Source organism: Pseudomonas sp. P4_C4, from assembly GCF_056402055.1.
Map to the genome: position 1 here is coordinate 56,863 of NZ_JBFUID010000001.1, position 57,294 is coordinate 114,156.

Annotated in this window: 52 protein-coding genes and 1 pseudogene (2 of these 53 cut by a window edge); 39 read left to right on the forward strand and 14 right to left on the reverse strand. The window is 60.1% G+C overall.

The window, feature by feature from the left end:
* From AC1DXW_RS00270 to AC1DXW_RS00300, 7 genes are all read left to right on the forward strand, one after another.
* Positions 1–138: the end of an OFA family MFS transporter gene (locus AC1DXW_RS00270; protein WP_477752645.1), read on the forward strand. It extends 1,527 nt beyond the left edge of the window; only the last 138 of its 1,665 coding nucleotides appear in the window; the start codon falls outside the window, past its left edge; its stop codon occupies positions 136–138.
* A 305-nt stretch (positions 139–443) separates the two neighbouring features.
* Entirely contained in the window at positions 444–1,037 is a 594-nt protein-coding gene (gene hisB / locus AC1DXW_RS00275) for an imidazoleglycerol-phosphate dehydratase HisB (protein ID WP_003218037.1), read from the forward strand.
* Positions 1,037–1,675: an imidazole glycerol phosphate synthase subunit HisH gene (gene hisH, locus AC1DXW_RS00280; RefSeq protein ID WP_057712412.1), complete on the forward strand. Its 639-nt coding sequence runs from the start codon at positions 1,037–1,039 to the stop codon at positions 1,673–1,675. The genes hisB and hisH overlap by 1 nt, the downstream gene beginning before the upstream one ends.
* Entirely contained in the window at positions 1,676–1,933 is a 258-nt protein-coding gene (locus AC1DXW_RS00285) for a DUF2164 domain-containing protein (protein WP_093227621.1), read from the forward strand.
* Between the two features lie 42 nt (positions 1,934–1,975).
* The gene (gene hisA, locus AC1DXW_RS00290) at positions 1,976–2,713 is read left to right on the forward strand and encodes a 1-(5-phosphoribosyl)-5-[(5-phosphoribosylamino)methylideneamino]imidazole-4-carboxamide isomerase (RefSeq protein WP_020795736.1); all 738 of its coding nucleotides are present in this window, start codon (positions 1,976–1,978) and stop codon (positions 2,711–2,713) included.
* A gap of 10 nt (positions 2,714–2,723) precedes the next feature.
* Positions 2,724–3,494 carry an imidazole glycerol phosphate synthase subunit HisF gene (gene hisF, locus AC1DXW_RS00295; protein ID WP_110659523.1) on the forward strand — a complete coding sequence of 257 codons (771 nt, stop codon included), beginning with the start codon at positions 2,724–2,726 and terminating at the stop codon, positions 3,492–3,494.
* A gap of 72 nt (positions 3,495–3,566) precedes the next feature.
* Positions 3,567–4,322: a substrate-binding periplasmic protein gene (locus AC1DXW_RS00300; RefSeq protein WP_477752644.1), complete on the forward strand. Its 756-nt coding sequence runs from the start codon at positions 3,567–3,569 to the stop codon at positions 4,320–4,322.
* A 147-nt stretch (positions 4,323–4,469) separates the two neighbouring features.
* Here AC1DXW_RS00300 and AC1DXW_RS00305 read toward each other — a convergent pair whose 3' ends face one another.
* The 4 genes from AC1DXW_RS00305 to gpmI all read right to left on the reverse strand — a co-directional run bounded on the left by AC1DXW_RS00305 (position 4,470) and on the right by gpmI (position 9,655).
* Entirely contained in the window at positions 4,470–5,246 is a 777-nt protein-coding gene (locus AC1DXW_RS00305) for a divergent polysaccharide deacetylase family protein (RefSeq protein ID WP_477752643.1), read from the reverse strand.
* Position 5,247: 1 nt separating this feature from the next.
* Complete coding sequence (locus AC1DXW_RS00310) at positions 5,248–6,567, reverse strand: S41 family peptidase (RefSeq protein ID WP_477752642.1); 1,320 nt, start codon at positions 6,565–6,567, stop codon at positions 5,248–5,250.
* A 34-nt stretch (positions 6,568–6,601) separates the two neighbouring features.
* Positions 6,602–7,897, reverse strand: coding sequence for a murein hydrolase activator EnvC family protein (locus AC1DXW_RS00315; protein ID WP_477752641.1), 1,296 nt, complete (start codon positions 7,895–7,897; stop codon positions 6,602–6,604).
* A 228-nt stretch (positions 7,898–8,125) separates the two neighbouring features.
* Entirely contained in the window at positions 8,126–9,655 is a 1,530-nt protein-coding gene (gpmI, locus tag AC1DXW_RS00320) for a 2,3-bisphosphoglycerate-independent phosphoglycerate mutase (protein WP_477752640.1), read from the reverse strand.
* Between the two features lie 152 nt (positions 9,656–9,807).
* Between gpmI and AC1DXW_RS00325 the strand changes: the two genes are divergently transcribed.
* The 4 genes from AC1DXW_RS00325 to AC1DXW_RS00340 are packed head-to-tail and all read left to right on the forward strand — an operon-like array spanning position 9,808 to position 11,208.
* Positions 9,808–10,221, forward strand: a complete 414-nt coding sequence (locus AC1DXW_RS00325; protein WP_007989216.1) for a rhodanese-like domain-containing protein — start codon at positions 9,808–9,810, stop codon at positions 10,219–10,221.
* A 1-nt stretch (position 10,222) separates the two neighbouring features.
* A complete protein-coding gene (gene grxC, locus AC1DXW_RS00330) occupies positions 10,223–10,477 on the forward strand; it encodes a glutaredoxin 3 (protein ID WP_108216188.1) in 255 nt (84 codons plus the stop codon).
* 56 nt (positions 10,478–10,533) lie between these two features.
* On the forward strand, positions 10,534–11,019 hold the full coding sequence (gene secB, locus AC1DXW_RS00335) for a protein-export chaperone SecB (protein WP_477752639.1): 486 nt from the start codon (positions 10,534–10,536) through the stop codon (positions 11,017–11,019).
* A gap of 18 nt (positions 11,020–11,037) precedes the next feature.
* The gene (locus AC1DXW_RS00340; protein WP_477752638.1) at positions 11,038–11,208 is read left to right on the forward strand and encodes a hypothetical protein; all 171 of its coding nucleotides are present in this window, start codon (positions 11,038–11,040) and stop codon (positions 11,206–11,208) included.
* Here the strand turns inward: AC1DXW_RS00340 and trmL are convergent.
* Positions 11,201–11,656 (reverse strand): tRNA (uridine(34)/cytosine(34)/5-carboxymethylaminomethyluridine(34)-2'-O)-methyltransferase TrmL, encoded by a 456-nt coding sequence (gene trmL / locus AC1DXW_RS00345; protein ID WP_090452600.1) that lies wholly within the window; start codon positions 11,654–11,656, stop codon positions 11,201–11,203. The two genes, AC1DXW_RS00340 and trmL, sit on opposite strands and share 8 nt — an antisense overlap.
* Between trmL and AC1DXW_RS00350 the strand changes: the two genes are divergently transcribed.
* A complete protein-coding gene (locus AC1DXW_RS00350; protein ID WP_477752637.1) occupies positions 11,655–12,095 on the forward strand; it encodes a hypothetical protein in 441 nt (146 codons plus the stop codon). The two genes, trmL and AC1DXW_RS00350, sit on opposite strands and share 2 nt — an antisense overlap.
* A 555-nt stretch (positions 12,096–12,650) precedes the next feature.
* Here AC1DXW_RS00350 and ntrC read toward each other — a convergent pair.
* Positions 12,651–14,087: a nitrogen regulation protein NR(I) gene (gene ntrC, locus AC1DXW_RS00355; RefSeq protein WP_056852210.1), complete on the reverse strand. Its 1,437-nt coding sequence runs from the start codon at positions 14,085–14,087 to the stop codon at positions 12,651–12,653.
* Positions 14,084–15,169 carry a nitrogen regulation protein NR(II) gene (gene glnL / locus AC1DXW_RS00360; protein ID WP_057712404.1) on the reverse strand — a complete coding sequence of 362 codons (1,086 nt, stop codon included), beginning with the start codon at positions 15,167–15,169 and terminating at the stop codon, positions 14,084–14,086. Before glnL ends, ntrC begins: the two co-directional genes overlap by 4 nt.
* Positions 15,170–15,192: 23 nt before the next feature.
* Between glnL and AC1DXW_RS00365 the strand changes: the two genes are divergently transcribed.
* Positions 15,193–15,351: a hypothetical protein gene (locus AC1DXW_RS00365; protein WP_477752636.1), complete on the forward strand. Its 159-nt coding sequence runs from the start codon at positions 15,193–15,195 to the stop codon at positions 15,349–15,351.
* A gap of 48 nt (positions 15,352–15,399) precedes the next feature.
* On the opposite strand, the gene AC1DXW_RS00370 is transcribed toward AC1DXW_RS00365, so the two are convergent.
* The 3 genes from AC1DXW_RS00370 to glnA form a co-directional block, all read right to left on the reverse strand.
* Positions 15,400–16,020 carry a DUF4124 domain-containing protein gene (locus AC1DXW_RS00370; RefSeq protein ID WP_477752635.1) on the reverse strand — a complete coding sequence of 207 codons (621 nt, stop codon included), beginning with the start codon at positions 16,018–16,020 and terminating at the stop codon, positions 15,400–15,402.
* The gene (locus AC1DXW_RS00375) at positions 16,017–16,532 is read right to left on the reverse strand and encodes a DUF4124 domain-containing protein (RefSeq protein WP_477752662.1); all 516 of its coding nucleotides are present in this window, start codon (positions 16,530–16,532) and stop codon (positions 16,017–16,019) included. Before AC1DXW_RS00375 ends, AC1DXW_RS00370 begins: the two co-directional genes overlap by 4 nt.
* Before the next feature lie 296 nt (positions 16,533–16,828).
* On the reverse strand, positions 16,829–18,235 hold the full coding sequence (gene glnA / locus AC1DXW_RS00380; protein ID WP_008002929.1) for a type I glutamate--ammonia ligase: 1,407 nt from the start codon (positions 18,233–18,235) through the stop codon (positions 16,829–16,831).
* Positions 18,236–18,563: 328 nt separating this feature from the next.
* Between glnA and thiI the strand changes: the two genes are divergently transcribed.
* Together thiI and typA are read left to right on the forward strand one after the other, a co-directional pair.
* Positions 18,564–20,018: a tRNA uracil 4-sulfurtransferase ThiI gene (gene thiI / locus AC1DXW_RS00385; RefSeq protein WP_477752634.1), complete on the forward strand. Its 1,455-nt coding sequence runs from the start codon at positions 18,564–18,566 to the stop codon at positions 20,016–20,018.
* Between the two features lie 139 nt (positions 20,019–20,157).
* Positions 20,158–21,978, forward strand: coding sequence for a translational GTPase TypA (gene typA, locus AC1DXW_RS00390; RefSeq protein WP_477752633.1), 1,821 nt, complete (start codon positions 20,158–20,160; stop codon positions 21,976–21,978).
* Between the two features lie 217 nt (positions 21,979–22,195).
* Here typA and AC1DXW_RS00395 read toward each other — a convergent pair whose 3' ends face one another.
* Positions 22,196–22,633, reverse strand: a complete 438-nt coding sequence (locus AC1DXW_RS00395) for a YkgJ family cysteine cluster protein (RefSeq protein WP_477752632.1) — start codon at positions 22,631–22,633, stop codon at positions 22,196–22,198.
* A 254-nt stretch (positions 22,634–22,887) separates the two neighbouring features.
* Between AC1DXW_RS00395 and AC1DXW_RS00400 the strand changes: the two genes are divergently transcribed.
* From AC1DXW_RS00400 to AC1DXW_RS00420, 5 genes are all read left to right on the forward strand, one after another.
* Positions 22,888–25,338, forward strand: coding sequence for a glycogen/starch/alpha-glucan phosphorylase (locus AC1DXW_RS00400; protein ID WP_477752631.1), 2,451 nt, complete (start codon positions 22,888–22,890; stop codon positions 25,336–25,338).
* A 148-nt stretch (positions 25,339–25,486) separates the two neighbouring features.
* Complete coding sequence (locus AC1DXW_RS00405; RefSeq protein ID WP_477752630.1) at positions 25,487–28,678, forward strand: DUF2339 domain-containing protein; 3,192 nt, start codon at positions 25,487–25,489, stop codon at positions 28,676–28,678.
* Complete coding sequence (locus AC1DXW_RS00410; protein ID WP_477752629.1) at positions 28,675–30,048, forward strand: DUF3999 domain-containing protein; 1,374 nt, start codon at positions 28,675–28,677, stop codon at positions 30,046–30,048. Before AC1DXW_RS00405 ends, AC1DXW_RS00410 begins: the two co-directional genes overlap by 4 nt.
* Positions 30,049–30,324: 276 nt before the next feature.
* Complete coding sequence (locus AC1DXW_RS00415) at positions 30,325–31,335, forward strand: class 1 fructose-bisphosphatase (RefSeq protein WP_015093094.1); 1,011 nt, start codon at positions 30,325–30,327, stop codon at positions 31,333–31,335.
* 3 nt (positions 31,336–31,338) lie between these two features.
* The gene (locus tag AC1DXW_RS00420) at positions 31,339–31,941 is read left to right on the forward strand and encodes a DUF924 family protein (RefSeq protein WP_477752628.1); all 603 of its coding nucleotides are present in this window, start codon (positions 31,339–31,341) and stop codon (positions 31,939–31,941) included.
* 117 nt (positions 31,942–32,058) lie between these two features.
* On the opposite strand, the gene AC1DXW_RS00425 is transcribed toward AC1DXW_RS00420, so the two are convergent.
* Together AC1DXW_RS00425 and AC1DXW_RS00430 are read right to left on the reverse strand one after the other, a co-directional pair.
* Positions 32,059–32,823: a methyl-accepting chemotaxis protein gene (locus AC1DXW_RS00425; RefSeq protein WP_477752661.1), complete on the reverse strand. Its 765-nt coding sequence runs from the start codon at positions 32,821–32,823 to the stop codon at positions 32,059–32,061.
* Between the two features lie 93 nt (positions 32,824–32,916).
* Positions 32,917–33,951 (reverse strand): annotated as a pseudogene (locus AC1DXW_RS00430) (HAMP domain-containing protein); the annotation flags it as partial.
* Between the two features lie 282 nt (positions 33,952–34,233).
* Between AC1DXW_RS00430 and AC1DXW_RS00435 the strand changes: the two are divergent.
* Positions 34,234–34,488 carry a hypothetical protein gene (locus AC1DXW_RS00435; RefSeq protein ID WP_007975531.1) on the forward strand — a complete coding sequence of 85 codons (255 nt, stop codon included), beginning with the start codon at positions 34,234–34,236 and terminating at the stop codon, positions 34,486–34,488.
* Between the two features lie 30 nt (positions 34,489–34,518).
* Positions 34,519–35,088 (forward strand): lipocalin family protein, encoded by a 570-nt coding sequence (locus AC1DXW_RS00440; protein ID WP_477752627.1) that lies wholly within the window; start codon positions 34,519–34,521, stop codon positions 35,086–35,088.
* A gap of 106 nt (positions 35,089–35,194) precedes the next feature.
* Here AC1DXW_RS00440 and AC1DXW_RS00445 read toward each other — a convergent pair whose 3' ends face one another.
* Complete coding sequence (locus AC1DXW_RS00445; protein WP_477752626.1) at positions 35,195–36,559, reverse strand: formimidoylglutamate deiminase; 1,365 nt, start codon at positions 36,557–36,559, stop codon at positions 35,195–35,197.
* A 146-nt stretch (positions 36,560–36,705) separates the two neighbouring features.
* Here AC1DXW_RS00445 and hutC point away from each other — a divergent pair, with 146 nt between their 5' ends.
* From hutC to AC1DXW_RS00530, 17 genes are all read left to right on the forward strand, one after another.
* Entirely contained in the window at positions 36,706–37,416 is a 711-nt protein-coding gene (gene hutC, locus AC1DXW_RS00450) for a histidine utilization repressor (protein ID WP_173677901.1), read from the forward strand.
* A gap of 10 nt (positions 37,417–37,426) precedes the next feature.
* A complete protein-coding gene (locus AC1DXW_RS00455; protein ID WP_477752625.1) occupies positions 37,427–37,996 on the forward strand; it encodes a HutD/Ves family protein in 570 nt (189 codons plus the stop codon).
* Between the two features lie 444 nt (positions 37,997–38,440).
* The gene (gene hutU, locus AC1DXW_RS00460; RefSeq protein ID WP_223457541.1) at positions 38,441–40,123 is read left to right on the forward strand and encodes a urocanate hydratase; all 1,683 of its coding nucleotides are present in this window, start codon (positions 38,441–38,443) and stop codon (positions 40,121–40,123) included.
* 160 nt (positions 40,124–40,283) lie between these two features.
* Positions 40,284–41,756, forward strand: a complete 1,473-nt coding sequence (locus AC1DXW_RS00465) for a purine-cytosine permease family protein (RefSeq protein ID WP_477752624.1) — start codon at positions 40,284–40,286, stop codon at positions 41,754–41,756.
* A 69-nt stretch (positions 41,757–41,825) separates the two neighbouring features.
* A complete protein-coding gene (locus AC1DXW_RS00470; protein ID WP_477752623.1) occupies positions 41,826–42,794 on the forward strand; it encodes an ABC transporter substrate-binding protein in 969 nt (322 codons plus the stop codon).
* A gap of 70 nt (positions 42,795–42,864) precedes the next feature.
* Positions 42,865–43,716 (forward strand): ABC transporter permease, encoded by an 852-nt coding sequence (locus AC1DXW_RS00475; RefSeq protein WP_046039591.1) that lies wholly within the window; start codon positions 42,865–42,867, stop codon positions 43,714–43,716.
* Positions 43,713–44,543: a quaternary amine ABC transporter ATP-binding protein gene (locus AC1DXW_RS00480; protein WP_007975542.1), complete on the forward strand. Its 831-nt coding sequence runs from the start codon at positions 43,713–43,715 to the stop codon at positions 44,541–44,543. The genes AC1DXW_RS00475 and AC1DXW_RS00480 overlap by 4 nt, the downstream gene beginning before the upstream one ends.
* 150 nt (positions 44,544–44,693) lie before the next feature.
* Positions 44,694–46,217, forward strand: coding sequence for a histidine ammonia-lyase (gene hutH / locus AC1DXW_RS00485; RefSeq protein ID WP_477752203.1), 1,524 nt, complete (start codon positions 44,694–44,696; stop codon positions 46,215–46,217).
* Positions 46,218–46,335: 118 nt separating this feature from the next.
* Positions 46,336–47,868 carry a histidine ammonia-lyase gene (gene hutH / locus AC1DXW_RS00490; protein ID WP_477752202.1) on the forward strand — a complete coding sequence of 511 codons (1,533 nt, stop codon included), beginning with the start codon at positions 46,336–46,338 and terminating at the stop codon, positions 47,866–47,868.
* 109 nt (positions 47,869–47,977) lie between these two features.
* Positions 47,978–49,387 (forward strand): amino acid permease, encoded by a 1,410-nt coding sequence (locus AC1DXW_RS00495; RefSeq protein ID WP_477752201.1) that lies wholly within the window; start codon positions 47,978–47,980, stop codon positions 49,385–49,387.
* A gap of 17 nt (positions 49,388–49,404) precedes the next feature.
* Entirely contained in the window at positions 49,405–50,610 is a 1,206-nt protein-coding gene (hutI, locus tag AC1DXW_RS00500) for an imidazolonepropionase (protein ID WP_477752200.1), read from the forward strand.
* A gap of 10 nt (positions 50,611–50,620) precedes the next feature.
* On the forward strand, positions 50,621–51,424 hold the full coding sequence (hutG, locus tag AC1DXW_RS00505; RefSeq protein WP_477752199.1) for an N-formylglutamate deformylase: 804 nt from the start codon (positions 50,621–50,623) through the stop codon (positions 51,422–51,424).
* A gap of 264 nt (positions 51,425–51,688) precedes the next feature.
* Complete coding sequence (locus tag AC1DXW_RS00510; protein WP_477752198.1) at positions 51,689–52,645, forward strand: choline ABC transporter substrate-binding protein; 957 nt, start codon at positions 51,689–51,691, stop codon at positions 52,643–52,645.
* Between the two features lie 154 nt (positions 52,646–52,799).
* On the forward strand, positions 52,800–53,705 hold the full coding sequence (locus AC1DXW_RS00515; RefSeq protein WP_477759704.1) for an alpha/beta hydrolase: 906 nt from the start codon (positions 52,800–52,802) through the stop codon (positions 53,703–53,705).
* Positions 53,706–53,809: 104 nt separating this feature from the next.
* Complete coding sequence (gene pip / locus AC1DXW_RS00520) at positions 53,810–54,781, forward strand: prolyl aminopeptidase (RefSeq protein ID WP_477759705.1); 972 nt, start codon at positions 53,810–53,812, stop codon at positions 54,779–54,781.
* On the forward strand, positions 54,778–55,215 hold the full coding sequence (gene dtd / locus AC1DXW_RS00525; protein WP_477752195.1) for a D-aminoacyl-tRNA deacylase: 438 nt from the start codon (positions 54,778–54,780) through the stop codon (positions 55,213–55,215). The genes pip and dtd overlap by 4 nt, the downstream gene beginning before the upstream one ends.
* A gap of 321 nt (positions 55,216–55,536) precedes the next feature.
* A protein-coding gene (locus tag AC1DXW_RS00530; protein ID WP_477752194.1) for a glucan biosynthesis protein crosses the window boundary here: on the forward strand, positions 55,537–57,294 show its 5' portion. The gene runs 57 nt beyond the window's last position; 1,758 of the gene's 1,815 nt are visible here — the first part of the coding sequence; the start codon lies at positions 55,537–55,539; its stop codon lies beyond the right edge, outside the window.

Genomic DNA, 57,294 nt, shown 5'->3' on the forward strand with positions numbered 1-57,294 from the left:
GACAGCAGCACCGTGCTGGAGTGGAAAGCCGCGCCGGGCACCAAGCCGCTGGCGGTTGCGGCGTGGCTGGTGGTGGGCATTCCGTTGGCGTGGGGTGTTTGGGTGACCTTGCAGAAGACGGCAGTGCTCTTTCACTAAGGTGTTCATGGGCTGACAACAGCCAGTCCTGAATAAACACCGACACTGTGGGAGCGAGCTTGCTCGCGATAGCGGTCTGACAGTCGACAGAAAGGTTGAATGTGAGGGCCCCATCGCGAGCAATCGAGCGTCGACCGGCTGCTCCCACAGTTGTTTTGTGGTGTGCCAAATGGCTTGTATGGACATGTCTATCGCCGATACCCCCGAATTCACTCCGTCAGGGATATCACCTCGCGTGTTTCTGTTTGGCGCCCGCGCCCCTATAATGGCTGCCTTTTTCGCCCAATGATTTTGCGGAGCTGGTGATGGCCGAACGTAAGGCGTCTGTCGAGCGCGACACTCTGGAAACCCAGATCAAAGCCTCGATCAACCTCGATGGCACCGGAAAGGCCCGATTCGATATCGGTGTTCCTTTTCTTGAGCACATGCTGGACCAGATCGCCCGTCACGGGCTGATCGACCTGGATATTGTCAGCAAGGGCGACCTGCATATCGATGACCACCATACGGTGGAAGACGTCGGTATCACCCTCGGCCAGGCGTTTGCCAAAGCCATCGGCGACAAAAAAGGCATCCGTCGCTACGGCCACGCCTACGTGCCGCTCGATGAAGCGCTGTCGCGCGTGGTGATCGACTTCTCCGGCCGTCCAGGCCTGCAGATGCATGTTCCGTACACCCGCGCCACCGTCGGTGGCTTCGACGTTGACCTGTTCCAGGAATTCTTCCAGGGCTTCGTCAACCATGCTTTGGTCAGCCTGCACATCGACAACCTGCGTGGCACCAACACCCACCACCAGATCGAAACCGTGTTCAAGGCTTTCGGCCGCGCTCTGCGCATGGCCGTCGAGCTCGATGACCGCATGGCCGGGCAAATGCCATCGACCAAGGGCGTCCTGTAATGCAGACAGTCGCGGTTATCGATTACGGCATGGGCAACCTGCACTCGGTGGCCAAGGCCCTCGAGCACGTCGGTGCCGGCAAGGTGCTGATCACCAGCGATGCGAACGTGATTCGCGAAGCCGACCGGGTGGTTTTCCCCGGCGTTGGCGCGATTCGCGACTGCATGGCGGAGATCCGTCGCCTCGGCTTCGATTCGCTGGTACGTGAAGTCAGCCAGGACCGTCCGTTCCTCGGCATCTGCGTGGGCATGCAAGCCTTGCTCGACACCAGCGAAGAGAACGACGGCGTCGACTGCATCGGCCTGTTTCCGGGGGCGGTGAAGTTCTTCGGCAAAGACCTGCATGAAGACGGCGAACACCTGAAAGTCCCGCACATGGGCTGGAACGAAGTGAAGCAGAAGGTCAGTCACCCGCTGTGGCACGACATTCCGGACCTGGCGCGGTTCTACTTCGTGCATAGCTACTACATCGCTGCCGCCAACGCGCGGCAGGTGGTGGGGGGCGGTCACTACGGTGTCGATTTCGCCGCGGCGCTGGCCGAAGGCTCGCGTTTCGCCGTGCAGTTCCACCCGGAGAAAAGCCATACCCATGGCCTGCAATTGCTGCAGAACTTCGCTGCGTGGGACGGTCGCTGGTAAATGGCAATCAAGAAAAAGCCGCCGATTCTAACCCTCACTCCCGAGCAGGAGAGCGAGGCCAATCGCAAGATCAAGCGTTTCATGGAAGACCGCTTCGAACTCGACCTCGGCTCGTTCGAGGCGGCTGAGATTCTTGAGCTGTTTACCCGTGAAATTGCTCCGCATTATTACAACAGGGCGATTTTCGATGTGCAGGCGCACCTCAAAGAGAGGTTCGAAAGCATCGAAAGCGACCTGTGGGCGCTCGAGAAAAACTGATTTCCGAGCCAAGCTGAACATTCAAATTTGAAGGTTTGCCAGATGCTGATTATTCCCGCTATCGATCTTAAAGACGGTGCCTGTGTTCGTCTGCGCCAGGGCCGCATGGAAGATTCCACGGTGTTCTCCGATGACCCGGTGAGCATGGCTGCCAAGTGGGTGGAGGGCGGTTGCCGTCGTCTGCATCTGGTCGACCTGAACGGCGCGTTCGAGGGCCAGCCAGTCAACGGCGAAGTGGTGACGGCCATTGCCAGGCGCTACCCGAACCTGCCGATCCAGATCGGCGGCGGTATCCGCTCTCTGGAAACCATCGAGCACTATGTGAAAGCGGGCGTGAGCTACGTGATCATCGGCACCAAGGCCGTGAAAGATCCGGCCTTTGTCGCTGAAGCCTGCCGCGCCTTCCCGGGCAAAGTGATCGTTGGCCTGGACGCCAAGGACGGTTTCGTCGCTACCGATGGCTGGGCTGAGATCAGCACTATCCAGGTGATCGACCTGGCCAAGCAGTTCGAAGCCGACGGCGTGTCCGCCATCGTTTATACCGACATTGCCAAAGACGGCATGATGCAGGGCTGCAACGTACCGTTTACCGCCGCACTGGCTGCCGCAACAAAGATCCCGGTGATCGCTTCGGGCGGCATCCACAACCTGGGTGACATCAAGACCCTGCTCGACGCCAAGGCGCCAGGCATCATCGGCGCCATTACCGGCCGTGCGATCTACGAAGGCACCCTCGATGTCGCTGAAGCGCAAGCTTTCTGCGATTCGTACAAAGGCTGAGGAAACGACCATGGCCCTGGCCAAACGCATCATCCCTTGCCTGGACGTGGACAACGGCCGGGTGGTCAAGGGTGTGAAGTTCGAAAACATCCGCGACGCCGGTGACCCGGTGGAAATTGCTCGTCGCTACGACGAGCAGGGCGCCGACGAGATTACCTTTCTCGACATCACCGCCAGCGTCGACGGCCGCGACACCACGCTGCACACCGTCGAACGCATGGCCAGCCAGGTGTTCATCCCGCTGACCGTGGGCGGTGGCGTGCGTACCGTGCAGGACATCCGCAACCTGCTCAATGCTGGCGCAGACAAGGTTTCGATCAACACCGCCGCGGTATTCAACCCGGAATTCGTTGGCGAAGCCGCACAGCATTTCGGTTCGCAATGCATAGTGGTAGCCATCGATGCGAAGAAGGTTTCCGCTCCGGGCGAAACTCCGCGCTGGGAAATCTTCACCCATGGCGGTCGCAAGCCAACCGGTCTCGACGCCGTTGAGTGGGCGAAGAAAATGGAAGGCCTGGGTGCCGGTGAGATCCTTCTGACCAGCATGGACCAGGACGGCATGAAAAACGGCTTCGACCTGGGCGTCACCCGCGCCATCAGCGATGCGCTGGGCATTCCGGTGATTGCCTCCGGCGGTGTCGGCAACCTGCAGCACCTGGCCGACGGCATTATCGAAGGCCACGCCAGTGCGGTACTGGCGGCAAGTATTTTCCACTTCGGCGAATACACCGTGCAGGAAGCCAAGGCCTATATGGCCCATCGCGGAATAGTGATGCGCTAAACATACAGGCTAGTGGACATCATGGCGGGCCCAAGGCACTCTTGGGTACGCCATGGATTTCGGTAGCCAGACATGCTTAAACGCTTTCTACTCGTTCTCGCCAGCGCTTCTCTGTTGCTCATTAACGGGGCACATGCTGCAGACCATTCCGATACCGACCTGGTGTTGCTGACGGAAAACTTCCCGCCATACAACATGGCGAAGAACGGCAAGAACTTCGCTCAGGACGAGAACATCAATGGCATCGCCACCGATATCGTCCGCGAGATCTTCAAGCGCGCCGACATTACCTACAGCCTGACGCTACGTTTCCCTTGGGAACGAATCTACAAACTCACCCTGGAAAAACCCGGTTACGGCGTATTCGTCATGGCGCGGTTGCCGGATCGCGAGAAGCTGTTCAAATGGGTCGGCCCAATTGGTCCGGACGACTGGATCATGTTGGCCAAGGCTGACAGCACGATCACCCTCGAAACCTTGAGTGACGCGCGCAAGTACAAGATCGGCGCCTACAAGGGCGACGCCATTGCCGAGACGCTGGCCAAGCAAGGCCTCAACCCGATCGTTGTGCTGCGTGATCAGGACAACGCCAGGAAACTGGTCAACGGCCAGATCGACCTGTGGGCCACCGGTGATCCGGCCGGGCGCTATCTGGCGCGCCAGGAAGGGGTTAACGGGTTGAAAACCGTACTGCGTTTCAACAGTGCCGAGCTGTACCTGGCGCTGAACAAGAATGTGCCGGACGAGACAGTAGCCAAGCTCCAGGCGGCGCTGGACCAGATGCGCAAGGAAGGTCGGGTGGACGAGATCATGGCGCAGTATCTCTAGGATTCAACACCAACCCTGTAGTCATACCTGGCCCCCTGTGGGAGCGAGCTTGCTCGCGATAGCGATCTGTCTTCAACAATGATGTCGACTGAAACGACGCCATCGCGAGCAAGCTCGCTCCCACAGTTGTTTGGTGGTGCCCGCGGATTAGCGGTACACCCCATCCTTGCCATGCGCCGCAGTCGCCCGGTTACCGCGCACACTGATCATCTGCCTAATATCAATCCACTCGATTCCCTGAGCCTTCAGCTTGGGCAACTCACGCTCCAATACCGCCAATGTCTGCGGATACGGATGCCCGATCATCACCGCCGAACCCTGCTTGTGCGCGAGGCTGATCGCGGTCTGCAGCTGGGTCAGGATCGCCGCTTCAGTACGCTCATCATCGAGAAACACATCCCGCGAAACACTCGCCAGACCGATCTTCTGCGCTTGGGCAGCGGCCACGGTCTGGGCGCTGGTGCGGCTGTCGACGAAGAATTTATGCCGGCGTTGCAAATCGGCCATCAACCACGCCATGGCCGCTGGTTGTGCGGTCATGTGGCTGCCCATGTGGTTGTTGATGCCGCTGGTGTACGGGACCATTTTGAACGCGGCGTTCAGGCGTTTTTCCAGCTCCTCGACGGGCAGCTCGGGATGCCAGGCGAACGGTCCGGTGGCCGGATCCATAGGCATGTGCAGAATGACGATCTTGCCGGCGCGATGGGCTTCGCGGGCGAATTCGGTGGCGTGGGGTGTGTCGGGCATGATTGCCGTGGTCACCGGGCCGGGCAGGGCCAGCACGCGGCGATCCCGGGGCAGGTTCTGCCCCAGGTCATCGATGATCAGACTCAGGTAGGCTTTGTGGGGTGTCGATCCGGCGGGTTCTGCGTTAGCAACACCCGCCAGACAACACAACAGCCCGATCAGCAACCGCAGAAGCATCTCAACGGCCGGATGTGATGCTCAGCCCTTTGAGCAGGCTCAGGGCCTGGGCCAACTGATAATCGTCGTCCTGCGGCATCGGCTTGCCTTTGCCGCTGGAACCGGTCGGTTTGTCGGCGCCGCCGTTGCCGTTGCCCAGGTGGCCCTGCAAGTCGGCTTCCTTGAAGTAGTCGCCGTCTTGCTCGCTGGTGATCTTGGCCTTGCGCACTTCGATGTCCGGGACGATGCCCTGGGCCTGGATGGAGCGGCCGTTCGGTGTGTAATACAACGCCGTGGTGATCTTCAATGCGCGCTCGTTGTTGAGCGGCAGAACCGTCTGTACCGAGCCCTTGCCGAAACTGGTGGTGCCCATCAGCACGGCGCGTTTCTGGTCCTGCAGGGCGCCGGCGACAATTTCCGAAGCCGAAGCGCTGCCGCCGTTGATCAGCACGACCATTGGCACGGCTTCGCTTTCGTCCTTGCCGGTGGCAGAGAAGCGCAGCTCGGAGTTGGCAATACGGCCCTTGGTGTAAACGATCAGGCCCTTGGTGATGAAGTGGTCGACCACTTCGACCGCCGCCTGCAACACCCCGCCCGGGTTGTTGCGCAGGTCGAGAATGATGCCCTTGAGCTTCTTGCCGTTGTCCTTGCGCAGCTTGGCCAGGGCCTTGGAAACCTCTTCGCCGGTCTTGACCTGGAACTGGGTGATGCGGATATAGCCGTAGCCCGATTCCAGCAACTGGCTCTTCACGCTCTTCACCTGAATGACGGCGCGGGTCAGGGTCACGTCGAACGGTGTGCCGCCGTCGCGTACCAGGGTCAGGGTGATTTTCTGGCCGATCTTGCCGCGCATCTTGTCCACGGCTTCGGTCATGCTCTGGCCACGGGTCGGCTGGCCGTTGATCTTGACGATGAAGTCACCGGCCTGGATGCCGGCCTTGGAGGCCGGGGTGTCATCGATGGGCGAAACCACCTTGATGAAGCCGTCTTCGGCGCCGACTTCGATACCCAGGCCACCGAATTCCCCGCTGGTGCTTTCCTGCAACTCGGCGAAATCTTCAGGGCCGAGGTAGGCCGAATGCGGATCGAGATTGCTGAGCATGCCCTTGATGGCGTTTTCCAGCAGGGTCTTGTCGTCCACCGGTTCGACATAAGCGGCTTTGATCCGGTCCATCACCTCGGCAAAGGTGCGCAATTCATCCAGCGGCAGTGGCGCCTTGGTGGTCGCAGCAGTGCCCGCAGGCGCAACCGCCGGGGCTGGTTGAGCGGCAAACGCCAGAGGCGCGCCGATCACCAGGGCGATCGTCAGGGCCAGCGAGGTAAGGCGGGACAAATGCAGCATGTCGAACGAACTCCTAATGTAGGTAACTCAACGCCTATCCTTGCGCGTGGCACCATTGCGCGGGGTCACTCGGGTGACCCAGCTGACGAATTGCGAAATACAGCGCTGGTGTGTCCTGCCCGCCACTGTTACCGACAGTGGAAATAGGCTCACCGGCTTTTACAACGTCACCCGCAGACTTGAGCAGCGTCTGGTTGTGACCGTACAGACTCAAATAACCATTGCCGTGGTCGAGAATCACCAGCAACCCGGCGCCACGCAACCAGTCGGCGAACACCACGCGACCACCGTGCACGGCATGTACCGCGCTGCCGGCAGACGCGCCGATCATCACGCCGTCCCACTTGGTCCGGGCATCGTCCCCACGGCTTTCACCGAAACGCGCCAGCAGTCGACCATCGACAGGCCAGGGAAGTTTGCCGCGGGTTGACGCAAACGGGCCGCCAAAGGTCTCGCCGGAACTGGAAACCAGTGCGCCTGGTGTCGATCTGACCGGTTTGCGTGGGGCGTCGTCGCTGGCATCCGCCTGCGCCTGGGCCTCACGTAAACGCTTTTTTTCGGCTTCCTGCTGGGCAATCAGCGCTTTTTGCCGCGCTTCTTCTGCCTCACGGGCCTGGCGGGCAAGAGTTTCTTCAATGGTTTTAAGGACTTTAGACAGGTCTGCCTGATCCTGCTCGCGAGCCGCCAGTTTCTGATCGCGAGCCTTTACGTCGTCATTGAGTTTGGCCAGGACTTGCTGGCGCTCCTGGCGAACTTTCTCGAGTTCGCCACGCCGGGTGTCGAGGCTACTTTGCTGCACCAGCAATTGCGCCTGCTGCATGGTGATATCTTTCTCGACATTGGACAGTTGGCGCAGGGTTTCGTTGAAATTCTTCAGCTGCTCCAGGCGAGCCTGGCTCAGGTAGTCGTAATAGGTAAGGGTGCGGGCGAATCTTTCCGGATTCTGCTGGTTGAGCAGCAGCTTGAGGTATTCCTGGCGACCGTTCTGGTAGGCGGCCCGGGCCTGAATGGCGATCAGTCGTTGCTGTTCAATGCGCGCGCTCTGGAGTTTTTTTTTCTCTGCATCGAGGCGCTGTAGCTCGGCTTCGCTTTTCTTCAGCTCTTTTTGCAGGGCTTCGACCTGCTTCTCGAGCTTGCCCATTTCGGTTTCGGTGCCCTTGAGCTCTTTCTGCACACCGGACTTCTCTTCCTGCAGCTTGCCCAGCAGTTTCTTCAACTCGGCAATGTCCTGACGCGTGGCGTCCAACTGTTGTTGGGTGTCTGCGCGCTCGTCAGCAAAGGCCGGTTGGAGCAGGCAAGTCAGAGCTAGGGCTATCAGGACGCGAAGCATAGGGGCGGGCGGCACCAGGGAAAGGGACGGCCTAGTATGCCCGCCATGGGCGGCAAAAAAAATGCCCATTTCTGACTGTGTGATGACTGGGCTGAAAAACACCCTGAACCAATGTGGGAGCGAGCTTGCTCGCGATGGCGTCTTAACATTCAACATTGATATTGAATGTCAGATTGCTATCGCGAGCAAGCTCGCTCCCACAGGTTTTGTGGCGTTTGGGAGATCCAATCAGACCAGAATCGAAGTCCCGGTCATTTCCACCGGTTGCTCAAGGCCCAGCAACTTCAGCATGGTCGGCGCCACGTCCGCCAGCACACCGCCTTCGCGGACCTTCAGGTCGCGCTTGCCGACATAGATGAATGGCACCGGCTCGGTGGTGTGCGCAGTGTGCGCCTGGCCAGTGGTCTCATCGGACATTTGCTCGACGTTACCGTGGTCAGCCGTGATCAGCGCTTCGCCACCGACCTTTTCCAGGGCGTCGACGATGCGACCCACGCACAGGTCCAGGCATTCAACGGCTTTGACCGCAGCCTCGAACACGCCGCTGTGGCCGACCATGTCGCCGTTGGCGTAGTTGACCACGATCACGTCGTAACGCTGGTTTTCGATGGCGTCGACGATGCGGTCGGTGACTTCCGGTGCGCTCATTTCCGGTTGCAAGTCATAGGTGGCGACTTTCGGCGACGGAATCAGGATGCGTTCTTCGCCCGGGAACGGTTCTTCGCGGCCGCCGGAGAAAAAGAAGGTCACGTGGGCATATTTTTCGGTTTCGGCGATGCGCAGCTGGGTCTTGCCGTTTTTCGCCAGGTAGTCGCCCAGCACGTTTTCCAGGCTGCCGGCAGCAAAAGCCGACGGCGCAGGAATACTGGCGGCGTATTGGGTCAGCATGACGAAACCGGCCAGTTTCGGCTGGCGGGCACGCTCGAACTCACTGAAGTTGTCCTCGACGAACACGCGGGTCAGTTCGCGGGCGCGGTCGGCGCGGAAGTTCATGAACACCACGGCATCGCCGTCTTCGACTTTCACCGGCTCGCCGATGGAGGTGGCTTTGACGAATTCGTCGCTCTCGCCACGCTCGTAGGCTGCTTGCAGGCCTTCCTGAGCGGTGGCGGCGTTGAATTCGCCCTGGCCATCGACAATCAGGTTGTAGGCCTGGGACACGCGGTCCCAACGGTTGTCGCGGTCCATGGCGTAGTAGCGGCCAATCAGGCTGGCGATCCGGCCTTTGCCCAGGGCCTGGAAAGTCGCGTCGAGCAGTTCGATCGACGACTGCGCGCTTTTCGGTGGAGTATCGCGGCCGTCGAGGAAGGCGTGCAGGTAGATGTTTTGCGCACCGCGCTTGAAGGCCAGTTCGGCCATGGCGACCAGATGATCCTGGTGGCTATGCACGCCGCCATCGGACAGCAGGCCCATGAAATGCACGGCTTTGCCGGCGGCGACGGCTTTGTCCACGGCCGCGCAGATGGTCGGATTCTCGAAGAACTCGCCGTCGCGGATCGATTTGGTGACGCGCGTGAAGTCCTGATACACCACGCGACCGGCGCCGAGGTTCATGTGGCCGACTTCGGAGTTGCCCATCTGGCCATCCGGCAGGCCGACGTCCATGCCGCTGCCCGAGATCAGGCCGTTCGGCACGGTGGCCCACAGGCGGTCCAGTACGGGCTTCTTCGCGGCGAAGATGGCGTTGGATTCAGGGCTCTCACTGTGACCGAAGCCGTCGAGAATGATCAGGACCAAAGGTTTAGGCGTGGTAGTCATGGAATCCACTCGTGGCTGAGGTAAAAGAGGTAATGGAAAAGGGAGTGGCAGTTTAAAGCGAAGTTCCGGCCACGTCACCGCCGGACGGGGTTTGGCCCACCATAGTGGCTGTGTATACTGGCCGACATTTTAACGCCCTGGAACCTCCTTCGATGGTTGCTCACCTGATTGAATTCGCCACTAACCACTACATTCTCGTCGGTATCTTTGTCGTATTGCTGGCGTTGCTGATTGCCTATCAAATGCAGGGCGGCGGCCGTAGCCTGAGCACCGGCGAACTGACCGGCCTGGTCAACAAGGACGCCGGCGTTGTGGTCGATATTCGTCCGAGCAAGGATTTCGCCGCCGGTCACATTGTCGGTGCGGTGAACATTCCCCAGGACAAACTGGCCGCCCGCGTTGGCGAACTGGAAAAGCACAAGGCCAAGACCATCATCCTGGTCGACGCCATGGGCCAGACCGCCGGCACCCACGCCCGCGAACTGATGAAATCCGGCTTCACTGCCGCCAAGCTGTCCGGCGGTATCTCCAGCTGGAAAGCCGACAATCTGCCGCTGGTGAAGTGATATGAGTAGCGTCGTCGTCTATTCCAGCGATTACTGCCCTTTCTGCTCGCGAGCCAAGTACCTGCTCGAGAACAAAGGCGTGGCCTTCGAAGAGATCAAGGTCGATGGCAAGCCGCAGGTGCGCGCTGCGATGGCCCAGAAGGCCGGGCGTACGTCCGTGCCGCAAATCTGGATCGGCAGCACCCACGTGGGCGGTTGTGATGATTTGTTCGCCCTGGAGCGTGCCGGCAAGCTCGATGCGCTGCTCAGGGCCTGACGGTAATACCCCAAACAAGCAAACCTAAAAGAACCCTGGATCAAGAAGGATCTGCGATGACTGACCAACAGAACACTGCTGCGACCGAAGAAGAAACTGCACCGCAATTCTCCTTGCAGCGCATTTATGTGCGTGACCTGTCCTTCGAAGCTCCGAAAAGCCCGGCGATCTTCCGCCAGCAGTGGGAGCCGAGCGTCGGTCTGGATCTGAACACCCGTCAGAAGACGCTGGAAGCCGACTTCCACGAAGTCGTGCTGACCCTGTCGGTTACCGTGAAAAACGGTGACGAAGTGGCGTTCATCGCTGAAGTGCAACAGGCCGGGATCTTCCTGATCAAGAACCTGGATGACGCTTCGATGAGCCACACCCTGGGTGCGTTCTGCCCGAACATCCTGTTCCCGTACGCTCGTGAAACCCTGGACAGCCTGGTGACCCGCGGTTCGTTCCCGGCACTGATGCTGGCTCCGGTGAACTTCGATGCGCTGTACGCGCAAGAGCTGCAACGCATGCAGGCTGCTGGCGACGCTCCGACCGTTCAATAAAGAAGCTTCGTTTGGCCCATGAAAAAAGCGCCTTTGACGGCGCTTTTTTCATGGGGTAAACGAAACCTTCATGTAGGAGCTGCCGAAGGCTGCGATCTTTTGATTTTGATTTTGATTTTGATTTTGATTTTAAAGATCAAAAGATCGCAGCCTGCGGCAGCTCCTACATTGGGTCATGGTGTTATTTGAAGTCGTTCTGACGCCAGGCTTCGTACACGGCCACCGCTACGGTATTGGACAGGTTCAGGCTGCGGCAGCCCTCGCGCATCGGCAGGCGCAGGCGTTGCTCGCCGGGCAGGGCGTCCAGCACCTCGGCGGGCAAGCCCCGGCTTTCCGGACCGAACAGGAACGCATCGCCCGGGGCGAAGCTGGCGTCGTGGAACGGCCGCGAACCCTTGGTGGTGAAAGCGAACAGTCGTGGATGGCCGAGGCTTTCCAGGCAGCTGGCAAGGTCGGCATGGCGTTGCAGGGTGGCATACTCGTGGTAATCGAGGCCGGCCCGGCGCAGGCGCTTGTCGTCCATCTCGAAGCCCAGCGGTTCGATCAAATGCAGGTGGCAGCCACTGTTGGCGCACAGCCTGATAACGTTGCCGGTATTCGGCGGAATTTCTGGTTGGAAAAGGATGACGTGAAACATGCACGGCTCCGAAGGTAAAGATGACGCGCATTCTACGCCGCCAGAAGGCGTGCGTTCGAAACTATTCCTGCGGGTGATGGGCTCGCTGGCGATTGTCGGGGTGATGGTCGGGATGATGATCGGTCGGCTGACCACGCCAGACCCCAGCCAGTTGCAGCAGGTTGAGGTGACGAGCGACGGGCTGGTGGTGTGGTTCAACAACGAACCCAAGACCCACGGCGAGATGGTTGAGGGCAGTGTCGCGCTGCTGTTTGGCGCCGAGGGCAAGGCGCAGAAAGGCCAGCTCAAGCTCGGCGGCAAGGACGTGAACTGGCGGGTACGTTTGAGCGATGGGGGGGTGTTGCTGACACTGGTGGCGGCCCGGCCCCTGCAGGGCGAGTGGGCCGGTAGCGAGGTCGATGACCGCTGGCGGCTGGAGATCCATCTCCGGGAGCAATAAAAGAGGGAATCCCCGGCCTGCCTGTACCAAGGTTCCCGAAACGGGAGGCTCGTCGCGAGTGCGGTTTGAGCCTGGTGTAAAGAAGGAACCCCTGACCTGCCTGTATCAAGGGCCCCAAAACGGCTGGGCTCGTCGCGGATGCGGTGTGAGCCCGGTGTAAAGAGGGGAATCCCCGGCCTGCCTGTACCAAGGTCCCCGAAACCGGGTAGGTGAACTGATTCACTTGATAGGGTTATTGCAGGGGGCGTGCCAGGTTTTAACAAGTTGAAACAGAAAGCTGCGTATAAACGCCGAAAGCCCCGTAATCCGGGGCTTTCGTGTTTTTGCGATAGGGGTTCGATTGCGAACGCAGGCAGGGTTTCGACGCTGTTTTTGTGCGCGATTGCGGTTCACGGTGCATTGCGGCGGTGCACTGATAACCCAAAAAGCATCGCGAGCAAGCTCGCCCCACAGGGTTCGATGGTGTCTACACGATAGTGAAAACACCGAAAATCCACTGTGGGAGCGAGCTTGCTCGCGATTGGGTCTAACGATCAGCGAAGTACTAGAGGCTGATTAGCCCTCATCCCCCTCATCATCATCCCCGCCATCCACCTTCATCCCCAATTCCTTGATCTTGCGGGTCAAGGTGTTGCGCCCCCAGCCCAGCAACACGGCGGCATCGCGGCGGCGGCCGGCGGTGTGCTTGAGGGCGGTCTCGATCATGATCCGCTCGAAGGCCGGCACGGCGCTGTCGAGCAGGCTCGACTGACCACGGGCCAGCGCCTGGTCAGCCCACTGGCGCAGGGCCTGCTCCCAGTTGGTCACTGGCGCCGAATCCTGTGGCAGGCTCAGCAGCTCCGGTGGCAGGTCGCCGATGTGCACTTCGCGACCCGAAGCCATCACCGTGATCCAGCGGCAGGTGTTCTCCAGCTGCCGCACGTTGCCGGGCCACGGCAGGTTCTTCAGGTATTCCTCGGTTTCGCTTTTCAGCAGCTTTGGCTCGACGGCCAGCTCCTGGGCTGCGCGGCTGAGGAAGTGCTTGGCCAGGGTCGGGATGTCTTCGCGACGGTCCGACAGGCGCGGGATGTGGATGCGGATCACGTTGAGGCGATGGAACAAGTCCTCACGGAATTTTCCGGCATGCACCAGGGTTTCCAGATTCTGGTGAGTCGCAGCGATGATGCGCACATCGACCTTCACCGGCACATGACCGCCGACGCGGTAAAACTCGCCATCAGCCAGTACGCGAAGCAAGCGGGTCTGGGTGTCAGCCGGCATGTCGCCGATTTCATCGAGGAACAGCGTGCCGCCGTCAGCCTGTTCGAAGCGCCCGCGCCGCAGGTTGGCCGCGCCGGTGAACGCGCCTTTCTCGTGGCCGAACAGTTCGGATTCCATGAGGTCTTTGGGGATCGCCGCCATGTTCAGCGCGATGAACGGCGACGCTGCCCGCGGACTGTGACGGTGCAGGGCGTGGGCCACCAGCTCTTTACCGGTACCCGATTCGCCATTGATCAGTACGGTGATGTTGGAGTGGCTCAAGCGCCCGATGGCGCGAAATACTTCCTGCATCGCCGGCGCTTCGCCGATGATTTCCGGGGTGCGGGTCAGGGTCGGGGCGACTTCCAGGCCTTGTTGTTCCTGGGCGTGCTGGTTGGCGCGTTTGACCAGGGAAACAGCTTCGTCGACGTCGAACGGCTTGGGCAGGTACTCGAAGGCGCCGCCCTGATAGGACGCGACAGCGCTGTCCAGATCGGAGTGAGCGGTCATGATGATCACTGGCAGCCGTGGATGCTGCTCGCGAATCCGCGCCAGAAGGTCCAGGCCGCTGGCGCCGGGCATGCGGATGTCGGAAATGATCACGTCCGGCTGCTGGCGCGCCAGGCGGCTCATCACACCATCGGCGCTGTCGAAGCTTTGCGTGGTCATGCCTTCCTGCTGCAGGGCTTTTTCCAGGACCCAACGGATAGAACGGTCGTCATCGACGATCCACACGGTTTCACTACGGCTCATGTCGATGTGGCTCCTTGTTCCAGTGGCAGAAAGATCGAGAAAGTGGTGTGGCCGGGGTGGCTGTCACATTCGATCAGGCCCTGGTGCTGGCTGATGATGTTCTGGGTAATGGCCAGGCCCAGCCCGGTACCGTCCGGACGACCGCTGACCATGGGAAAAAAGATGGTTTCCTGAAGTTCCGCAGGAATGCCCGGGCCGTTGTCGATGATCTCGATCTTGGTCACCAGGCGATGACGTACATGGCCGATGGTGAACTGGCGCATGGCGCGTGTGCGCAGGCTGATGCGACCCAGGCGCAGTTCGTTCTGGCTGCTGATGGCCTGCATGGCATTGCGCACGATATTCAGCACGGCCTGAATCATTTGCTCGCGGTCGATCAGGACGTCGGGGATGCTTGGATCGTAATCGCGCACCAAGGTGATGCAGCCCTGGCTTTCGGCCTCCACCAGATGGCAGACACGCTCAAGTACTTCATGGACGTTGCACATGGCCAGCGATGGAAGCTTGTTGGAGCCGAGCATGCGGTCCACCAGGTTACGCAGGCGGTCGGCTTCTTCGATGATGACGTTGGTGTAGTCGCGCAGGCTTTCTTCCGGCAGCTCCCGGGCGAGCAATTGTGCCGCGCCGCGAATCCCGCCCAAGGGGTTCTTGATTTCATGGGCAAGGCCGCGCACCAGCATCTTGCTGGTTTCCTGTTTCGATAGCTGTGCTTCTTCCTTGGTGATCCGCAGCAGGCGGTCACGAGGGTGGACTTCGAGCAGCAGCATCGTGTCGCCGTTGCTCAGAATCGGTGTTACCGCGTAGTCGACTGTCAGGGTCTGGCCGGTGAGGGCGGTGAGCATGGCTTCGCGCTTGGTGAACGGGTGAGCTTGTTCGACGGCCTGGCGCAACGAGTTCAGCGCCTCGGTCGATTCGGTAAACAACTCACTGATGAACTGCCCATGGCTGCGTTGACCGCTGATGGCCAGCAGCATCTCCGCCGCCGGGTTCATGTACTCGAGGCGCAGTTCGGCGTCGAGCAGGATGGTGGCAGTGGTGAGGTTGTCGAGTAGCAAACGGTGGAGTGCGTCGCTAATGGTCATCGGGACCTCTTTTAGGGCAGAGCATGCGCAAGAAAAAAGCGCTGGTACGGGCAAAATGCAAAAACCAAACCAAGGCTCCGAAAAGAAGCGTTCAGCGCCTGAAACGGGCGTTTGACGCTCGTTTGCGTGGCGCTTTGCCAGCTTTGGCGGGTACTTTCGAACCAAAATGGGTTGGGATGTGAGTACGGTGCAAGCAATTGCACCAATATAGTGCGCAAACCTGAACGAGGTTAGAACAGTCGCAAGAATGGATTTTTTTCTTCGGCGGGTTTGTTGTTGAGCTGGCATTCCGGCCGCTGGCCGTAGTCTTCGAGAGTGCAGGGTTTGATCTTGCGCTTCTGGGCGAGAGACGTGCGCTGCATGTGGAAAGGTTGGTTGGCGGTGCGTTCGACGATGCGCCCCTGTTCGTCGAGGATTTCCACCGACAGGGTATGGCTGCCGCGATCGATGTTGCTCAATGGGAACACCGGGCTCAGGCCGGGTTCGGCGGTGGGCTGGCCGTCGAGCAGCAACCGGTAGCTGTGACCGGGTTGCAGGGCGGGTTCGTTGGTGGCGCTGACGATGACTTCGCCGGTATTGCTGCGGATGGTTGCGTCGGGTTCCGGGATCAGGATGCGCAGCACCTCATAGTGGAGCAGCGCTTGTACTTCGGGACTGCTCTGGGCAAGCAACGGCGCTGCACTGTTGGGGTTGGCCGCTATTCGATTGCTCTTTGTCAGCGGTACACGCTTGGCGTTGCCGGATTTGGGCTGGTCGGTGAAAACCCGATTGCCCTGGGCGTCGACATACATGAAGACCTCTGCCGAGGCGGGCAGGGCGATCAGGCAGGTGATCAGTAGCCACGCCTTCAAGGCTTGTGCACCCGCTGTACAGTGAATCTCTCCGCAGGGCTCTGCTGCACAACGTTTTCCCCGTCGATCACTTGTACGGCGAGACGGTGTTCGCCGCGATCGATGTTCACCAGTTGCAGGATCGGCACATTGCCTGGCTGGCCGTAGGGCTGATCGTCCAGCAGTAGCTGCAACAGGTGGGGGGCTTGCAGGCGCGGCTTGATCAGTACCGTTATGGTGAACGTGCCGTTGTTGGCACGCAGGGCTTCGGTGGTGGGCAGGCCGGTCAGCTCCAGTACTTCATAGGTCTTGTGGGGCGGTTCATTGCGAGCGGCTTCAGCAGCAGGTGCGGCCTCGCCGGGAGGCTGGCGCTCGACGCTGTTGAGGGGCGGCAAGTCGACCAGATGGGCGCTGACGCCGTCAGGCGGTTGATTGCTGTACGCGGCGCCGCCGTTGGCGTCCGTGTACTTGTAGATCTGCGCCGTGGCGGGCAGAACGATCAGCAGCAGGATGAAGAGAAAACCGCGACCCATGGAATTGACCGGAAACGAAAGCATTGGGTTGCAGCATAGGCCAGGCTTGGCGGTTATCCCAAGCCGTTAACATTTGGTTTTCTTTTCTGAGATATTCCAAGCGCCATAAATCCCTGTGGGAGCGAGCTTGCTCGCGATAGCGGACTAACAGGCAATATCAATGGTGAATTTGATGCCCCCATCGCGAGCAAGCTCGCTCCCACAGGGTCCATCGTCAATCATGGAAATGTGGGCAATAAAAAGGCCTCCCGAAGGAGGCCTCTTTTTGTCACGCCGCGTGTTGCAGCGCTACCGGATCAGCAGCTGTAGTACAGCTCGTATTCCAGTGGGTGTACGAAGGTACGTACCTTGATTTCTTCTTCGCTTTTCAGGGCGATGTAAGCGTCGATGAAGTCGTCGCTGAAAACGCCGCCTTTGGTCAGGAACGCACGACCTTTGTCCAGCTCTTCCAGGGCTTCTTTCAGGCTGCCGCAAACTTGTGGGATCTCTTTGGCCTCTTCAGGCGGCAGGTCGTACAGGTTTTTGTCAGCGGCATCGCCAGGGTGGATTTTGTTCTGGATGCCGTCCAGGCCAGCCATCAACAGTGCGGCGAAGCACAGGTACGGGTTGGCAGCCGGATCCGGGAAGCGTGCTTCGATACGGCGGGCTTTCGGGCTCGACACGTAAGGAATACGGATCGAAGCGGAGCGGTTGCGAGCCGAGTAGGCCAGCATCACTGGAGCTTCGAAGCCTGGAACCAGACGCTTGTAGGAGTTGGTCGCCGGGTTGGTGAAGCCGTTCAGGGCCTTACCGTGCTTGATGATGCCGCCGATGAAGTACAGAGCGGTATCGGACAGACCGGCATAGCCTTCGCCTGCGAAGGTGTTCTTGCCATCTTTCCAGATGGACATGTGTACGTGCATACCCGAGCCGTTGTCGCCGTACAGCGGCTTAGGCATGAAGGTAGCGGTACGGCCGTAGGCATCGGCTACGTTGTGCACGACATACTTCAGGGTTTGGGTTTCGTCGGCTTTCTTCACCAGGGTGTTGAACTTGACGCCGATTTCGTTCTGGCCGGCAGTCGCCACTTCGTGGTGGTGAACTTCGACGGTCAGGCCCATTTCTTCCAGTGCGTTGCACATGGAGGTACGGATTTCGTGGTCGTGGTCGAACGGTGGAACCGGGAAGTAGCCGCCTTTGACGCCTGGACGGTGGCCTTTGTTGCCGCCTTCGATGTCCTGGTCGGACATCCACGAACCTTGTTCAGAGTAGATCTTGAACATGGAGCCGGAAATGTCGGACTTGAACTTGACCTGGTCGAAGATGAAGAACTCTGGCTCTGGACCGGCGTACACGGTGTCACCGATAGCGGTGGCTTTCAGGTGCTCTTCGGCGCGCTTGGCGATCGCACGTGGGTCGCGATCGTAGCCTTGCATGCTCGAAGGCTCGATGATGTCGCAGACCAGGATCAGGGTCGGTTCTTCGGTGAACGGATCCAGAACAGCGGTGGAGTCGTCCGGCATCAGAATCATGTCGGAGGCTTCGATGCCTTTCCAGCCAGCGATGGAGGAACCGTCGAACATTTTGCCGACTTCGAAGAAGTCGTCATCCAGCGCATCGCGAGCCGGCATGGTCACGTGGTGCTGAGTGCCTTTGGTGTCCGTGAAGCGCAGATCAATCCACTTGACGTCATGATCTTTGATGAGTTGAACCGACTTCGACATAGTGTCCTCCGGGTGGCTTCGGGCTGGTAATGGATGCCCTTAAATGTGGGTGATGCCGGCGCGAATACTCTGCCAAGGCAACCTGCCTCACAAGGGAGCAAATTGCATGCCAGTGCCCCAGCATGGGTTTTTTGCCCCAATTTCACGCCTGTCAGGCGGAAAAGTACCTTAAAGCGGAAAATCCCGCCCTACAATGTGGCGCTCATTTCAATAAATGACCTGTTTTGGTGCGCACGAAACCTTCTGCACATTAACTGGTTAAACCTTGAGCAATTTCCGCTATAATCCGCGCCCCCCTTTTTCGGCAGGCCCTGCGCGCGCTGTTTCCATGAAATTAATCGTAAAAGTCTTCCCCGAGATCACCATCAAGAGTCGACCTGTCCGGACGAAATTTATCCGCCAGTTGGCCAAAAACATCCGCGCCGTGCTCCGCGATCTGGACCCGGCCGTGGTGGTGAGCGGCGTGTGGGACAATCTCGAGCTGGAAACCCGCGTCACCGACCCGAAAGCCTTGAAAGAGATGGGTGAGCGCCTGACCTGCATGCCGGGCATCGCGCACTTTCTGCAGATCGACGAGTACCCGCTGGGCGACTTCGACGACATCACCGAAAAGTGCAAACACCACTACGGCGATGCGCTGGCCGGGAAGATTTTCTCGGTGCGCTGCAAGCGTGCGGGCAAGCACACGTTCAGCTCGATGGACGTCGAAAAATACGTCGGCAGCAAGCTGCGTCGTGAGTGCGGCGCCGCCGGGATCGACTTGAAAGCGCCGGAAATCGAAGTCCGCATCGAAGTTCGCGACCAACGGTTGTTCGTGATCCACAGCCAGCACAACGGCATCGGCGGATATCCGCTGGGCGCCCTGGAGCAGACGCTGGTGCTGATGTCCGGCGGCTTCGATTCCACCGTGGCGGCCTACCAGATCATGCGCCGTGGCCTGATGGCGCACTTCTGCTTCTTCAATCTGGGTGGACGTGCCCACGAACTGGGCGTCATGGAAGTCGCGCATTTCATCTGGAAGAAGTACGGCAGCTCCCAACGCGTGCTATTTGTCAGTGTGCCGTTCGAGGAAGTGCTGGGCGAAATTCTCGGCAAAGTCGATAACAGTCATATGGGCGTAGTATTGAAGCGTATGATGTTGCGCGCTTCCTCCCAAATTGCCGATCGACTGCACATCGAGGCGCTGGTAACCGGTGAGGCGATCTCCCAGGTGTCGAGCCAGACGTTGCCAAACCTGTCAGTGATCGACTGCGTGACCGACAAGCTGGTGTTGCGTCCGCTGATCGCCAGCCACAAGCAGGACATTATCGACACGGCAATCGAAATCGGTACCGCCGATTTCGCCCGGCACATGCCGGAGTACTGCGGCGTCATCTCGGTCAATCCGAAGACAGCGGCCAAGCGCTATCGCGTCGAGCATGAAGAGAAAGAATTCGATATGGCGGTACTCGAGCGTGCGCTCGAAAACGCCAAACTGGTGCCGATCGATCGCGTGATCGATGAACTGGGCCAGGACTTGCAGATTGAAGAAGTCAGCGAAGCGCTGGCCGGTCAGATCGTCATCGACATCCGTCACCCGGATGCCGCTGAAGACGACCCGCTGGACCTCGCTGGCATCGAGGTACAAACGATGCCGTTTTATGCAGTGAACGCTCGTTTCAAGGAACTGGACCCTACTCGCCAGTACCTGCTGTATTGCGACAAAGGCGTGATGAGTCGCCTGCATGCCCACCATTTGCTCAGTGAGGGGCATGCCAATGTGCGCGTTTATCGACCGAGCTAAGTGCCCGGGGCTGTTTGCCTGTGGCCTGCGTCACCGGCCCCCCGATGCCACCGTCAAGCTGTAACGGCTTTCACGGACGCTACTGTTAATCGCTGCCAAGACTTGTCAGCACACCGAATCCTCTGATCGAGATACACAAGTGATCGAAAATCTACGCAACATCGCCATCATTGCCCACGTTGACCATGGTAAGACCACCCTGGTAGACAAACTCCTGCGTCAATCCGGCACCCTGGAGCGCAACGAGCTCAACGACGAGCGCGTGATGGACTCCAACGACCAGGAAAAAGAGCGCGGTATTACCATTCTGGCGAAAAACACCGCCATCAACTGGAACGGCTACCACATCAACATCGTGGACACCCCGGGCCACGCCGACTTCGGCGGTGAAGTTGAACGTGTAATGTCGATGGTCGACTCCGTTCTGCTGCTGGTTGACGCTCAAGACGGCCCTATGCCGCAAACCCGTTTCGTGACCAAGAAGGCTTTCGAAGCCGGCCTGCGTCCAATCGTGTGCATCAACAAGGTTGACCGTCCAGGCGCGCGTCCGGACTGGGTTCTGGACCAGATCTTCGACCTGTTCGACAACCTGGGTGCCACCGAAGAACAGCTGGACTTCAAAGTCGTCTACGCCTCGGCCCTGAACGGTATTGCCGGTCTGGAACACACCGACATGGCTGAAGACATGACCCCGCTGTACCAGTCGATCGTCGACAACGTACCAGCACCGAAGGTTGACCGTGATGGTCCGTTCCAGATGCAAATCTCGGCACTGGACTACAACAGCTTCCTGGGTGTTATCGGCGTTGGCCGTATCGCTCGTGGTAGCGTCAAGCCGAACACCCCGGTTGTGGCTATCGGCGCCGACGGCAAGAAGCGTAACGGTCGTATCCTGAAGCTGATGGGTCACCACGGCCTGCACCGTATCGACGTTGAAGAAGCTTTCGCCGGCGACATCGTGTGCGTGAGCGGTATGGACTCGCTGTTCATCTCCGACACCCTGTGCCAGCCGGACAATGTCGAGGCGATGAAGCCTCTGACCGTTGACGAGCCAACCGTTTCCATGACCTTCCAGGTAAACGACTCGCCTTTCTGCGGTAAAGAAGGCAAGTTCGTGACTTCCCGTAACATCAAGGAACGTCTGGACAAAGAGTTGCTGTACAACGTTGCACTGCGCGTTGAAGAAGGCGACTCGGCCGACAAGTTCAAGGTTTCCGGTCGTGGTGAGCTGCACCTTTCGGTACTGATCGAAACCATGCGTCGCGAAGGCTTCGAAATGGGCGTTGGTCGTCCTGAAGTGATCATCCGTCAGGTTGACGGCGTGAAGCAGGAACCGTTCGAAAACGTAACCATCGACACCCCTGAGGAATCCCAGGGCAAGGTTATGGAAGAGATGGGCCTGCGTAAGGGCGACCTGACCAACATGGTGCCGGATGGCAAAGGCCGTGTGCGTCTGGAATACAACATCCCTGCTCGTGGTCTGATCGGTTTCCGTAACCAGTTCCTGACCCTGACCAACGGTGCTGGCATCCTGACCTCGATCTTCGATCGCTACGACACCATGAAGTCCGGCGACATGTCCGGCCGTCAGAACGGTGTTCTGGTATCGGTAGAAACCGGCAAGGCTCTGACCTACTCCCTGGAAACTCTCCAGGCGCGTGGCAAGCTGTTTGTTGAACACGGTCAAGAGATCTACAACGGTCAGATCGTTGGTCTGAACAGCCGTGACAACGACATGGGCGTCAACCCAACCAAAGGCAAGAAGCTCGACAACATGCGTGCTTCGGGTAAAGACGAAACCATCGCTCTGGTTCCACCTGTTCGCTTCACCCTGGAACAGGCTCTGGAATTCATCCAGGACGACGAGCTGTGTGAAGTGACTCCTAAGTCCATCCGTCTTCGCAAGAAGATCCTGGACGAAGGCGAGCGTACCCGCGCTGCCAAGAAAGCCAAGGCATAAGATTTAGCCTTGCTTAACGAAAACGCCCCCGGTCGAAAGGCCGGGGGCGTTTTTGTTTGTCTGGGGTTTGTGTGGCGTTTGTACTGGCCTCATCGCGAGCAAGCTCGCTCCCACAGTGTTCGAGGTGAACCACAAATTGTGTGAACACCACAGAACCCCTGTGGGAGCGAGCTTGCTCGCGATGAGGCCAGTACCAGCGCCGCAAATTCCGGGGGTATCAGAACCGCTCGATACTCCGCGAATTCTGCACGCGCTCCACTTCTTTCGGCTTGTAGGCGCAATACCCCGGCCGCGGGCCGATTTTCGGGTGGTTGCGGCAGGTATCCGGGCGCTTTTCATAAATAGTGCACAGACGGCTCTTACGATCCAGGTACAGGCAATCGTTGTTGCTCATGCGCTGGAGGGTAAAGATTCCTGACTTCTGGTTGAAACGCTCGACCAACCCTTCCTTTTGCAGGCGTTTGGCGATGTTCTTCGGCGGATCGCCCAGCTCGAACTCATCAACCACGCCGATGCGGATCAGGTCCTTGATCTTGACCTCGACGGGCAGGGTGCAGCAGCTGGACATGCACGAGCCGCACATCGGGGCAGAGTACTTGGCCCAGGTATCGAGGCGGTCGATCTCTGCGGCAGCGATCAGGTTCGGCTTCATCATCGTTTGTTACCAGCGTGTGCATCAGGGCGCGCGATCATACCGGGACCGGTGGATTTTTGAACAACCTTTCGCCAGATTTTTTCACTGCCGGCCAATAAGCCGCTAATCCGGCACGGCCCCTGCATTGAATCAGGTATACGACAATGTATTGCCGACCCGATTCGCACTTACAGGAAAAACTGCCGAACCAGAGCCTCTACCGCCTGTCAGACCGTCTAGGCTCAGACAACCCAAGCTCGCTCGAGGTCCTATCGATGACTCAAGAACCACTTGTTCGCGAAGCAGAGGTGGCCGCATTTCGCGACGCCGTCTTGACCAAACTCACTTACGCAGTGGGTAAAGACCCGGATCACGCCTTCGACCATGACTGGTTCGAAGCCATTGCCCTGGCCGCGCGGGACCACATGGTCGAGCACTGGATGGACCATACGCGGCAGATCTACCGCAAAGGTCAGAAGCGCGTTTATTACCTCTCCCTGGAATTTCTCATCGGTCGGCTGCTGTTCGACAGCCTGAGCAACCTCGGCCTGCTCGACGTGGCCCGCGAAGCCCTGACCGAACTCGGTGTCGATCTTGAGCGCATCCGCTTGCTGGAGCCCGATGCGGCCCTGGGCAACGGCGGCCTCGGGCGTCTGGCGGCGTGTTTCCTGGAAAGCATGTCGACCCTCGGTATCGCCGGTCATGGCTACGGCATCCGCTATGAGCACGGGTTGTTCCGCCAGGCGATTGTCGATGGCTGGCAGCAAGAGCAGACCGAACACTGGCTGGATTTCGGCAACCCTTGGGAATTCGAGCGGCCTGAAGTGGTTTATCCGATCGGCTTTGGCGGCAGCGTCGAAACCGTGACCGATGACAGCGGCAAGTCCAGGCAAGTCTGGCACCCGGCGGAAACCGTACGGGCCATTGCCTACGACACGCCGGTGGTCGGCTGGCGCGGGGCGAGCGTCAACACCCTGCGCCTGTGGCGCGCCCGGGCCATGGAAGATCTGCACCTGGAGCGTTTCAACGCCGGCGATCACCTGGGCGCCGTGGCCGAAGTAGCCCGGGCCGAGAGTATCTCCCGCGTGCTCTATCCAGCGGACAGCACCGAAGCCGGCCAGGAACTGCGCTTGCGTCAGGAATACTTCTTTGTCGCCGCGTCCCTGCAGGATTTGCTGCGCCGCCATCGCAACATGCACACCTCGGTACTGACCCTGGGCGATCACGCGGCGATCCAGCTCAATGACACTCACCCCTCGATTGCCGTCGCCGAACTGATGCGCCAGTTGGTGGACGTCTACGACGTGGCGTGGGATGCGGCGTGGCAAGTGACGGTCGACACGCTTTCCTACACCAACCACACCCTGCTGCCCGAAGCGCTGGAAACCTGGCCAGTGGGTTTGATGGAGCGCATGCTGCCACGGCACATGCAGATCATTTACCTGATCAACGCCCAGCACATCGACTCCCTGCGGGCCAAAGGCATCCACGACTTCGACGTGTTGCGCGCGGTATCGCTGATCGAAGAAGACAACGGACGCCGGGTGCGCATGGGCAACCTGGCGTTTCTCGGTTCCCACAGCATCAACGGTGTGTCCGGGTTGCACACGCAACTGATGCGCCAAACGGTGTTCTCCGAACTGCACAAGCTCTACCCGGAGCGGATCAACAACAAAACCAACGGCATCACCTTCCGCCGCTGGCTGTATCAGGCCAACCCCGAGCTGACCTCGATGCTGGTCGATGTCCTCGGGCCGCAAGTGCTGGACAACCCGGAAGAGCGTTTGCTCGCCCTCGAACCGTTCGCCGAGAAAAATGCATTCCGCAAGGCATTTGCCGAGCAACGCCTGCACAGCAAGAAAGCCCTGGCGTACCTGATTCATGAGCGGCTGGGCGTCGCGGTCAACCCGGCAGCGATGTTCGACGTGCAGGTCAAGCGAATCCACGAATACAAACGCCAGTTGCTCAACCTGATGCACACCGTGGCGTTGTACCAGGCGATTCGCGCGGAACCTGAAATCGACTGGGTGCCACGGGTGAAAATCTTTGCCGGCAAGGCCGCCGCGAGTTATCACCAGGCCAAACTGATCATCAAACTGACCAACGACATCGCCCGGGTGGTGAACAACGACCCGACCGTGCGCGGCTTGCTCAAAGTGGTGTTCCTGCCCAACTACAACGTCAGCCTGGCGGAGAGCATCATTCCGGCGGCGGATTTGTCCGAGCAGATCTCCACCGCCGGTTTCGAAGCGTCAGGCACCAGCAACATGAAATTCGGCCTGAACGGCGCGCTGACCATCGGCACCCTGGACGGCGCCAACGTGGAAATGAGCGAGCGCATCGGCACCGAGCACATGTTCATCTTTGGTCTCAGCGCACAGCAGGTCGAGGCGCGCAAACAGAACCATGAGTTCAATGCGGCACCGGATATCGCCGCCTCCCATCGTCTGAACGATGTGCTGCAAGCGATTCGTGGCGGCGTGTTCTCGCCGGATGATCCGTCCCGTTACACCGGCCTGATCGACTCCTTGGTAGATTTCGACCGCTTCCTGGTCTGCGCCGATTTCGACTCGTACTGGAATGCACAGATGCGCGTCGAAGCCCATTGGCACGATTCGAACCAGTGGTGGCGTTCGGCGGTGTTGAACACGGCGCGGATGGGCTGGTTCTCGTCGGACCGGACCATTCGCGAGTACGCCACGGAGATCTGGAAGGCGCTGGAGTAAGTCTTCAGGCAGGTGGATATACTGGCGCGCCGGAAAAGATCGCAGCCTTTGGCAGCTCCTGCAGGATCGCGTAGGAGCTGCCGAAGGCTGCGATCTTTTGGGCGCTGGTTACGCTAATCTTTCGGGATTGAGCTTAGGGATATCGACCATGCAATGGATTTTCATGCTGATCGGGCTGGTGCTCGGCTGGATACTCGACGAGTCATTCAGTGATGCACTGCTGGGCGCGTTACTCGGATTGGGTGTCGGCCAAGCCGTTCGCATGGCTCGCATGGACGCTCGGGCAGCCGAGCAGCAGCACTTGCTGGAACAGGCACAGGTTGCGCTGCAAGCGGTCGAGCAACGGCTGGCAGTGCTTGAAGCATCAGGCGTCAAGGCGCCGGAAACCCGTGAACCGCTGGTATCGCCTGAAGCCCTCCTTGATGAAACACCTGCCATAGTCCCGGAATTGATCTGGGAGCTGCCGCCCGAGCTCGAGCCAATCCCCGCAGCGGCCAGCGAAGTCGCCGATGCCTGGAAATCCGAGCCGACTGCTCGTGAGGCACAACCACCTGTCCCCCCGCATGGCCCGAACCTCATCGACCGCGCCATCAGTCGCGCCCGCGCCTGGCTGTTCGGCGGCAATACAGTCTTGCGGGTCGGCGTGGTGTTGCTGTTCCTCGGCCTGGCCTTTCTGCTGCGCTATGCCACTGAAGGCGTGGTGGTGCCGGTTGAGTTGCGCTACGCCGGTGTGGCGGCCGCAGCCTTGGGGTTGCTCGGATTGGGTTGGTGGTTACGAGCGCGCAACAGCAGTTACGCGTTGATCTTGCAGGGCACCGGGATCGCCGTGTTGTACCTGACAGTGTTTGCCGCGATGCGCCTGCATCCGTTGCTCGATCCCTCGGCGGCGTTTGGCCTGCTGGTGGCGGTGACGATCTGTTCGGCGATTCTCGCCATTACCCAGGACTCCCTGGGGCTGGCCGCCGCTGCCGCACTGGGTGGCTTCGCCGCGCCCATCCTGGCCTCCACCGGCGCCGGCAGCCACGTCGCGCTGTTCAGTTACTTTTCCCTGCTCAACGCCGGCATCCTCGCCATCGCCTGGTTCAAGGCCTGGCGGCTGTTGAATGTCATCGGATTCACCGGCACCTTCGGCATCGGTTTCGCCTGGGGCCTGCGCTCCTACTCGCCGGAGTTGCTGTGGAGCACCGAGCCGTTCCTGATTGTGTTTTTCCTGATGTACCTGGCCATTGGTCTGTTGTACGCCCGGCGCAAGTTGATGGCGATGAGCGATGCACCGGCAGAGGGCAATCGCGAAGCGCTGCTGCAGTGGTCGGCGCGCAAGGGTGACTACGTCGACGGCACACTGCTGTTTGGCCCGCCGCTGGTGGGTTTCGGCTTGCAGTTCGCACTGGTGCAGCATCTGGAATTCGCTGCGGCGTTCAGTGCCTTGACGCTGGGCATGATTTACATGGGACTCGCCCGTTGGCTGATGGCCGGGCGCACGCTGTTGCTGGGGGAAACCTGCCTGGCCTTGGGGGTGATCTTCGCCAGTCTGGCGATTCCGCTGGGGCTTGATGCGCGCTGGACGACGGCGGCGTGGGCGGTGGAAGGCGCGGGGATCTTCTGGCTCGGTCTGCGTCAGCAAAGGCCCCTGGCCCGGGCCTTTGCCTTGCTCCTGCAACTGGGGTCGGCGCTGGCGTTTCTCAGCGAGTTGCACAGCAGCGAGAGCAGCCTGCTCGGCGGTGTGCCATTAGGCGCGCTGTTGTTGGGTGTCGCGTTGTTGTTCAGCTTCTACCAGTTACGCAAAGCCTTGCCGGAGCAGATCAGGCCCTGGGAGCTGATAGGCCTGCCAGTCCTGGCTTGCCTCGGGCTGGCGTTTCTCTATTTGCTGGCACCGCTGTTTTTCTTCAGTCACGGCACGGTGATCAGTTGGGCCTTGGCCGGGGGGCTGACGTTGTTGGTTGGCTTGCGTCTGCAATCGCGCACGTTCGTGTTCACCGCGCTCTCTGTGCAACTGTTGGGTGGCGCGCTGTTCCTGGTAACAGGACCGCAGCTCAGTGACGGTCTGCGACCCCTGGCCCATGGCGGGTTCTGGGCGCCGCTGGTGCTGGGGCTGGCCGCGATGTTCGGGGCCTGGCGTTTGCAGATGAGTCGTGTGCGTGGAGCGTTGAAAGGGTTGAGTCTGTTGCGGTTGTCCCAGGCGTTGCTGGTGTGGGGCGCAGGTTGGTGGGCGTTGGCCTGGGTCATCGAGGTGCTGCATTTCGCGTCGTTGCCGATGCAGGCGACTTTTTTGTTGAGCATGGCTGCCGTGAGTGTCGCGCTGTGGACAGCGTTGGCGCTGCGCCTGAGTTGGCCGTCACTGGGCGTGCTCTGCACAGTGTTGATTCCCGCGGCGGCGCTGGTGCTGCTGGCGGCCTGGCACTCGCGTTATCACCCGGCGGCCAACGCCGGCTGGCTGGCGTGGGCCGCCGTGTTCGTCGTGCATTTCATGTCCCTGCGGCGTCTGGCGCCCATGCTGCCGGCGCGCGTGCTGAGTGTCGCCCATGTGCTCGGCTGCTGGCTGTTGATGGGGGTGCTGGCTCTGGAGCTGCGTTACGCTTTGCTGGTGTTGTCCGAGCAATACAACGCCTGGCGCTGGTTGGGCTGGGCGATTCTGCCAAGTCTGTATCTGGTGCTGATGGCGGCACCTCGCGCGTGGCCTTGGCCGGTGTCGACATATTCGAGGGAATACCGTGTATACGCCGCCGCGCCGCTGGCGTTACTGATGCTCGGCTGGTTCTGGCTGGCGAATGTCGCCAGTGACGGCAACGCTGAACCTCTGCCCTACGTGCCATTGATCAACCCGCTGGAGCTCGGCCTGTTGTTCGCGCTGTTCGGCGTCTATGCCTGGTCCCGCAGTGCCATGACACAACTGGCGGTCCGCGAGGATTACGTCGCCATCGCCACGCAAGGGGTCGCAGGTGCCTCGCTGTTCATGTTCTTTACTGCATTGGTAATGCGTACGGCGCACCATTGGAGCGGGGTGCCGTTCGAGCTGGATCTGTTGCTGGCGTCGATGCGTGTACAAGCCGGCCTGTCCATCGTCTGGACCCTGATGGCCCTGAGCTTGATGATCGGCGGCCATTTGCGTCGCCGCCGCGAAGTCTGGCTGATCGGCGCCGCCTTGATCGGCGTGGTCGTGGCCAAGCTGTTCTTTGTCGAATTGAGCAATCGTGGCGGGCTGGCGCGGATCGTGTCGTTTATTGGAGTCGGCGTCTTGCTGCTGGTGGTGGGCTATTTCGCCCCGCTGCCGCCCAAGCGCGCCGACGCTGTGCCGGATACCGGGAAACCGCTCGCGGAATCCGAAGGAGTGTCATCTTGAGTCAGAAGCTGAACCTGGGTTGGCTGGCCGCTGTTGCCATGGGCGTGGTGTTGTCGGCGGTTGCCCAGGAAAAACCGGCGGACTTCACCACCCAAGTGCCTTTGTCGGTGACGGGCGAAGGCCCCTGGTATCGCCTTGAACTGCCCCTGAGCGTGCAACTGAATGCACGGCAGGCCGACCTGAGCGATGTGCGGGTGTTCAACGCCGTCGGTGATGTTCAGGCCTATGCCCTGGCCCGGGAGTCGGCGCAGAGCAGTGAAACGCGCACCTTGACCGAGGTGAAACGGTTTGCGTTGTACAACTCGGTGGACGCCACTGAAACCGCGCCGAGCGTACGGGTGCAATCGAGCGCCAACGGCACCTTGGTCGAGGTGCAGCCCTCAAGTCAGCTGGAGGCGGGTGAGGAGGAGTTGCGCGGCTGGTTGCTCGACGCTTCCGCGATCAAGGCGCCGTTGCGGCAATTGATTCTCGACTGGACCAGCGAGCGCGACGGCTTCGAGCGTTTCACCCTCGAAGCCAGCGACGATTTACAGCATTGGCAGTTCTGGGGCGAAGGGCAGGTGGCGCGCCTGACCTTTGCCGACGAGCGGGTCGAGCAGCATGAAATCGGCCTGCCGGGCCAGTCGGCGCGCTACTTGCGGTTGCTGTGGATCACTCCGCATTCGGCACCGACCCTGACTTCGGCGCAACTGCAAAGCGCCAGTACCCGCAGCCTGCCGCTGCCGTTGGTCTGGTCCCAGGCGTTGACCGGCAGCAGCACGAAGGCGGGTGAGTACACCTGGCAGTTGCCGATGGGGCTGAATGTCGAGCGAGTGCAGGTCGAGCTGAGCCAGCCCAACAGCCTGGCGCCGGTGAGTCTGGCCGGTCGGCGCGACAGCAGCCTGCCATGGCAGTCGTTGGGCAGCGGTTTGCTCTATCGCCTGACCCAGAACGGTCAGGATGTGGTGCAAAACGAATTGCCGTTGTCAGGGCAAATCGTCCAGCAATTGAAACTGACCGTGGACGAACGCGGCGGCGGCCTGGGTGATCAGGCGCCGACGCTGAAGTTTGCCGTGCGCGCCACGCAACTGGTGTTCCTGGCGCGCGGGCCGGGGCCTTACACGCTGGTTGTGGGGAATACGACGGCGAAGGCGGCGAACTTGCCGCTGTCGATGCTGATTCCGGATTACGGCCCGGCGAAGCTCGCGACCTTGGGCCGGGCCATGGTGGATGTCGGGGCGGTGGTCTCGAATGCATCGACTGAGAAAACGCTGGCTACGACGGACACCCAGTGGAAGAAGTTCGGCTTGTGGGCAGTGTTGTTGCTCAGTGTCTTGTTCCTGGCGGCGATGGCGTTCAGTTTGCTGCGCAAGCCTACTGCCAAATCCTGACAGTGGGTGCTACGCACCCAATCGCGAGCAGGCTCGCTCCCACATTTTGAACGCGTACCCCTGTAGGAGCGAGCCTGCTCGCGAAAGCGTTCGCCCAGTCACTGAAAGTGCCGAAATGACTGCAGTTCTCAGGCCCACACCCAGCCCATTTCCAACTACGCTCATCCCCGCACATGAACTCTCTTCAGCCGATCACGTCTGATAGGAGGAAATGCACCCCGACTCGCGCTAAACTGCTCGGGTTTTTAGCCCCCCCCCATTCCTCCGGAGCCTTCCATGTCCCGCGTTACCTTGAGTCGCTATTTGATTGAGCAGACCCGCAGCAACAACACTCCTGCCGATCTGCGCTTCCTGATCGAAGTGGTGGCGCGTGCCTGCAAGGAGATCAACCACGCCGTGTCCAAAGGCGCCCTGGGTGGCGTTTTGGGCAGCATGGGCACTGAAAACGTCCAGGGCGAAGTGCAGAAGAAGCTCGACGTGATCTCCAACGAAATCCTGCTCGAAGCCAACGAATGGGGCGGTCACCTGGCCGGTATGGCGTCCGAAGAAATGGACAACGCCTACCAGATCCCGGGCAAATACCCGAAAGGTGCGTACCTGCTGGTATTCGACCCGCTGGACGGTTCGTCGAACATCGACATCAACGCGCCGGTCGGAACCATCTTCTCGGTACTGCGTTGCCCGAACGAATACCTGAGCCAGAACGAACCTTTGAACGAAAAGGCCTTCCTGCAGCCAGGTACCCAGCAAGTGGCCGCCGGTTATGCGATCTATGGTCCACAGACCATGCTGATCCTGACCTTGGGCGATGGCGTGAAAGGTTTCACCCTGGACCGTGAAATGGGCAGCTTCGTACTGACCCACGAAAACATCACCATTCCTGAAGCCACCCAGGAATTTGCCATCAACGCGTCCAACCAGCGTCACTGGGAAGCACCGGTACAGCGCTACGTCGGCGAATTGCTGGCCGGCGATGAAGGCCCGCTGAAAAAGAACTACAACATGCGCTGGGTCGCTGCGATGGTGGCCGACGTGCACCGCATCCTGACCCGCGGCGGTCTGTTCATGTACCCACGCGACAGCCGCGAGCCTTCCAAGCCAGGCAAACTGCGCCTGATGTACGAAGCCAACCCGATGTCGTTCCTGGTGGAACAAGCGGGCGGTGCGTCCACCGACGGCCACCAGCGCATCCTCGACATCCAGCCGGAAGGCCTGCACCAGCGGGTTGCGGTGTTCCTCGGTTCGAAAGAAGAAGTTGCCCGCGTCACGGCTTACCACAAGGAATAAACCATGACTGCGCCCTGGCAGCCGTTGCTTTATTGGTGGTTCGGGAGTTCCGAGTCAGCGAGGGAAGTGGCGGCGCAGAAGGGCAAATTGTGGTTCGGCAAGCGCGACAGCCAGGACCTCGAAGCGCGCGAGCGTTTCGGGGGCTGGACCGAGCAGGCACTGGCCGGCGGATTGACCGAGTGGATGCAACATCCCGAAGGTTGGCTGGCCCTGGTGCTGTTGCTCGATCAAATCCCGCGAATGATCTTTCGCGATATTCCCAAAGCCTTTGCAGGCGATCTCCGGGCGCAGAAGCTGGTAGCCCAAGGCATTGCCGCGGATTACGACCGGCAGTTGCAGCCGATTCAGCGGGTGTTCATCTACCTGGTGTTCGAGCATAGCGAAGACCTCGCGGTGCAGAACGAAGGCGTCTCGCGCTACATCGAACTGGTGGCGCAGCAACCGGAAATCGATCGGGCGCTGTTCAGCGATTACCTGGACTATGCCGAGCGGCATCAGAAAGTGATTGCGCAGTTTGGGCGCTTTCCGCATCGCAATGCGGTGTTGGGGCGGGAGAGTACTGCTGAGGAGCTCGAGTTTCTGTCGAAACCGGGCTCTCGGTTCTGATTTTTCGTTGTAGCTGATGCCGCCATCGCGAGCAAGCTCGCTCCCACAGGGATCTTTGTCGCACTGGAGATCCACTGTGGGAGCGAGCTTGCTCGCGATGAGGCCGGAGAGATCGCCTCAGATCCTGAAGCTACCAACTAGCTGCTTCAACCGCGCCGCCTGCTGCTCAAGATCGGCACACGCACGCAAGGTCGACTGCAGGTTCTCCACACCTTCCTGGTTCAGCATGTTGATCTCTGTGATGTCGACGTTGATCGACTCCACCACGGCCGTCTGTTCCTCAGTGGCAGTGGCGACCGACTGATTCATGCCATCGATCTCACCGATGCGCTGGGTCACGCTGCCCAGGCGTTCGCCCGCCTGGTTGGCGATGCCGACGCTGCTTTCGCTCTGGCGCTGGCTGTCAGTCATGATGCCCACCGCTGCCCGGGCGCCGACCTGCAGTTCTTCGATCATCGTCTGCACTTGCTGCGCCGAGTCCTGGGTGCGGTGAGCGAGGTTGCGCACCTCATCGGCCACCACGGCAAAACCGCGACCGGCCTCGCCAGCGCGGGCCGCTTCAATGGCGGCGTTGAGCGCCAGCAAGTTGGTTTGCTGGGAGATGCTGGTAATCACTTCCAGGATCTGCCCGATGTTGACCGTATTGCTATTGAGGGTTTCGATGTTGCCGCACGAATCGCTGATCTTGGCCGACAGCTGCTGCATCGCCGCGATGGTTTTATCCACCACCTGTTGGCCTTCTTCGGCCAGGCTGCGGGCATCGCTGGAATGTTGCGAGGCGAGGGCGGCGTTCTGGGCGATCTCCTGGGCGGCGGCACCGAGCTGGTTGATCGCCGCAGCGACGCTGCTGGTGCGCGAGGCTTGCTGGTCGGAGTTGTACATCGACGAGTTCGAGGCGGCGACTACACGCAACGCCACTTCGTTGACCTGGCCGGTGGCCGAGGACACTTCGATGATCGAGGTGTGAATGCGCTCGACGAAGCGGTTGAACGACAGCCCCAGCGCGCCGAATTCGTCATGGCCGTGAATGGTCAGGCGTTTGGTCAGGTCACCTTCGCCTTCGGCGATGTCGTGCATGGCGCGGCCCATGGTCAGCAGCGGCTGCATCAGCAGGCTGATCAGCATGCCCAGCAGGACGATGATGATCACCACGGCAATCACCATGGCGATGATCGCCGAGGTGCGGAATTCGCTGAGCATCGAGAACGCCGTTTCCTGATCGAGCACCAGTGCCACGTACCAGTTCGCCGATGGCACGCCGTTGACGTGGGTGAAGGCGATGAACTGGCGCTTGCCGTCGATCTCGACTTCTTTCATGCCCGGGCTGACTTTGGGTGTGTCGCTCGGATAGGCCTCGGTCAGGTTCTTGAGCACCAGCTTGCTGTCCGGGTGAATCAGGATCTTGCCATCGGCACCGACGATGAACGCATGACCGTGACCGCCGAAGTTCAGCGAATTGATGATCGCGCTGACGCTGGACAGGTCGATGTCGGCGCCTGCGACGCCGATCATCTGGCCCTGGTGCTGCACCGGGGTGGCCACGGTGATCACCAGTTTGCCAGAAGACGCGGCAATGTACGGTTCGGTGACGATGGTCTGTTGTGCGCTATTGGCCGCCTTGTACCAGCCGCGGGCGCGAGGGTCGTAGTCCGCCGCACGGTTGCCCGCCGGGACCGAGAACATCACGCCGTCGGCACCACCGAAGTAGCTCAGCTGGAAGTTGCCGGTGTAGGCGGGCAGGTCGATGATTCGTTTCAGGCCAGCGGGAGCATTGCCGTCGGCGTTGATCTGTTGGGCCATCGACTGCAGCAATTGCATGCGGCTTTCCAGCCAGGTCTGGATGTTGCTGGTGGTCAGACTGCCGAGTTCCTGCATCGAGGCTTCGGTGCTGTTGCGCAAGGTTTGGCGCTGGCGATAGTCGTTGAACAGGATGAAACAAGCGAATGCGACGGCCACCACGAGGGCGGCAGCCAGCAATATCTTGTGGCTGAACTTCATGTTTCTGGTCATGGATGAGCTACCGCAGAGGGGCTGTTCTACAAAATGGGGGAGCAAATGCCACCGACGTGGCTTTGCGTTGCATTTATGTCGACTGAACGGCGCCAAAGATTAGGCGAATTCTCTGAAAAACGACGAAATGCTCGATGAATAAGGAAAGTGGCTGATTTTCGGCAAAAGGTAGACGAGTGGCCCGATAAATAGCCTGCCGGGCACGGAACCTCGCAGGGGTTTTCTCTTCTAAGCTTCAGCTTGGCAGCCATGCCAATCCCCTACGCCCCCCGGAGTTTCACCATGTCGCTGCGTTCCATCGCCCTGCTTTCGTTTTGCGTGTTGCTGGCTGCCTGCAGCAAAGTCAATCAGGAAAACTACTCTAAGCTCTCGGCCGGCATGGCCAAGGCCGATGTGGAGACCCTGTTGGGCAAACCTGCCGATTGTTCAGGTGCGCTCGGCATGTCCAGTTGCACCTGGGGCGACAAGAACAGCTTTATCAGCGTGCAGTTCGCCGGTGACAAAGTGCTGATGTTTTCCGGCCAAGGCCTGAAGTAAACCGGGGCGTTTGCCCGCGGGAGAAAAATAATGAAGCGGTTATTGATCATCCTTTTTGCCGGTCTGTTGTTGGCTGGCTGTGCCACGTCTGGCCCGGACCCATTGGCCCCCAAGACTGTCAAAAGTGTCAATCTCAAGCGCTACCAGGGCACCTGGTACGAGTTGGCGCGCATGCCGATGTACTTCCAGCGCGACTGCGCGCAATCCGAAGCCCATTACACGCTCAAGCCTGACGGTAACGTGGCGGTGTTGAACCGCTGCCTGACGGCGCAGTGGCAATGGGAAGAGGTCAATGGCACGGCTTATCCACAGGTGCCCGGCAAGGGCGACAAGCTGTGGATCGAGTTCGATACCTGGTTCTCCAGGCTGATCCCGGGTACGGCGAAGGGCGAATACTGGGTGCTGTACGTCAGCGATGACTACAAGACCGCCATTGTCGGGGATCCGAGCCGGAAGTATTTGTGGCTGTTGTCGCGCACGCCGACCGTGAATGGTGTGGTGCGTGAGGAACTGCTGAGCAAGGCGCGTCAGCAGGGTTACGACACAACGCGGCTGATCTGGCGTGCGTCGGAACAGCAGATGGCCGAGACGTCCAACTAACAACGCATGGCCCTGTAGGCGCGAGCTTGCTCGCGATGGAGTATCAGACACAACGATGTCGACTGACACACCATCGCGAGCAAGCTCGCTCCTACAGGGTTTTGTGTCAGCCTAAAAGTTCGCGCAGGACTTGAGTGAATGCACGGCTGCTTTCTTCTTCGCCGGCATGCCGCCCGTCACGCACCACCCACTGACCATTCACCAGCACATCCCGCACTTGGCGATCGCCACCGGCAAACAGCCACCGATTGAGAATCCCGTCACCATTGGCTGTCGCCAAATACGGATCGTTGCCATCGAGCACCAGCCAGTCGGCGCGTTTGCCGACTTCCAGCGCGCCAATCGGCTGGCCTAACGCCTGAGCACCGCCATCCAGCGCCGCATCGAACAACGTGCGGCCAACCATTGGCTGATCCGCGCCATACAAACGATTACGCCGTTGGTCGCGCAGACGCTGGCCGTATTCCAGCCAGCGCAATTCTTCCACCACGCTCAATGACACATGACTGTCGGAACCGATGCCCATGCGGCCGCCCTGGGCGAAGAAATCCACCGCCGGGAAAATCCCGTCGCCCAGGTTGGCTTCGGTGGTCAGGCACAGGCCGGCGATGGCGCGACTCTTGGCCATCGACGTGACTTCTTCCGGGTTGGCGTGGGTCGCGTGGACCAGGCACCAGCGCTGATCGACGTCGATGTTTTCGTACAGCCATTGCAACGGACGACGACCGCTCCAGGTCAGGCAGTCGTCGACTTCTTTCTGCTGCTCGGCGATGTGGATGTGCACCGGGCATTGCTTGTCGCTGGCCGCCAGCACTTCGCTGATCTGCTGTGGCGTAACCGCGCGCAGTGAGTGGAAACACAAGCCGAGCGACTGCGCCGGTTGCTGCGCCAGCACCGGTTGCAGGCGCGATTGCAGCTTGAGGTAGTTTTCGGTGCTGTTGATGAAGCGACGCTGACCTTCGTTCGGGGTCTGGCCGCCGAAACCGGAGTGGCTGTAGAGCACCGGCAGCAGGGTCAAGCCGATACCCGCGGAACTGGCTGCCTGGCTGATGCGCAGAGCCAGTTCGGCCGGATCCGCATAAGGCTGACCATTGATGTCGTGATGCACGTAGTGAAATTCCGCGACCGAGGTGTAACCGGCCTTGAGCATTTCGATATACAGCTGGCGGGCGATGACACCGAGTTGTTCCGGGCTGATTTTTCCGACGAGGCGATACATCAGATCGCGCCAGGTCCAGAAACTGTCGTTCGGATTGCCCGCCACTTCCGCCAGCCCGGCCATGGCCCGCTGGAAGGCGTGGGAGTGCAGGTTCGGCATGCCAGGCAGCAGCGGACCGCTCAGCCGCTCGGCGCCATCTGCCTTGGAATCGGCCTGGATATGGGTCAATACGCCGTCGGCGCTGACCTCAAGACGTACATTGTTGGCCCATCCACTAGGCAGCAGCGCGCGTTCGGCAAAGAAGGCGGACATGGTTCAGCACCCCATCGTGTGTTATTTGTATATACATATACAGACGTTTGCCTGCCCGGTAAACTCCGGCAAGCTAGCGACATCAATCAAATGACCAAGGATTAACCGTGCCGACTCCGCCTCCAGTCTCTCCGTTGGCCGCGAACATGGGCGACAGTCCGGCGCCCTTGTACGCCCGCGTCAAACAAATGATCACCCAGCAAATCGACAGTGGAAACTGGCCGCCGCACTACCGCGTTCCGTCGGAAAGCGAACTGGTCAGCCAGTTGGGCTTCAGCCGCATGACCATCAACCGCGCCCTGCGCGAGATGACCGCCGATGGCCTGCTGGTGCGCATGCAAGGCGTCGGCACATTCGTCGCCGAGCCGAAAAGCCAGTCCGCGCTGTTTGAAGTGCACAACATTGCCGATGAAATTGCCTCTCGCGGTCATCGCCACACCTGCAAGGTCATCACCCTTGAAGAAGAGGCCGCCGGCTCCGAGCGTGCCCTGGCCCTGGACATGCGCGAAGGGCAGAAGGTGTTCCACTCGCTGATCGTGCATTTCGAAAACGATATTCCGGTGCAAATCGAAGACCGTTTCGTCAATGCGCTGGTGGCGCCGGACTACCTCAAGCAGGACTTCACCCTGCAAACGCCCTACGCCTACCTGAACCAGGTCGCGCCGCTGACCGAAGGCGAGCACGTGGTCGAGGCGATCCTGGCCGAGTCGTCCGAATGCAAATTGCTACAGATTGAAAAGGGCGAGCCTTGCCTGCTGATTCGCCGCCGCACCTGGTCCGGTCGTCAGCCAGTGACCGCCGCTCGCTTGATCCACCCCGGTTCCCGTCATCGTCTGGAAGGTCGGTTTCATAAATAGAGAGCCATAAATGAGCAGTCTGAAAGTTTTACGTGCGCTCGATTACCCGCGCATGCCGTGGAAAAACGGCGGCGGCAGCACCGAAGAAATCACCCGCGATGCCGGCACTGGCCTGGATGGGTTTGGCTGGCGCCTGTCGATTGCCGACATTGGCGAGTCGGGTGGGTTTTCCACCTTCGCCGGTTACGAGCGAGTGATCACCGTTTTGCAGGGCGATGGTATGAGCCTGACGGTGGATGGCCAGGACACGCGGCCACTGTTACCGCTGGACCCGTTTGCCTTCAGTGGTGAAAGCAAGGTTTCCTGCACGTTGCTCGGCAGTCCGATTCGCGATTTCAACCTGATTTACGCGCCGCAGCGTTACGGTGCGCGGTTGCAGTGGTTGAGTGGCGAGCAGCGGTTCTTCAGTTCGGCGGGTACGATGTTGGTGTTCAGCATCAGCGAAGCACTGGAAGTGAAGGTCGGTAACAACGCTTCGAAGCTCGGTCGCCACGATTGCCTGCAACTCGACGCTAACACTGGCCTGCTGGAAATCTCCGTTAATAGCCCATGCTGTGTGATTGAGCTGACCGCACGCTGATTCTGAATTTTCAAAAGATCGCAGCCTTCGGCAGCTCTTACATGGGATGCTTTGCACCCTGTAGGAGCTGCCGAAGGCTGCGATCTTTTGCTTTTCAGCGTTCCCGAAAGCGCACCATGTTGTTACCGAACGCCCCAGCGTGGCGCAAAACCACGCTCAAGTAACAAAACCCCCTCGCCACAAAAATCCTCCCGAAAAAATTTCATCTACACCAGAACCCTTGTCCCAGGCGCTCTCCAGCCGTTTCAGAATTTTTCTTGAATGCTCATCCGGCAAGTTGGCCGCTTGATTGCATATGCTTGTATGTACAAGTAAAGACGTATGCGTATGAGTCACGAGGACTCAACCATCGTCCACTGATTCGCCGGTGTGCACTGATATGCCCATTGGCTTGCTCGCCCACTGCCTGGGTTGGTTTGGATTGATTGCTGAGGAGTCTTTTTCGTGACTGACATTAAACCTACTAAGTTTCGTGACGTTGAAATCCGTGCCGCACGTGGTAACAAGCTGACCGCCAAGAGCTGGCTGACCGAAGCGCCGCTGCGCATGCTGATGAACAACCTCGACCCGGAAGTCGCCGAGAACCCTAAAGAACTGGTGGTTTACGGTGGTATCGGTCGCGCTGCACGTAACTGGGAATGCTACGACAAGATCGTCGAAAGCCTGACCAACCTGAACGACGACGAGACCCTGCTGGTGCAATCCGGCAAGCCGGTCGGCGTGTTCAAGACCCACAGCAATGCCCCGCGCGTACTGATCGCCAACTCCAACCTGGTTCCACACTGGGCGAGCTGGGAACACTTCAACGAACTCGACGCCAAAGGCCTGGCCATGTACGGCCAGATGACTGCCGGCAGCTGGATCTACATCGGCAGCCAGGGCATCGTCCAGGGCACCTACGAAACCTTCGTTGAAGCCGGTCGCCAACACTATAACGATGACCTGAAAGGTCGTTGGGTCCTGACCGCAGGCCTCGGTGGCATGGGTGGCGCTCAGCCTCTGGCCGCGACCCTGGCTGGCGCTTGCTCGCTGAACATCGAATGTCAGCAGGTCAGCATCGATTTCCGTCTGAAAAGCCGCTATGTCGACGAGCAAGCAACCGATCTCGACGACGCGCTGGCCCGCATCGCCAAATACACCGCCGAAGGCAAAGCGATTTCCATTGCCCTGCTGGGTAACGCGGCAGAAATTCTCCCGGAACTGGTCAAGCGCGGCGTGCGCCCGGACATGGTTACCGACCAGACCAGCGCCCACGATCCGCTCAACGGCTACCTGCCGGCCGGCTGGACCTGGGACCAGTACCGCGCTCGCGCCAAGACTGAACCTGCCGCTGTGATCAAGGCCGCCAAGCAATCGATGGCCGTGCACGTCAAAGCGATGCTGGACTTCCAGAAAATGGGCGTACCGACTTTCGACTACGGCAACAACATCCGTCAGATGGCGCAAGAAGAAGGCGTGGAAAACGCATTCGACTTCCCGGGCTTCGTACCAGCCTACATCCGTCCGCTGTTCTGCCGTGGCATCGGCCCGTTCCGTTGGGCTGCACTGTCGGGCAACGCTGAAGACATCTACAAGACCGACGCCAAGGTCAAAGAGTTGATCCCGGACGACGCCCACCTGCACAACTGGCTGGACATGGCCCGTGAGCGCATCAGCTTCCAGGGTCTGCCGGCACGTATCTGCTGGGTTGGCCTGGGCCTGCGCGCCAAGCTGGGTCTGGCGTTCAACGAAATGGTCCGTAGCGGCGAGTTGTCCGCGCCGATCGTGATCGGTCGCGACCACCTGGACTCCGGTTCGGTATCGAGCCCGAACCGCGAAACCGAGTCCATGCAGGACGGTTCCGACGCCGTGTCCGACTGGCCACTGCTCAACGCCCTGCTCAATACCGCGAGCGGCGCGACCTGGGTTTCCCTGCACCACGGCGGCGGCGTCGGCATGGGCTTCTCTCAGCACTCGGGCATGGTGATTGTCTGCGACGGTACTGACGAAGCGGCCGAGCGTATCGCTCGCGTGCTGCACAACGACCCGGCCACCGGTGTCATGCGTCACGCCGATGCCGGTTACCAGATCGCCATCGACTGCGCCAAGGAACAAGGGCTGAACCTGCCGATGATTACCGGCAAATAAAGAAAGCGGGCCTTGGCCCAATGCAAACCTGTAGGAGCTGCCGAAGGCTGCGATCTTTTGATCTTGATCTTTTAAAAGCAAAAGATCGCAGCCTCGTTTCACTCGACAGCTCCTACACAGATACAACCAACACCGACCAACAATCCACAGAGGTTGAACCATGGCTGTTAACAGCGATCGTGCAGGCAACAAACCGTTGATCGAGAAGCGCTCGATCGACTACATCCCGGAAGCGGAAAGACACGGTCGTCTGTTGAGCCAGTTCACCCTGTGGATGGGTGCCAACCTGCAAATCACCGCGATTGTCACCGGGGCCCTGGCCGTGGTGCTGGGCGGCGATGTGTTCTGGTCGTTGATCGGTCTGTTGATCGGTCAATTACTGGGTGGCGGCGTGATGGCGCTGCATGCCGCGCAAGGGCCCAAGCTCGGCCTGCCGCAGATGATCTCCAGCCGGGTGCAGTTCGGCGTGTACGGCGCGGCGATCCCAATCGTGCTGGTCTGCTTGATGTACCTGGGCTTCACCGCAACGGGAACCGTGTTATCCGGGCAGGCGCTGGGCCAATTGTTTGGCGTCAGCGACACCGTCGGTATCCTCCTTTTCGCCAGTGTCATCGTGCTGGTCACGGTGCTCGGTTATCGGGTGATCCATTGGATCGGCCGTGTTGCCAGTGTCATTGGCGTGATTGCCTTTGTTTATCTGTTCAGCTGTCTGATGAGCCAGGTTGACGTTGGCGCACTGTTGCAAATCCGCCACTTCAGCTGGAGCAGTTTCTTGCTCGCGGTGTCGCTCGCGGCGTCCTGGCAGATCGCCTTCGGCCCTTATGTGGCTGACTATTCTCGCTACCTGCCGAGCAAGATTTCCTCGGTGAAAACTTTTTTTGCCGCAGGCGCAGGTTCGGTTATTGGTGCACAGGTGGCGATGGTCCTCGGCGTGTTCGCTGCCGCTTCGGCCAACGGGCAATACGCCGGCCACGAAGTGGCCTACATCGTTGGTCTTGGCGGTACCGGTGCCACCGCTGCGCTGCTGTACTTCAGCATCGCCTTTGGCAAGGTCACCATCTCCACGCTGAACTCCTACGGCAGTTTCATGTGCATTGCGACCATCATCAGCGGTTTCCGGGGTGACCTGAAGGTAACGCGCTTGCAACGTCTGGTCTTCGTGCTGGTCATCGTCGGTGCTGCGACCCTGATGGCGTTGCTCGGTCAGCACTCGTTCCTCGGTGCGTTCAAGTCCTTCATCCTGTTCTTGCTGGCGTTCTTCACGCCCTGGAGCGCGATCAACCTGGTGGACTACTACTGCATCACCCGCGAGCGCTATGACGTGCCGGCGCTGGCCGACCCGAACGGTCGCTACGGCCGCTGGAACCCACTCGGGATCAGCGTCTATGTCTTCGGTGTGCTGGTGCAACTGCCGTTCATTTCCACCAAGTTCTATACCGGTCCGCTGGTGGCGGCCCTGGGTGATGTGGATATTTCCTGGATCATCGGTCTGGTGCTTCCCGCAGCCCTGTATTACCTGTGCGCAAAAAAATGGCACGGCACAGTGCCCGATCAATTGATCCTGCCGGTCGAGCAGGACAGCGTTGTACAACCTAAAAAAAGCGGGGCCGGTCGCGCTGCGGCGCAGGCCTGATTGGACGTGGACAGGGCTGGATGCCTCTTGACTGCCGTAAGCCAACTCATGATTAGGAGCGTCACAACAATGAAATCGAACAAGACCCTGCTGACCACATTGCTTTCCATGGGCCTGCTGGCCAGCGCCGGCGCCACTCAGGCGGCGGGTTGGTGCGAGTCGGGCAAACCGGTGAAGTTCGCCGGCCTGAACTGGGAAAGCGCCATGCTGCTGACCGACGTGTTGCAAGTCGTGCTGGAGAAAGGCTACGACTGCAAGACCGACAGCCTGCCAGGCAACTCCATCACCATGGAAAACGCCCTGAGCAGCAACGACATTCAAGTGTTCGCCGAAGAGTGGGTCGGCCGCAGCGAAGTCTGGAACAAGGCCGAGAAGGCCGGCAAAGTCGTCGGTGTCGGCGCGCCAGTGGTGGGTGCCGTCGAAGGCTGGTACGTGCCGCGCTACGTGATCGAAGGCGACGCCAAGCGCAAGCTGGAAGCCAAGGCGCCGGACCTGAAAAACATTGCCGACCTGGGCAAGTACTCGGCGATTTTCAAGGATGCCGAAGAGCCATCCAAGGGTCGTTTCTATAACTGCCCGGCCGGTTGGACCTGTGAGCTGGACAACAGCGAAATGCTGAAGAGCTACGGCCTGGAAAGCACCTACACCAACTTCCGCCCAGGCACCGGCCCGGCGCTGGATGCCGCTGTGCTGTCGAGCTACAAGCGTGGCGAGCCGATCCTGTTCTACTACTGGTCGCCAACCCCGCTGATGGGCCAGATCGACGCGGTGAAACTCGAAGAGAAACCAGGCGTGAACAAGACCGTGGATATCAAGGTCGGCCTGTCCAAGACTTTCCACGACGAAGCGCCTGAATTGGTGGCCGTGCTGGAAAAGGTCAACGTGCCAATCGACCTGCTGAACCAGAACCTGGGGCGCATGACCAAAGAGCGGATCGAATCACCAAAACTGGCCAAGATCTTCCTGAAGGAACATCCTGAAGTCTGGCACGCATGGGTGAGCGAAGACGCAGCCAAGAAAATCGACGCGGCCTTGTAGGTTGGGCTTCTCCGACTGTCGGCGACGGCAGTCGGATGCTTGATCGCAACCCCTTGATTGAGAGTCTCTTATGTTTCCCGAAAGCTTTACCTTTTCCATCGCCGACTGGGTCAACGGTTGGGTCGATTCGCTGGTCACCAACTACGGTGACGTGTTCCGGCACATCTCCGACACCCTGTTGTGGGCCATCGTCAATCTCGAAGGCCTGCTGCGCGCTGCACCCTGGTGGCTGATGCTGGCGATCGTGGCTGGTGTGGCCTGGCACGCGACCCGCAAGGTCGTGACCACTGCCGTCATCGTTGGTTTGCTGTTCCTGGTGGGGGCGGTTGGCCTCTGGGACAAGCTGATGCAGACCCTGGCACTGATGATGGTGGCGACGATCATTTCGGTGTTGATCGGCATTCCGCTGGGCATTCTCTCGGCGCGCAGCAACCGCCTGCGTTCGATACTGATGCCATTGCTGGACATCATGCAGACCATGCCGAGCTTCGTGTACCTGATTCCGGTGCTGATGCTGTTCGGCCTGGGCAAGGTCCCGGCGATTTTCGCTACCGTGATCTACGCCGCGCCGCCGCTGATCCGCCTGACCGATCTGGGCATTCGCCAGGTCGACGGCGAAGTGATGGAAGCGATCAACGCCTTCGGTGCCAACCGCTGGCAGCAACTGTTCGGCGTGCAACTGCCGCTGGCCCTGCCGAGCATCATGGCCGGGATCAACCAGACCACCATGATGGCCCTGTCGATGGTGGTGATCGCCTCGATGATCGGTGCCCGTGGTCTGGGTGAAGATGTGCTGGTGGGGATTCAGACCCTCAACGTCGGACGTGGCCTTGAAGCCGGTCTGGCGATCGTGATTCTGGCTGTGGTGATCGACCGCATTACACAGGCGTACGGTCGCGCACGGCATGAGGTGAGCAAATGAACAACGCAACCGTGAGCAAGATCGAAGTCAAAAACGTCTTCAAGATTTTCGGCAACCGTGCCAAGGACGCGCTGGCCATGGTCGGCCAGGGCAAGACCAAGGATCAGGTGCTGGCCGAAACCGGCTGCGTGGTGGGTGTGAACGACCTGTCGCTGAGCATCGGCAGCGGCGAGATCTTCGTGATCATGGGCCTGTCGGGTTCCGGCAAGTCGACCCTGGTCCGCCACTTCAATCGCCTGATCGACCCGACCAGCGGCGCGATCCTGGTGGACGGCGTGGACATCCTGCAATACGACATGGAAGCCCTGCGCGAATTTCGTCGGCGCAAGATCAGCATGGTGTTCCAGAGCTTCGGTCTGTTGCCGCACAAGAGCGTGCTGGACAACGTCGCCTACGGCCTGAAAATCCGCGGCGAAAGCAAAGCCATGTGCGCCGAGCGTGCGCTGCACTGGATCAACACCGTGGGCCTCAAGGGCTACGAAAACAAATATCCGCACCAGCTCTCCGGCGGTATGCGTCAGCGTGTGGGCCTGGCCCGCGCCCTGGCGGCGGACACCGACATCATTCTGATGGACGAAGCCTTCAGCGCCCTAGATCCGCTGATCCGCGCGGAGATGCAGGACCAGTTGCTGGAACTGCAAAAGACCCTGCACAAGACCATCGTCTTTATCACCCACGACCTCGACGAGGCCGTGCGCATCGGCAACCGTATCGCGATCCTCAAGGATGGCCGCCTGATCCAGGTCGGCACGCCGAGAGAGATCCTGCACTCGCCTGCGGATGAATATGTCGACCGCTTTGTACAGCGTCGGGCGGCGGTGGTTTAAGAGGTTTGTGCCGGCTGTGCTGGCCTCATCGCGAGCAAGCTCGCTCCCACAGTGGGTCCCCGGTGTTCACAAAACCTGTGGGAGCGAGCTTGCTCGCGATGAGGCCGGTAAAGCTGCATCAATATTCAGGTTGTAAGCACGAGGTTGAAGATGTCCCAGGCTGAAAAAATCGTTATCACCGAAGCGCAGGTAACCTGGCAGGACGTGGTCGCCGTGGCCCGTCATGGCGCACAGCTTGAGCTGTCGGCGCCGATCTGGGCGCGCATCGAAAACGCGCAGGCCATCGTCCAGCGCATCGTCACCAGCGGCGAACGTGCTTATGGCATCAACACCGGCCTGGGCGCGCTGTGCAACGTCTCGCTGCAGGACGAACAACTCAGCCAGTTGTCGCGTAACACCTTGCTCAGCCACGCTTGCGGCGTGGGTGCAGCGCTGAGCAACGAGCAGACCCGCTCGATCATGTGCGCCGCCGTCGTCAACTACAGCCACGGCAAATCCGGCCTGCACCGTCAGGTCGTCGAAGCGCTGCTGGCACTGCTCAACCGTGGCATCACCCCGCAAGTGCCGTCCCAGGGTTCCGTGGGCTACCTGACCCACATGGCCCACATCGGCATCGCGCTGCTGGGCGTCGGCAATGTCAGCTATCGCGGTCAGATCGTTTCCGCGCAGCAAGCACTGGCCGAGGAAGGCCTGCAACCGGTCAAGCTCGGTGCCAAGGACGGTTTGTGCCTGGTCAACGGCACACCGTGCATGACTGGCCTGAGCTGCCTGGCCATTGCCGATGCTACGCGCCTGCTGGAATGGGCCGACGTGATCAGCGCCATGAGCTTCGAAGCCCAACGCGGGCAAATCGACGCTTTCGACGCCGAGATCATCGCGCTCAAGCCGCACCCGGGTATGCAACAGGTCGGAATCAACCTGCGCGCACTGCTCGACGGCAGCGAAGTGATTGCCCAGAGCAAAGGCATTCGTACGCAAGATGCCCTGAGCATCCGCTCGATTCCGCAGGTGCACGGCGCCGCACGCGATCAACTGGTGCATGCGACCAAACAGATCGAAACCGAACTCAACGGCGCCACCGACAACCCGCTGGTGCTGGGCACCGCAGACAAATACCGCGTGGTGTCTCAGGCCAACCCCCATGGCCAGTCCGTGGCAATGGCGGCGGATCTGCTGGCGATTGCCATGGCGGAAATCGGCTCCATCGCCGAGCGTCGCCTGGACCGTTTGATCAACCCGCACGTCAGCGGCCTGCCGGCCTTTCTGGTGGCCAACCCGGGTGTGAACTCCGGGATGATGATCGTGCAATACGTCGCCGCTTCGCTGTGCGCGGAAAACCGTCAACTGGCGCAACCGGCAGTGTTGGATAACTACGTGACGTCGGGCCTGCAGGAAGATCACCTGAGCCTGGGCACCAACGCCGCGCTGAAGCTGCATCGTGCGCTGGAAAACTGCACGCAAATCCTTGCCATCGAGTATTTGCTGGCCGCCCAGGCGTTCGAATTCCTCAAGGAACAACGCTTCGGCGCAGGCACCGATGCGGCCTGGCGCCTGCTGCGTGAACATGTTCCGGCCTACGATCAGGATCGTTGGTTGGCACCGGACATTGCCGCCGCTGCCAGTGTTTTGAAAGACCCTGTTTTGCTGCAAAAAGTCTTACCGAATTTGAACTGATTTCCCTACAAAACCAGCGTGCCAAGGCGCCACCCCCTCAAAAAGGGGGAAGCGACGGACAACGGACATCTCCGGAGCGTCTGGTTAGTTAATAGCTAACTCTCAAAAGGAGCACAAAATGACTTCTCTAAACCTGATTCCCGGTCAACTGAGCCTGGCCCAACTGCGTGATGTTTATCAGCAGCCGGTAAAAATCACCCTCGACAACAGCGCCTCGGCCCAGATCGAAGCCAGTGTTGCCTGCGTGGAGCAGATCCTCGCCGAGAATCGCACCGCCTACGGCATCAACACCGGTTTCGGCCTGCTGGCGTCGACCCGTATCGCCAGCGAAGACCTGGAAAACCTGCAGCGCTCGCTGGTGCTGTCCCACGCCGCCGGTGTCGGTCAGCCGATCAGCGACGCCCTGGTGCGTTTGATCATGGTGCTCAAGGTCAACAGCCTGAGCCGTGGCTTCTCCGGCATCCGTCGTGTGGTGATCGATGCGCTGATCGCCCTGATCAACGCTGAGGTTTACCCGCATATTCCATTGAAAGGTTCGGTCGGTGCCTCCGGTGACCTGGCGCCTTTGGCGCACATGTCGCTGGTGCTGCTGGGTGAAGGCAAGGCGCGCTACAAAGGCGAGTGGATGGAAGCCACCGAAGCGCTGAAAGTCGCCGGTCTGACTCCGCTGACCCTGGCCGCCAAAGAAGGTTTGGCGCTGCTCAACGGCACTCAAGTCTCCACCGCTTTTGCCCTGCGTGGCCTGTTCGAAGGTGAAGACCTGTTCGCCGGTGCCTTGGCGCTGGGCGGCCTGACCGTTGAAGCGGTGCTGGGTTCGCGCTCGCCGTTCGACGCACGCATCCACGCTGCCCGTGGCCAGAAAGGCCAGATCGACGCCGCGTCCGCTTACCGTGATCTGCTGGGCGAGCGTAGCGAAGTCTCCGACTCCCACGAAAACTGCGAAAAGGTCCAGGATCCATACTCCCTGCGTTGCCAGCCACAAGTCATGGGCGCCTGCCTGACCCAGTTCCGTCAGGCCGCCGAAGTGCTGGCCATCGAAGCCAACGCCGTATCGGACAACCCGTTGGTGTTCGCCGCTGAAGGTGACGTGATATCCGGTGGTAACTTCCACGCCGAGCCGGTGGCCATGGCCGCTGACAACATGGCACTGGCCATCGCTGAAATCGGCTCCCTGAGCGAACGCCGTATCTCGCTGATGATGGACAAGCACATGTCGCAATTGCCGCCGTTCCTGGTGGCCAACGGTGGCGTGAACTCCGGCTTCATGATCGCCCAGGTGACCGCAGCGGCACTGGCCAGCGAGAACAAGGCGTTGTCCCATCCGCATTCGGTGGACAGCCTGCCGACTTCCGCCAACCAGGAAGACCACGTATCGATGGCTCCGGCGGCTGGCAAGCGTCTGTGGGAAATGGCCGAGAACACCCGCGGGATTCTCGCCGTAGAATGGCTGGCGGCGGCTCAGGGTCTGGACCTGCGCAATGGTCTGAAGACCTCGCCAAAACTGGAAAAGGCCCGTGCCATTCTGCGTAACGAAGTGCCTTTCTATGAGAAGGACCGTTTCTTTGCGCCGGATATCAACGCCGCAACCGAGCTGTTGGCCTCGCGTTGCCTGAACGAACTGGTGACGACGAAGCTTTTGCCGAGCCTTTAAGGACCCCTCGCTGGCAAGCCAGCTCCTACAGGGGGGTCGCATGAACCTGTAGGAGCCGGCTTGCCGGCGATTCGATTTTGCGTCGAATAACAATAATTAGGGACGAGAAATGCAACAGCCAGAAAAAGGTTTGAAACGCGGGCTCTCTGCCCGACATATTCGCTTCATGGCACTGGGGTCGGCGATCGGCACCGGGCTGTTTTACGGTTCTGCCTCGGCCATTCAAATGGCCGGGCCTGCGGTATTGCTCGCGTACCTGATCGGTGGCGCGGCGGTGTTCATGGTCATGCGCGCCCTCGGTGAGATGGCGGTGCACAACCCGGTGGCCGGTTCCTTTGGCCAATACGCCAGTACCTATCTTGGGCCGATGGCGGGCTTCATCCTCGGTTGGACCTACGCATTCGAAATGGTCATCGTCGGCATGGCCGATGTCACCGCGTTCGGTATTTACATGGGCTTCTGGTTTCCGGAAGTCGCGCGCTGGATCTGGGTGCTGGGCATCGTCTCGGTGGTCGGCGGCTTGAACCTGTGCAACGTCAAAGTCTTCGGTGAAATGGAGTTCTGGCTGTCGCTGCTCAAGGTCGCGGCCATTGTCGCGATGATCCTGGGTGGCTTCGGCATCATGCTGTTCGGCATCAGCACGGCCCCCGGCGCCCAAGCAACAGATATCAGCAACCTCTGGAGCCATGGCGGTTTCATGCCCAATGGCGTGGGTGGCCTGATCGCCTCGTTCGCGGTGGTGATGTTCGCGTTCGGCGGGATTGAAATCATCGGTGTGACGGCTGGTGAAGCCAAAGACCCGCAGCATGTGCTGCCTCGGGCGATCAATGCCGTGCCGTTGCGCATCCTGCTGTTCTACGTGCTGACCATGTTCGTGCTGATGTCGATCTTTCCATGGCAGCAGATCGGCAGCCAGGGCAGTCCTTTCGTGCAGATTTTCGACAATCTGGGCATCAGCTCGGCGGCGACCATCCTCAATATCGTGGTGATCTCGGCGGCGATCTCGGCCATCAACAGCGATATCTTCGGCGCAGGCCGGATGATGTACGGCCTGGCTCAGCAGGGCCACGCACCCAAGGGCTTCGCGCGTTTGTCGCGCAACGGTGTGCCATGGATGACCGTGGTGGTGATGAGCGCCGCGCTGCTGCTGGGCGTGTTGCTGAACTACCTGATTCCGGAAAACGTGTTTCTGCTGATAGCCTCCATCGCGACCTTTGCCACGGTGTGGGTCTGGTTGATGATTTTGTTCACCCAAGTGGCCATGCGTCGTTCCATGAGCAGTGAACAGGTCGCACAGTTGAAGTTCCCGGTACCGTTCTGGCCCTATGCGCCGATGGCGGCGATTGCCTTCATGCTGTTTATCTTCGGCGTGCTGGGCTATTTCCCGGACACCCAGGCGGCTCTGATCGTCGGCGTGGTATGGATTGTATTGCTGGTGCTTGCCTACCTGACCTGGGTGAAGCCTGCGGCGGGGCAGGCGGCACTGGTAGAGCAGGAACCTTCTTTTTCTCATCGATAACCTAACGGAGGCCACGGATGAAAACTCTCTGGCAACACTGCCACGTCGCAACCATGGCGCAAGGCGTCTACTCGATCATCGAGGACGCGGCCATCGTGACGTCAGGTGCGCTCATTGAGTGGGTCGGCCAGCGCGCTGACCTGCCGGCGGGCGAGTACTCGGTGGTCAACGATTTGCAAGGGGCCTGGGTCACACCGGGCCTGATTGACTGCCATACCCATACGGTGTTCGGCGGTAACCGCAGCGGCGAATTCGAGCAGCGCCTGCAAGGCGTCAGCTACGCGGAAATCGCCGCCAGCGGTGGCGGCATCGCCAGCACCGTGCGCGCTACCCGCGCCGCCAGCGAAGATGAACTGTTCGCCAGCGCCGCCAAACGCCTGAAAAGCCTGATGCGCGATGGCGTCACCAGCATCGAAATCAAGTCCGGCTACGGCCTGGACCTGGCCAACGAGCGCAAGATGCTGCGTGTGGCCCGTCGCCTCGGTGCCGAACTGCCGGTCAGCGTGCGCAGCACCTGTCTGGCGGCTCACGCCTTGCCGCCGGAATACGCCGATCGCGCCGACGACTACATCGATCACATCTGCGCCGATATGCTCCCGGCCTTGGCCGCCGAAGGGCTGGTCGACGCGGTGGATGCCTTCTGTGAATACCTGGCGTTCTCGCCTGCGCAGGTGGAGCGTGTATTCATCACCGCCCAGGAACTGGGCTTGCCAGTGAAGCTGCATGCCGAGCAATTGTCGTCGCTGCACGGCTCGAGCCTGGCGGCGCGTTATCACGCGTTGTCCGCCGATCACCTGGAGTTCATGACCGAGGATGACGCCATTGCCATGGCCAAGTCCGGCACGGTTGCGGTGCTGTTGCCCGGCGCCTATTACTTCCTGCGCGAAACCCAATTGCCGCCGATGGATGCCTTGCGCAAGCACGGCGTGAAAATCGCCATCGCCAGCGACCTCAATCCGGGCACCTCGCCGGCACTGTCGTTGCGCCTGATGCTGAACATGGCTTGCACCTGTTTCCGCATGACCCCGGAAGAAGCCCTGGCGGGCGCGACGATTCACGCCGCCACCGCGCTGGGCATGGCTGAAACCCATGGTTCGCTGGAAGCCGGCAAGGTCGCGGATTTCGTCGCCTGGCAAATTGATCGTCCGGCCGACCTCTGTTACTGGCTGGGCGGCGATCTGGAAAAACGCGTCGTGCGCCACGGCGTCGAATCAAGTCTGTAGGAGATCTGTTGTGGATAAGGTTCTGAACTTCAAACAAGGCCGCGTACCGCTGCTGATCAGCATGCCCCACGCCGGTGTGCGCCTGACTCCGGCAGTCGAGGCCGGGTTGATCCCGCAGGCGAAAAGCCTGCCGGACACCGACTGGCATATCCCGCAGCTGTACGATTTCGCCGCGGAACTGGGCGCCAGCACCCTGGCCGCCGAGTATTCGCGGTTCGTCATCGACCTTAACCGGCCTTCCGACGATAAGCCGCTGTACGTGGGCGCGACCACTGGCCTGTACCCGGCCACGTTGTTCGACGGCGTGCCGTTGTTCCGCGAAGGGCTGGAGCCTTCGAAACAAGAGCGGGCAACTTATCTGGAGCAGATCTGGACGCCGTATCACAGTACCTTGCAGCAGGAACTGGCGCGATTGAAGGCCGAGTTCGGCTACGCGCTGCTGTTCGATGCGCACTCGATCCGCTCGATCATCCCGCACCTGTTCGATGGCAAGTTGCCGGATTTCAACCTTGGTACCTTCAATGGCGCCAGTTGCGATCCACAGCTTGCGGCCCAACTGGAAGCGATTTGCGCCGGGCACCCGGATTACATCCATGTGCTCAACGGGCGCTTCAAGGGCGGGCACATCACCCGCCATTACGGTAATCCGGCCGAGAACATCCATGCGGTGCAACTTGAGCTGGGGCAGTGCACCTACATGGAAGAATTCGAGCCGTTCCGTTATCGCCCGGATCTGGCAGAACCGACGCGGGTGGTGCTCAAGGAGTTGCTGCAAGGCTTGTTGGCCTGGGGTGAAAAACACTACAAGCGCTAACCTGCCGCATAACCTGTGGGAGCGAGCTTGCTCGCGATGGCGGACTGGCAGGCAACATCAATGTTGAATGTCATGGCCTCATCGCGAGCAAGCTCGCTCCCACAGGTTTTCATATGCCTCAATATCTGCTCATGACAGTCGCCACCGTGCAAAACACGGTCGCCACAGTTCGCTTTCACTGCTCGTCTGCTGCGTAATGTTCTGGCCACGGTGCACAAAGACACCGCCCCGACAATAATCCGCTGCCGCACGAGAATGCTCTCTATGACAAGCCCCAAAGGTCTGTTCACCCGCTGTCTCTCAATCTTCTGCGGCACTGCTCTGTTGAGCGCCGGCGTCATGGCCGCGGACGACGCTTCCTGTAAAACCGTGCGCATGGGCGTGGTCAACTGGACCGACGTGATCGCCACCAGCGGAATGGCCGATGTGCTGCTCAACGGTCTCGGCTACGAAAGCAAGCAAACCAGCGCCGTGCAGCAAATCATCTTCGCGGGCATCCGCGACAGGCGCCTGGACATCTTCCTCGGTTACTGGAAACCGGCGATGGATAAAAACATTGCACCCTTCGTGGCTGCCAATCAGGTCAAGGTCATGGACAAACCGAGCCTGGCCGATGCCCAGGCCACCCTCGCGGTCCCGGACTATGTGGCAGCGGCCGGGCTGAAAACCTTCGCCGACATCGCCAGATTCAAGGATCAGCTCGGCGGCAAGATCTACGGCATCGAGCCGGGCAGCGGCGCGAACACCACGATCAAGACCATGATCGAGACCAATCACTTCGGCCTGAAGGATTTCAAACTGATCGAGTCCGGTGAGGCCGGGATGCTGGCCGCCGTTCAGCGCGCCGTGAACCGCAAGGAGTTCGTGGTGTTTGTCGGCTGGACCCCGCACCCAATGAACATCAACATGAAGATCGACTACCTGACCGGCAGCGAAGACGTCTACGGGCCGAATGAAGGCGCCGCGACGGTCTCCAGCGTGACCGCGCCGGATTACGCCCAGCGTTGCCCGAACGTCAATCGCCTGCTGGAGAACCTCACGTTCAGCGCCGCCCAGGAAAGCCAGTTGATGGTGCCGATCATGGAGCGCCAAACGGCTCAGGATGTCGCGAAAAAATGGCTGCGTGACCATCCGGAGGACTTGCAGCGCTGGCTGGCCGGTGTCAGTAGCTTTGATGGCAAGGATGGCGTAGCCACGGTTCAGGCCAGCCTGAAGAACTGACCCCCGTCTGCTCTGTGCAAGACCTGTGGGAGCGAGCTTGCTCGCGATAGCGGTAGGACATTCAGAATTGATGTCGACTGACACGCCGCCATCGCGAGCAAGCTCGCTCCCACAGGGTGGGTCCCACACATTTCCCTGAACGGGCACCCGGCTCATGGCTCAATACCCGCTTTCCAGGCAAATGACAGCATTCGTCGACAAAACCCTGAGTTTCAACAGCACTGACAGCAGTATCACCGGGTTGCGCCAGGCCTACAGCGAGATGTGCCGGGCGTTTACCCCGGCGCGCCCCGCCGGGTTGTCTGTGATTGATTTCGAGTTGGCCGGTGTTGCTGTTCGTTCCTATCAACCACCGGCCAGTGGTGCGTCGTGCATCGTTTACCTGCATGGCGGTGGCTGGGTGGTGGGGGACCTCGATTCCCACGACTTCATCTGCGCCGAATTGGCATCGACACTCGGTGTACGGGTGATCGCCGTCGATTACCGCCGGGCACCGGAGTATCCGTTTCCCGCTGCGTTCGATGATTGCCTGAAGGTCTGGCGGGCACTGCGCACCGGGGCGTTTCAACTCGATCCGGAGCGCATGCTGGTGGTCGGCGACAGTGCCGGTGGCAATCTTGCGGCGGCGTTGTGCCTGGCGCTGCGCGATGCCGGCGAGTCGCTGCCGTGCGCGCAGGTTCTGATTTATCCGGGGTTGGGCGGCGATCACCGCCTGCCGTCGCGCAGTGAGTGCATCGACGCGCCGTTACTCAGCAGCAGTGACGTCGATTGCTATCACGCGCTTTACCTGCAAGGCGCCCGCCACCCGAACGCCTACGCGATGCCATTGCTCGCCACGGATTTCAGCGGTCTGCCACCGGCATGGATCGCGGTGGCGCAATTCGACCCGTTGCGCGATGACGGCGTGCTGTATGCCGAGCGACTGAAGGCTGCGGGCGTGGCTGCCACGCTGTATGTCGGCGAGGGTTTGATTCATGGCTGTTTGCGGGCCCGAGGGCAGGCGGACGAGGTCGATGCGCTGTACAAAACCTTGTTCGGATATCTGGCGGCGAAACTCTGACTTCGCACGGGCATGCTCATTGACGTAATTCGGGTTTATGATGCCGGACGGCAGAATAATAGAAGTCCCCCCAGGGATGACCTTGACCCCTTACGGAGTGCGCAATGCAGACTTTGTACCCGCAGATCAAACCCCACGCCCGGCACGATCTGGCCGTCGACGAGACTCACACGCTGTATGTCGACGAAAGCGGTTCACCGGAAGGTTTGCCCGTGGTGTTCATCCATGGTGGTCCCGGTGCCGGATGTGATGCCCAGAGTCGTTGCTTCTTCGATCCCAATCTCTATCGCATTGTCACGTTCGATCAGCGTGGTTGCGGTCGCTCCACCCCCCACGCCAGCCTGGAAAACAACACCACCTGGGATCTGGTCGCCGACCTTGAGCGGATTCGCCAGCACCTGGGCATCGACAAATGGGTGCTGTTTGGCGGCTCATGGGGTTCGACCCTGGCGCTGGCCTACGCACAAACCCATCCTGAACGTGTACACGGTCTGATCCTGCGCGGGATCTTTCTCTGCCGTCCGCAGGAAATCGAATGGTTCTACCAGGCCGGCGCCAGCCGCCTGTTCCCCGATTACTGGCAGGACTACATCGCGCCGATCCCTCTGGACGAGCGCGATGACTTGCTTGCCGCGTTCCACAAGCGTCTGGTCGGCAACGACCAGATTGMCCAGATGCACGCGGCCAAGGCCTGGTCCACATGGGAGGGCCGCACCGCGACCCTGCGTCCTAACCCGCTGGTGGTCGATCGCTTCTCCGAGCCACAGCGTGCATTGTCGATTGCCCGCATCGAATGCCACTACTTCAGCAACCACGCCTTCCTGGAGCAGAACCAGTTGATCCGCAACATGGGCAAGATCGCCCATTTGCCCGGTGTGATCATCCATGGTCGCTATGACGTGATCTGCCCGCTGGATAACGCCTGGGAACTGCATCAAGCCTGGCCGAACAGCGAACTGCAGGTCATCCGCGACGCCGGTCATGCCGCTTCCGAGCCGGGCATCACCGACGCGCTGGTGCGCGCCGCCAATCTGATGGCCCGGCGACTGCTTGACCTGCCGCCTGAAGAAGCATGAAGGGCCTGTTGCAACGGGTGCGTGGCGCGCGGGTCGAGGTCGCGGGCGAAGTCGTAGGTGCCGTCGATCAGGGGTTGCTGGTCCTGGTGGCCGTCGAGCCCGACGACACGCGGGCCAGCGCCGACAAACTTCTCAATAAGCTGCTTAACTATCGGGTGTTCAGTGACGCTGAGGGCAAGATGAATCTGTCCTTGGCGGATGTGGGTGGCGGGCTGCTGCTGGTCTCTCAGTTCACTCTGGCTGCCGATACCAAAAGCGGGCTGCGTCCGAGTTTTTCGACCGCGGCCCCTCCGGCGCTGGGCGAGGAGCTATTCGACTATTTATTAAGCAAAGCGAAACAGGTGCATGGCACTGTGGCATCAGGTAGATTCGGCGCGGATATGCAGGTGCACCTGGTCAATGATGGCCCGGTAACCTTCCTGTTACAGGCCTGAAAGCGTTTGAAACAAGTTTTTACGCTCAATTCGACTGAAAACAGGACTTTTTCGCGATAAATACTTTGTTACCCCTGATGCGTTGTAACGCGGCCTACTAGATAATCGCGCGCTACGGGGATCAGCGTTCGTTGGTCCATTTTGACTTAGGTAGAGACTTGTCCGGATCCGATTGGGGAATCATTTCGCCCCAGCGGAGTCGGAACAATGCTCGCCAACTTGGCAAGAGTGGTTTGCAAGGGCGGTTTTTTCATACCGTACACCGAGCAGACCCTTTAACTGGCCGTTGGTTTTTTGATCTGTTTTCGGCGAGGGTTGCTCGTGATTGTTAGTCCCTGTAACGCACCAAAATTGTCTGCCAAACGGCTACGCAGCGCCCTGGTAGCGGGCTCTGCATTGCTCTGCCTGCTCAGCGCCGGCCAGCTTTGGGCATTTAGTCTGGATGATGTATCGGCCAAGGCAAAAGAGCTGGCCGGGCAGAAATACGAAGCGCCGCGCAGTAACCTGCCGAACGAGTTCCGCGACATGAAATTCGCGGACTATCAGAAAATTCGCTTTCTGACGGAAAAAGCCGAGTGGGCTGATCAGAAGACGCCGTTCAAGCTGTCCTTCTATCACCAGGGCATGCATTTCGATACGCCGGTGAAAATCAACGAAATCACCGCGAACAACGTCGAAGAGATCAAATACGACCCGAGTCGCTTCGACTTCGGCGACATGCAGGTCGATCCCAAGGCCACCGAACAACTGGGTTATGCCGGTTTCCGTGTGCTGTACCCGATCAACAAGGCTGATAAGCAAGACGAAATCATGACCATGCTCGGCGCGAGCTACTTCCGCGTCGTCGGCAAGGGTCACGTCTATGGTTTGTCCGCTCGCGGCATGGCACTTGATACCGCATTGCCATCCGGCGAAGAATTCCCGCGTTTCCGCGAGTTCTGGATTCAGCAGCCCAAGCCAGGCGACAAGCACCTGGTGATCTTCGCCCTGCTGGACTCACCTCGTGCCACCGGCGCCTATCGCCTGACCCTGCGTCCGGGCAGCGACACCATCGTCGACGTCAAGGCGCAGATGTTCCTGCGTGACAAGGTCGGCAAACTGGGTATCGCCCCGTTGACCAGCATGTACCTGTTCGGCGCCAACCAGCCGTCGAAGGTACTGAACTACCGTCGCGAACTGCACGACTCCAGCGGTCTGGCGATCCATGCCGGCAACGGCGAGTGGATCTGGCGTCCGCTGAACAACCCGAAACACCTGGCTGTGAGCAACTTCAGCGTGGAAAACCCGCGCGGATTCGGTCTGCTGCAACGTGGCCGCGACTTCAGCCACTACGAAGACCTCGACGATCGTTACGACAAGCGCCCAAGCGCCTGGATCGAGCCGAAGGGTGACTGGGGCAAGGGCACTGTCGACCTGGTCGAGATTCCGACCGCCGACGAAACCAACGACAACATCGTAGCCTTCTGGAATCCGGAAAAATTGCCGGAACCTGGCCAGCCGCTCGATGTCGCTTATCGTATGCACTGGACCATGGATGAAGACTCGATTCACGCACCGGACAGCGCCTGGGTCAAACAGACCCTGCGTTCCACTGGTGACGTCAAACAGTCCAACCTGATTCGTCAGCCGGACGGCAGCGTTGCCTACCTGGTGGACTTCGAAGGCCCATCCCTGGCGGCATTGCCGGCCGATACGGACGTTCGCAGCCAGGTCAGCGTCGGCGACAATGCCGAGCTGGTGGAAAACAGCGTGCGCTATAACCCTGAAACCAAGGGCTGGCGCCTGACCCTGCGGATGAAGATCAAGGACCCGGGCAAGTCCACCGAGATGCGTGCCGCACTGGTACAGAACATCGTGCCGGCGGATCTGGCCAAGACTTCGATTCCAGCGTCGAACTCGTCGGTTGCCAAGGCCGACAAGGTTGCCGCCAAGCAACAAGAGAAAGCGGACAAGGAAGCCAGGCAAGCGGAGGCCAAGCAGGCTGAAGCGAAGCCTGTTGCAGATGCCAAGGACAAGGCCAATAAAGACGCCAAGCAGCCTGCCGCTGCCGACGCGGCCCCAGCCACACCGGAATCGGCC

Bases quoted from the DNA above. Each gene is read 5' to 3' on its own strand.
- hisB (WP_003218037.1), top strand. From the start codon at position 444: ATGGCCGAACGTAAGGCGTCTGTCGAGCGCGACACTCTGGAAACCCAG.
- hisH (WP_057712412.1), top strand. From the start codon at position 1,037: ATGCAGACAGTCGCGGTTATCGATTACGGCATGGGCAACCTGCACTCG.
- AC1DXW_RS00285 (WP_093227621.1), top strand. From the start codon at position 1,676: ATGGCAATCAAGAAAAAGCCGCCGATTCTAACCCTCACTCCCGAGCAG.
- hisA (WP_020795736.1), top strand. From the start codon at position 1,976: ATGCTGATTATTCCCGCTATCGATCTTAAAGACGGTGCCTGTGTTCGT.
- hisF (WP_110659523.1), top strand. From the start codon at position 2,724: ATGGCCCTGGCCAAACGCATCATCCCTTGCCTGGACGTGGACAACGGC.
- AC1DXW_RS00300 (WP_477752644.1), top strand. From the start codon at position 3,567: ATGCTTAAACGCTTTCTACTCGTTCTCGCCAGCGCTTCTCTGTTGCTC.
- AC1DXW_RS00305 (WP_477752643.1), bottom strand. From the start codon at position 5,246: ATGCTTCTGCGGTTGCTGATCGGGCTGTTGTGTTGTCTGGCGGGTGTT.
- AC1DXW_RS00310 (WP_477752642.1), bottom strand. From the start codon at position 6,567: ATGCTGCATTTGTCCCGCCTTACCTCGCTGGCCCTGACGATCGCCCTG.
- AC1DXW_RS00315 (WP_477752641.1), bottom strand. From the start codon at position 7,897: ATGCTTCGCGTCCTGATAGCCCTAGCTCTGACTTGCCTGCTCCAACCG.
- gpmI (WP_477752640.1), bottom strand. From the start codon at position 9,655: ATGACTACCACGCCTAAACCTTTGGTCCTGATCATTCTCGACGGCTTC.
- AC1DXW_RS00325 (WP_007989216.1), top strand. From the start codon at position 9,808: ATGGTTGCTCACCTGATTGAATTCGCCACTAACCACTACATTCTCGTC.
- grxC (WP_108216188.1), top strand. From the start codon at position 10,223: ATGAGTAGCGTCGTCGTCTATTCCAGCGATTACTGCCCTTTCTGCTCG.
- secB (WP_477752639.1), top strand. From the start codon at position 10,534: ATGACTGACCAACAGAACACTGCTGCGACCGAAGAAGAAACTGCACCG.
- AC1DXW_RS00340 (WP_477752638.1), top strand. From the start codon at position 11,038: ATGAAAAAAGCGCCTTTGACGGCGCTTTTTTCATGGGGTAAACGAAAC.
- AC1DXW_RS00350 (WP_477752637.1), top strand. From the start codon at position 11,655: ATGCACGGCTCCGAAGGTAAAGATGACGCGCATTCTACGCCGCCAGAA.
- trmL (WP_090452600.1), bottom strand. From the start codon at position 11,656: ATGTTTCACGTCATCCTTTTCCAACCAGAAATTCCGCCGAATACCGGC.
- ntrC (WP_056852210.1), bottom strand. From the start codon at position 14,087: ATGAGCCGTAGTGAAACCGTGTGGATCGTCGATGACGACCGTTCTATC.
- glnL (WP_057712404.1), bottom strand. From the start codon at position 15,169: ATGACCATTAGCGACGCACTCCACCGTTTGCTACTCGACAACCTCACC.
- AC1DXW_RS00365 (WP_477752636.1), top strand. From the start codon at position 15,193: ATGCGCAAGAAAAAAGCGCTGGTACGGGCAAAATGCAAAAACCAAACC.
- AC1DXW_RS00375 (WP_477752662.1), bottom strand. From the start codon at position 16,532: ATGGGTCGCGGTTTTCTCTTCATCCTGCTGCTGATCGTTCTGCCCGCC.
- glnA (WP_008002929.1), bottom strand. From the start codon at position 18,235: ATGTCGAAGTCGGTTCAACTCATCAAAGATCATGACGTCAAGTGGATT.
- thiI (WP_477752634.1), top strand. From the start codon at position 18,564: ATGAAATTAATCGTAAAAGTCTTCCCCGAGATCACCATCAAGAGTCGA.
- AC1DXW_RS00395 (WP_477752632.1), bottom strand. From the start codon at position 22,633: ATGATGAAGCCGAACCTGATCGCTGCCGCAGAGATCGACCGCCTCGAT.
- AC1DXW_RS00400 (WP_477752631.1), top strand. From the start codon at position 22,888: ATGACTCAAGAACCACTTGTTCGCGAAGCAGAGGTGGCCGCATTTCGC.
- AC1DXW_RS00405 (WP_477752630.1), top strand. From the start codon at position 25,487: ATGCAATGGATTTTCATGCTGATCGGGCTGGTGCTCGGCTGGATACTC.
- AC1DXW_RS00415 (WP_015093094.1), top strand. From the start codon at position 30,325: ATGTCCCGCGTTACCTTGAGTCGCTATTTGATTGAGCAGACCCGCAGC.
- AC1DXW_RS00420 (WP_477752628.1), top strand. From the start codon at position 31,339: ATGACTGCGCCCTGGCAGCCGTTGCTTTATTGGTGGTTCGGGAGTTCC.
- AC1DXW_RS00425 (WP_477752661.1), bottom strand. From the start codon at position 32,823: ATGTACAACTCCGACCAGCAAGCCTCGCGCACCAGCAGCGTCGCTGCG.
- AC1DXW_RS00435 (WP_007975531.1), top strand. From the start codon at position 34,234: ATGTCGCTGCGTTCCATCGCCCTGCTTTCGTTTTGCGTGTTGCTGGCT.
- AC1DXW_RS00440 (WP_477752627.1), top strand. From the start codon at position 34,519: ATGAAGCGGTTATTGATCATCCTTTTTGCCGGTCTGTTGTTGGCTGGC.
- AC1DXW_RS00445 (WP_477752626.1), bottom strand. From the start codon at position 36,559: ATGTCCGCCTTCTTTGCCGAACGCGCGCTGCTGCCTAGTGGATGGGCC.
- hutC (WP_173677901.1), top strand. From the start codon at position 36,706: ATGGGCGACAGTCCGGCGCCCTTGTACGCCCGCGTCAAACAAATGATC.
- AC1DXW_RS00455 (WP_477752625.1), top strand. From the start codon at position 37,427: ATGAGCAGTCTGAAAGTTTTACGTGCGCTCGATTACCCGCGCATGCCG.
- AC1DXW_RS00465 (WP_477752624.1), top strand. From the start codon at position 40,284: ATGGCTGTTAACAGCGATCGTGCAGGCAACAAACCGTTGATCGAGAAG.
- AC1DXW_RS00470 (WP_477752623.1), top strand. From the start codon at position 41,826: ATGAAATCGAACAAGACCCTGCTGACCACATTGCTTTCCATGGGCCTG.
- AC1DXW_RS00475 (WP_046039591.1), top strand. From the start codon at position 42,865: ATGTTTCCCGAAAGCTTTACCTTTTCCATCGCCGACTGGGTCAACGGT.
- AC1DXW_RS00480 (WP_007975542.1), top strand. From the start codon at position 43,713: ATGAACAACGCAACCGTGAGCAAGATCGAAGTCAAAAACGTCTTCAAG.
- hutH (WP_477752203.1), top strand. From the start codon at position 44,694: ATGTCCCAGGCTGAAAAAATCGTTATCACCGAAGCGCAGGTAACCTGG.
- hutH (WP_477752202.1), top strand. From the start codon at position 46,336: ATGACTTCTCTAAACCTGATTCCCGGTCAACTGAGCCTGGCCCAACTG.
- AC1DXW_RS00495 (WP_477752201.1), top strand. From the start codon at position 47,978: ATGCAACAGCCAGAAAAAGGTTTGAAACGCGGGCTCTCTGCCCGACAT.
- hutI (WP_477752200.1), top strand. From the start codon at position 49,405: ATGAAAACTCTCTGGCAACACTGCCACGTCGCAACCATGGCGCAAGGC.
- AC1DXW_RS00510 (WP_477752198.1), top strand. From the start codon at position 51,689: ATGACAAGCCCCAAAGGTCTGTTCACCCGCTGTCTCTCAATCTTCTGC.
- AC1DXW_RS00515 (WP_477759704.1), top strand. From the start codon at position 52,800: ATGGCTCAATACCCGCTTTCCAGGCAAATGACAGCATTCGTCGACAAA.
- dtd (WP_477752195.1), top strand. From the start codon at position 54,778: ATGAAGGGCCTGTTGCAACGGGTGCGTGGCGCGCGGGTCGAGGTCGCG.